Source organism: Actinomycetospora sp. (assembly GCF_036497245.1).
GTDB lineage: Bacteria > Actinomycetota > Actinomycetes > Mycobacteriales > Pseudonocardiaceae > Actinomycetospora.
In genome coordinates this window covers 1-47,116 of sequence record NZ_DASXJS010000150.1, presented here as the reverse complement: position 1 = coordinate 47,116, position 47,116 = coordinate 1, and the positions used below count along the sequence as shown (strand labels likewise).

The following is a 47,116-nucleotide window of genomic DNA, read 5'->3' as shown; positions in this document are numbered from 1 at the left end:
GTCGGCGGATCCTCGTAATCCAGCGGATCGTCCTCCGGCCCGATGGTGTGCTTGGTCATGCCGCCCCCGCCGTCCACGCGGGGGTCACAGCGCACCGCGGCGGGTGATCCGGTCCTTGAGCTCACGGGTGTGCCGGCGGCTCACCGGCAGCTCGGCCACGTCGCCGCTGCCGCCGCCGTTGCCCAGGCGCACGACGTAGCCCGAGCCGGCGAGGCGCAGCTCGGTGATCAGCGGCAGCGCGACGAGGTAGGACCGGTGGATCCGCACGAAACCGGCGTCCGACCAGCGCTCCTCGAGCACCGAGAGGGGGATCCGCACGAGGTGGCTGCCCTCGGTGGTGTGCAGGCGCGCGTAGTCGCCCTGGGCCTCGACCCAGCGCACCGTCGAGCGCTGCACCAGCTTCGTGGTGCCGGCGAGCTCGACGGGGATCACCTCGTCGTCGCCCTCCTCCTCGACGGCGGGCTCGACCGGGACGGTCGTGCCGCGCGAGGCGAGGATGCGGGTGAGCGAGGCGTAGAGCCGCTCCGGGCGCAGCGGCTTGAGCAGGTAGTCCACCGCGCCGACGTCGAAGGCCTCGACGGCCCGGTCGTCGTGCGCGGTCACGAAGACCACGGACGGCGGGATCACGTAGCGGGAGAGCACCTGCGCGAGCTCCAGGCCGTCGAGCCCCGGCATGCGGATGTCCAGGAACAGGACGTCCACGTCGGACTGCTTGGCGGGCGCGGAGATGCCCGACGGCGGGGTGCCGAAGCCGCCGATGCTGACCTGGTCGCCGCCGGTGAGGATGCGCAGGGCGGATATCGAGTCGTTCGCCTTCAGCACCGTGGAGACGCGCTGGTCCTGCTCGAGGAGGTAGGCGAGCTCCATGAGCGCGGGTTCCTCGTCGTCGACGGCGAGGACGACCAGGCCGTCGTTGTCGTTGGTAGTCACTGCTTCGCCATCCTGCCCAAGGGTCGGTCCCGCGTCCACGATAGGGACCCCGCCGGTCGGGCGATCCCGGGGTGCCCGCGACGGCACGCCGACGCCGCCACCACCCCGGACATCGTCACCCTTTCCCGCCGATCAGGGGGCGTCGGTGCCCGGACCGAGCGAGTCGGAGATGGAGCGCTCGGTGGACTCCCACGCGGCCGTGCCCTCGACCACCGCGCGCCGGACCGCGTCGAGCTGGCGCGACAGGTCGTCGGCGGCGGGCACGGTGTCGGTGACGAGCAGCTCGCGGTACCACGCGGCCATCTCCGCGTTGTCCTGGCCGGTCCCGGTGGACAGCGGGTCCTCGGCGAGGCGGCGCAGCGCCTCCCGGGCCTCGGCCACGGTGCGCTCCAGGTCGTCCACCCGGCCCGCGAAGCGTCGCGCGTCCGCCGGGTCCAGCGCCGCGGACCCCTCGTCGCCGGAGGGGCCGGGCCCGGGGGGACCCAGTCCACTCATACGGTGCTCCTTCCGGGCCAGGACGGACCCGGCAGACCGAGCGCGTCCTCGAGCTCACGACGGACCGCGGGCGACCTCGCATCCTCCCCGATCAACCGGGTCCGCCCCGGCCGGTCCGGGCGGGCCCGCCCGGGCCCATCGTGCCTCGGAGCAGGATCCTGCCGCAGTCGGTATCGGCCGCGGGGCCCGTCCAGCCATTTGATCGTGGCATCGCGACGTTCTCCGGCTGAAGTTACGCCGTTCGGAGCAGGGACGATGCCGACCTGGGTCCAGGCCTCCGCCGACGCGAGCAGGTCCTCGACGGCGCGGCGCTCCCGCTCGCCCCGGACCGTGCCGGGTCCGGCGTGACCCGACGGCGGCGTCGTCGGGACCTCCAGCGGCGGATCCGCCGCGGCCGGGCGCGGCGGCACGAGCGCGAGCAGCCCGGCGACGAGGCCCGCGGGGTCGAGCGGGCGCACCGCGACGTCGGCGTCGGCGTGGTCGGCCGACCAGAGCAGCGCCCCGTCGGTGGCACCGCCGACGGCGACCGCGGCGCAGGGAGTCGTCGCGCAGCGCCGCACGAGGTCGACCTGGCGGTCCCGGTCGCGCACCGCGGCCCCGACCGCGAGCAGCACGGCGGCCGGTCCCGGCTCGAGCAGCCCGCGGGACCGCAGGGTGTCCTCGGTGCGGGCCCGGGCGAGCACGGTCTCGTCGTCGCGCTCCGCGGGCCACGCCACCGGCGCGAGCGGGTAGGGCCAGTCGCCCGCCCCGCACTGCTCGAGCACCCACGCGAGCTCGTACCGGCTCAGCGCGAGCGTGGGGAAGGGCGCGCTCACGACGGCTCCGCGGGGTCGCCGACGTCGTCCTCGTCGTCCTCGCCGAGCACCGGCGGGGCCACGCGACGGGTGGCGTCGGCTCCCCAGCCGACGGGGTCGGGGTCCACCAGGTACTCGGTGCGCCGCGGGGGGAGGCGGTGCTCGCCGGCTCCGCCGCCGACCGGGGCCGGCCCGAACGGGACGGCGTCGAGCGGACCGGGGGCGGCGGAGCCGACGGAGCCGTGGCCGCCGGTGCCCGTCGCGCCCGGGTGGTCCCCGGGCGAGGCCGGGTGCGTCGCCTCCCCGGGGTCCGGGCCCCCGGCGAGGTGGGTGTCCGGCGCGGTACCGGCGTCGGGCGCGGAGCCCGGCCGGGTGGTGCGGCGCGGGTCCGGTCGGCGGACCTCGGCCGCGGGGAGGGGGACAGGACGGACGCCGTCGGCGCCCCGGGACGCGGCCGCCCCCGGGGTCGCCCGGCCGGCGTCGGTCGCCGCGGCGCCCGGCCGTGAGGACGCGGCTCCCGGCGGGGACGACGGGGCACCCGGCGGGGACGACGGGGCGGGGACCGACGGGCCGGGCCGGTCGGGCACCGGGCCTGCACCGGCCGCTCCGGACCCGCCCGGGACGGCGCCGGCGTCGACCGCCCGCGGACCGACCGGCAGGTCCCCCGGCGGGGCGGGACCCGGGGGCGCGGCGGCGGCCCGGGCCAGGACGCCGGTGACCGACCCCCGCGCGCCGGCGACGGGGGTGGCGCCCCGCGCCGCGGTCGGGCCGGCCGGGGTGCTCGGCGCCGGGGCTGCGGTCCCCGTCGGTCGGGTGGTGGCCGCGGCCCCGACCGGTGTCGGCCCGCCCATCGCGGCCGGGGCGGCGCCGCCGGGCCCGGGGGCGGCGGCGGGCGCGGCGGAGGGCGGGGGCGGGCCCGCACCGGCGGTGCTCACGCCGCGCGCGGCGGCCGCCGTCTCGGCCAGGTAGGTCCGGTAGGCCTCGCGGGCGGCGGACTGCTCCGCCGCGGCGGCCCGGAAGGCGGGGAAGCCGTCGGCGGGCGCCCCGGTGACCAGGGCGCGGAGCTCGCCGAGCACGGGCGGGGCGCCGAGCGAGGGCAGCGCCGGCGGCCGCGGCGGGCCGACCGCCGCCTGCACGCGCAGGAGCGCGACCCGCATCCCCTCGACCCCACGGGCCTGGCCGGACACCGTCTCGGCGAGCTGCTCCATGCGTGACGCGAGCGCCCCGGTCCGGTGCCCGGCGGCGTCGGCGTCGCGGCCGATCCAGGTTTCGGCGACCCCGCGGTGGGCCGTCCGGAGCCGGTCGGCCGTGCCGCGCAGCTCGTCGGCGCGGGCCTGGTGGCGGTCCCGGGCCGCGGCGAGCGCGTCCGGGCTCGCGCCGTCCCGGGTCCACCGGTGGATCTGCTCGTGGGACAGCCCCGACACGTCGCGCCCGTCCCAGCCCACCGCCGCCACCCGCGCCCCCTCTCCGGGAACCGTCGAGGATAGGGGCCCACGGCCGGTGAGCACCAAAGATCGCCGGGAGGCGCTACAGGCCGAAGCGGCTCCAGTGGGCGCGGTGCTCGAGCCACTCCAGCGCGCCGACGAGCGCGGCCGCCGGGTCGAGCGCCGGCCCGGCGAGCCCGGGGACCCCGGCCGTGACGCCCAGCCCGAGGCGCGCGAGGAGCGGCCTGCGGGGCTCGACCCCGACCGGCTCGGCGTCCGGGAACCGCTGCGAGAGCACCTCCCGCGTCGTCCCGATCCCGTCGACGAGACCGAGCTCGAGCGCGCGGCGACCGGTCCAGACCTCCCCGGTGAACAGGTCCCCGGCCTGCGAGAGCTTGTCCCCGCGCCGGGAGCGCACCCACTCGATGAAGAGCTCGTGGAGCTCGCCCTGCATACCGAGCAGCCACTGGACGTCCTCGGGCTTCTCGGGCTGGAACGGGTCGAGCCGCGCCTTGTTCTCCCCCGCGGTGTGCAGGCGGCGCTCGATGCCGAACCGCTCGATGAGGCCCGTCAGCCCGAAGCCGCCGGACACGACCCCGATGGAGCCCACCAGCGACGTCGGGCACGCGAAGATCTCGTCGGCGGCGCAGGCCAGCCAGTACCCGCCGGAGGCCGCGACGTCCTCGCAGAACGCCAGCACCGGCAGCTCGTGCTCGGCGGCGAGCCCGCGAATGCGGTCGGCCACCAGCTGCGACTGCGTCGGGGACCCCCCGGGCGAGTTGATCACCAGGGCGACCGCGACGGCGCTCTCGGCCTCGAAGGCGCGGACCAGCGCCGACTCCACCGCCGGCAGGTTGATCACCGCCCGCGGCACCGGTCCCGACACGGCGGCGATGACCCCGTTCAGCCGCACCACGCTGACGGTGCCGCTGCCGACCCTCGAGGCGAGCGCGCCGGGCAGCACCGACGAGACCGCGCTCGGGAGCTTGAGGGACCCCAGCATCGAGGTCGTTGGCAGCTTCAGGTCCACGTCCTCGAGTTTGCCCTACCGGCTTGTGCGTGCGTTTCCGTGTCTGGGCACGGAAACGCACGCACAGGCGTCGTCAGACGCGAACGCCCGCCCGGAACTTCGGCACGCGCAGGCTGATCTTGGTGCCGGCGCCGCGCTCGGTCTCGACGACGAGTCCGTAGTCGGGCCCGAACGCGGAGCGCATCCGGTCGTCGACGTTGCCGAGGCCGACATGGGCCCCCGAGAGGTGGGCGTCGCGGTTGTCCTCGCGCAGCGCCTGCGGGTCCATGCCCACGCCGTTGTCCTCGACGGTGATGAGGCACTCGCTGGCTGAGTCCTCCGCGGTGAGGGTCACCGTGCCGCCCTCGACCTTCCCGGCCAGCCCGTGGCGCACCGCGTTCTCCACCAGCGGCTGCAGCGCGAGGAAGGGCAGCACCACCGAGAGCACCTCGGGGGCGACCTGCACCTTCACCGCGAGCCGGTTGCCGAACCGGGCGCGCTCGAGCATGAGGTAGCGGTCGATGTTCTTGAGCTCCTCGGCGAGCGTCGTGTACTCGCCGGCCTGCCGGAAGGAGTAGCGGGTGAAGTCGGCGAACTCCATGAGCAGCTCGCGGGCCCGCTCCGGGTCGGTGCGGATGAAGGAGGCGACGGTGTTGAGCGCGTTGTAGATGAAGTGCGGCGAGATCTGGGCCCGCAGCGCGCGGACCTCCGCGCGGTTGAGCCGGTCGCGGGAGTCGTCGAGGTCAGCGAGCTCGAGCTGGCTCGAGACGTAGCGGGCGACCTCGGCCGAGGCGCGCAGCAGGACCGGCCCGGGCGTCTCGGCGCTGACCGCGGCGAGCGTCCCGACGACGTTGCCGTCGACCTCCAGGGGCACGACGACGATCCCCTTGACCGGACAGCGGTCCGAGCCGCACTCGATGTCCTTGCGGCTCGCCATCTGCTGCCGGCCGGTCTTCATGACCTTCTCGGCGTAGAAGCGGACGTCGAGGTTGTGGTGCTCGGCGTCGCCGTCCCAGGCCAGCGGCACGCAGTCGGCCGCGGTCATCGAGAGCGCCTCGGTGTCGAGCAGGGTGCGCAGGTAGGGCACCGCGAACTGCGCCGAGGACTCCGAGAGGCCCTCGCGCAGCGCCGGCGCGGCCAGCGACACGGTGTGCAGGGTGGAGAACGTGGCCCGCTCGAGGGGCGAGGCGAACGCGTGCCGGCGCCGCAGCCGCCGGTAGATCAACAGCCCCGCCGCGACGAGGACGACGACCGCGACGAGGACGACGTAGAGCGTCGGGTCGGTCAACCAGCCGGGCACGGGGTCATGTTCCGCCAGCGTGCGGCGTCAGAGCAACGCGGCACACGACGAGGGACGCCTCTCATCGCCCGTTCGGCGGTCTCCACCGCGCTCGTCGTCACTTCACCAGGCGGGAGAGTCGACGGTCCGCGAGCGGTTTGCCTCCTGTCTGACAGATGGCGCAGTACTGGAAGGACCGTTCGGCGTAGGAGACCTCCCGGACCACGTCCCCGCACACCGGGCACGGCAGCCCGGTGCGGGCGTGCACCCGCATCCCGCTGCGCTTCTCGCCCTTGAGCAGCGCCGCGTCCTGCCCGACGGCGCGGTCGACCGCCTCGGTCAGCACCGAGATCATCGCGGCGTGCAGCCGGTCGACCGCCTCGTCGTCCAGCTTGCCCGAGAGCGCGAACGGCGAGAGCCGGGCGACGTGGAGGATCTCGTCGGAGTAGGCGTTGCCGATGCCGGCGATCACCCGCTGGTCGGTGATCAGCGTCTTGAGGCGGGCCGAGGTCCCGGCCAGCAGCCCGGCGAGCTGGTCGCGCGAGAGCGTCAGCGCGTCCGGCCCGAGCGAGGCGATGCCCGGCACCGTCGCCGGGTCGGTGACCACGTAGACGGCGAGCCGCTTCTGCGTCCCGGCCTCGGTGAGGTCGAAGCCCGGGCCGCCGACCGTCTCCAGGTGCACCCGCAGCTCCAGCGGGCCCTTGCCGGGCTTCGGCGGCGTGGTGGAGGCCTGCTCGTGCCAGCGCAACCACCCCGCGCGGGAGAGGTGCACCACCACGTGGAGGCCGTCGAGCTGTATGTCGAGGAACTTGCCGAAGCGCCCGGCCCCTGTCACGAGTCGCCCGGTGAGTGCGGACAGCGGCGGGTCGAACGTCTTGAGCGCCGTCATGCTCGCGAGGTCCACCCGGGCGACGGGGCGGGCGAGCGCGTGCGTGCGCAGGTGCTCGGCCAGCGCCTCCACCTCGGGCAGCTCGGGCACGGACGTTCCTCCTGGACCTACTGGGGCTGCAGCGGACTGTTCGCCCGCGCCGGGGTGCCCCGCTTCTGCAGCGTCTTGATGGCCTGCTTGAACTCGGCGCGGGACTCGGTCCGGCCGCGGACGAAGCCGCTCCACTCCTCGGCGCGGCCCCCGTCGTCGTCGTCGGGCCAGCGCCCGCCCTCGACGCGCAGCCGGCGGGGCCGGCGCAGCGCCCAGCGCACCGGGAAGAAGAGCACGATGGCCGCCAGGATGAGGAGCACCCACCACGGCGTCTCCACCGCGGGCACCTGGAACGCCCACGCCACCTGGGCGAAGACCAGCAGCCCGAGCACGACGATGATGCCGATGACGGCCCGCCGGCCGCCCTCCTTCTCGTGCTCGAAGCCCTCGGACTTGTCGGTCCACATGATCTTGAGCGAGACGATCCACTCCCGCCCGTCGACCCCGGTCACGACTTTCTGGCTCACGGACCACACTCTAGGGCTGGTCGAGGAACTGTTCGACCGTCTCGCCGAGCTCGTGGGGGCGCGTCAGCAGACCGAGGTGCCCGCCCTCGTGCAGGTGCACCCGGCCGCGGCGCAGCAGGGAGCCCATGAGGTGGGCGTTGACCACCGGGATCACCGGGTCCCGACGCCCCGCGAGCACGAGGGCGGGTGCGGTGATGAAGGGGAGCACGGGCAGGCTCGTCCACGTCGTCAGCGCGAACAGCTGGTGCAGGTAGGCGGTCGCCCGCACCGGGCTGACCCGGGAGAACAGCGCGTCGACGGCGTCCGGGTCCTCCCCGACGTAGATCTCGCGGCCGGCGTCGCGGCGGTAGGAGGGGTCGTTGTAGCGCCGCGGCGTGAGCATGCGGGCGAGCACCCCGAACCGGGCGGGCACCATCATCACGCCGGTCCCGGTGCTGACCAGCACCAGCCGGCCGGTGCGCTGCGGGTACTGCAGGGCGAACTGCTGCGCGATCCCGCCGCCCCAGGACAGCCCGAGGACGTCCACCACGCGGTGGGGCGACGGGGTCAGGCCGTCGAGCTGGTCCAGCAGGTCGGCGAGCAGCGTCGACAGGGCCGCCATCGGCAGCGGCACCGTCGAGCCCTGGGAGCCGCCGATCCCCGGCACGTCGAAGCGCACCACCTCGCGGCGCGGATCCAGCGCCGCCACGAGCGGCTCGAAGAGCTCGAGGCTCGCCCCGATCCCGTTCACCAGCACGAGGGGCCGGACGGCGGGGTCGGTGCCCGGCCGGACCCCGACCCGGAGCCGTCGTCCCGCGACGGACAGCGTGCGTTCCCAGCCGAGATCGGCGGGCTCACCCCCGGCGGGGTGGATGGCGGCCGCACTCATCGGTCGCTCCCGTCGTCGGCGCCCACGTAGCTGCGGTACACGGCGATCAACGCCTCCTTCTGCGCGTGGGAGAGCCGACGGTCGGCACGCACGGCGCGTTCCACCGTGCGGTCGTCGTCGGAGCCCCCACGCGGTCGCGACCCGGCGGGCGGGCCGACGTGGTCCCGGACGAGACCCGCCTGCTCGAGGAGGGTCTCGGCGGAGAGGTCGAGTGCCTCGGCGATCGCCTGCAGCACGCGCACCGAGGGCACGTGCAGCCCACGCTCGACCTGGCTGAGGTAGGGGTTCGAGATGTGCGACAGCGCCGAGAGCTGCCGCAGCGAGAGCCGGGCCAGCCGACGCTGGTCGCGGATGAACCCCCCGAGCGCCCGGCGCTGGGCCTCCCAGACGGCGGCCGGCCCGGAGGGCGGAGCCGCCGTGTCGGCGGACCCGGCGGCGTCGCTCAGCGCAACCGCAGCGCGTCGAGCACCTGGTGGGCGACCGAGCGCTGCATCTCGAGGACCGCGATCCCGGTGTCCACGGCGCGGTCGACGGCCTCGCCGAGCGACGGCTGGCCGGGGAACGACCCGGACGTGCGGCGGGTGGCCTCGTCTGCCCCGGTGAGGGCGGCACCCCACATCTCCGCCATGCCCGTGGCCGCGTCGGTCACGGCCCTCTGGCTGCGGGACACGAGGTCGACGAACGGGTCGGCGGCGGTGTGCGGGCGGCCGTTCGAGGTCGTCGTCATCGGCTCCTCCTTCGGCGACCGGGCGTGGTGGCCCGGTGCTCGGTGGCGCCGGCCGGACGTGCTCGACCGGCCGATCGACTGCTCAGGATACCGAGCAGAGGCCCGTTGTCCCACCCGGGCGAAACCTACGCCCGTGGCAGCGAGGCCAGGATCTCGGCGCGCACCCGCGCCACCCGGGCCGCGCAACCGTCGCAGCCGCAGCGCGACTCCCGTCCGGCCAGGAGCAGATCCAGGCGCAGGAAGGGGGTCTCGTAGCCGGGCCCGACCGCGTCGTCGACGAGGCGGCGCAGAGCGGTGCTTGCCGAGCGCACCGGGCGGGCGGGGAGGGGTTCCATGGGCTCACCGATCAGGAGCGGCAGGCAACGACGAACGCGATCGGGGCGTTGCGCCCAGCGCAGCGAGATCGCGCTCTACGCAACACGGTGCGCCTCCCGCCCGGATCTCGTCAAGGCATGTCACATCCCGGCACCGCAGACGTCACGGTACCGAAACGTGACAACCCTCACACAGACGGGTCAGGCCTTCCCGCGGACGTAGTCCCCGGGCGCGTCACCGATCGGCGGGTACGCCTCGCTGCCGGTCGGGGGCGGGGTCCGCATGCCCCCGGCGCGCTCCCCGATCCACTCGGCCCACGACTCCCACCAGGAGCCCTTCACCTCGGTCGACCGCGCGCGCCAGGCGTCGGGGCCGGGCGCGTCCGTGCCGGTCGCGCCGACGGTCCCCACCCAGTGCTTGGCCTTCGGGCTCGGCGGGTTGACCACGCCGGCGATGTGCCCGGCGGTGGACAGGACGAACGTGACGTCCCCGCCGATCAATTCGGTCGAGGTGAACGACGTCCGCCACGGCGCGATGTGGTCGTTCTCCGCCGCGACGATGAACGTGTCCGCGTGGATCGCCTTGAGCGAGATCGGCTCGCCGTCCAGCTCCAGCACCCCGCGGGCCAGCTCGTTCTCCAGGTAGAAGTGGCGCAGGTAGGACGCGTGCATCGTCGCGGGCATGCGGGTGGAGTCGGTGTTCCAGGCCAGGATGTCGAACGCCGGCGGCGCCTTGCCCTCGAGCCAGTTCGGACCGATGTAGTTGAAGATCAGGTCGTTGGCGCGCAGCAGGTCGAACGTGGTGGCCATCGACTCGGCGGGCAGGTAGCCGGTCTGCTGCATCGAGCGCTCGAGCCGCTCGACGATCTCGGGGCTCACGAACGAGGACACCGGCCCGACCTCGGAGTAGTCGAGCATCGTGTTGAGCAGCGTCAGGCTGTTGATGCGCTCGTCGCCGCGGGCCGCGCAGCGGGCTGTGAGCAGGGCCGCCATGAGGCCGCCGAGGCAGAGGCCCATGATGTTGACCTTGTCGGATCCGGTGATCTCGGTGACCACGTCGAGCGCCTCGGCGTCCCCGAAGTTCAGATAGTCCTCGAAGGACGTCGAGGCCATCGAGGCGTCCGGGTCCCGGTAGCTGATCATGAAGACGGTGTGGCCGTGCTGCACCGCCCACTCCACGAGGCTGCGCTCCGGAGCGAGGTCCATCACGTAGTACTTGTTGATCCAGGGCGGGCTGCACAGCAGCGGGATCTCGTGGACCTCGTCGGTCTGCGCGTCGAACTGCACCAGCTCCATGAGCCGGTTGCGGTACACGACCTTGCCCGGCGTCGCCGCGAGCTCCTTCCCGACACGCAGCTCGGTCTTGTCGACCTGGCGGGGGCGGCCGTTGTTGGTGGCGACGTCGTCGAGCAGGTTCCGCAGCCCCGCGACCACGCTCGCCCCGCCGGTCTCGAACGCGCGCTTCAGCGCGGCCGGGTTGGTGGGCAGCAGGTTCGACGGCGAGACGACGCTGCCGACGAGCCCCATGAGCATCCGCGCGCGCTCGTCGGAGTCGGGCTCGAGGCCCGCGGCACCGACCAGGTCGTCGAGGAACGAGACCAGCGCCAGGTACTCCTGGCGCAGGGCCCAGAAAGCGGGGTTCTCGGTCCAGGTGGTGTCCTTGAACCGCCCGTCCTTCGCGACCGGCATCGGGGTGGCGTCGTCGGGCGCCTCGGTCGTGTCGGCGCCGGCGAGGCCCCGCAGGGCCCGCCCGGTCGCCGCGGCACCGATGCGGGCCGAGACCGCGGCGAACGACGACGCGGCGCGCCCCACCTCCCCGGGATGGGTCGTCCAGCCCTGGGCGAGCTGCAGGACGGTCCGGCCGAAGAGGGCCGGGTCGGTGCGGGCGAGCACCACGTCCGGTACGACCGTCTCCACCGCACGCGCCAGGTCCGGCGTGCGGGCGACGGGCAGTACGACGCCGGTGCGGTCACCCGCGGTGCTGTCGGTGCTGGCGGCCATGCGTGCGCTCCCGTCGGGCAGGGGTTCCCGGCGGCCCGGGACCCCGGGGCTGGGGCCAGGGAACGCGCCGTCCGATCCAGTGTGTGCCCCGTCACCGGGACAGGAAAACGGCCGGTCGGACGGCGGGGGGAGGGGATCAGCCCAGCGGGAGGCGCTTGCGCGCGACGATCCCCTCGTAGACCAGCGGGCTCGCGTCGGTGGCGAGGCGGTGGCGGAAGCGCTCGCGCCGCACGACCTCGAGGGCGCCGGAGGCCATGCCGTCGCTGATCATGCGCGCGAAGCCCGTGGTGTCCTCGTCGGCCAGGAAGGCGTCCTTGATCGTCAGGACCACCCACCCGTCCTCGGCGATGTGGTCGTAGGCGGTGCGGAACGCCTCCGGCGGGATGTCGCCGAAGCCCAGCGCGGCCACCACCGTGAGGGCGTTGAGCCGGTGGCTCTCGAGGCGGCGCGAGTCCTGCGCGCCGAGCGCGGTGAGGTCCCCGACGAGGTAGTCCGCGTAGAGCCCGGGACGGTCACGCTCCGCGGCGGTACCGGCCTCCGGGAGGATGTCGACCCCCACCGCGTGCGCCACGCCGATCTTCGCGAGCTCCTCGGCCATGATCCCGTTGCCCGCGCCGAGGTCGAGCGCCCGCACGTCGGCCGTCTCCTCGCGGGCGTCGGCCAGGGCGTCGGCCAGCAGGCCCGCCATGAAGCGGGGCGAGTCACACCCGAGGACGTCGTAGAAGATCTTCTCGTAGAGGCCCGGCACCTCGAAGATGTGGTGGTAGTCGTGGAAGCGGTACTCCCGCCACGAGCCGCCGGGCGCCGCGACCACGCACCACTCGTCGTCCTGACTGAACTTGCTGCTCGGCTCCGGCAGCGCGACACGCAGCGCGCGACGGGCCGCCGCCAGCGCGGCCGGCCCCTCATAGGCCCCGCTGCCCAGGCGGCTCCCGCCGCCCGCGGGTGCCGATCCGGGCGTGGTGACCGCGGCTCCGTGTCCGTTGACCGTCTGCGTCATGGTGACCACTCCTTCGGGCGCGCACGTGGCGCGACCAGCACGCGGACAGGCGGCATCGCCTGGTCCGCAGGATCAGGACGGTTGATCGTCACCAGGATCGGGGCGGAGGGTCAAGCGACGCGGACCCGACAGCGAAAGCATCACAAAGCCTTGAAACGGCGCCGCAGGTCCGGAGCTGACCACAGAGCGTGATCACCCCCGGTGCCCGATCAGCGCCAGCGGTCCTGCGAACCCCGCGGGTCGTAACGCTGCGTGCGCTGGTCGTGGTAGCCGCCCTGCTGCCCGTACGGGTTGGGCGGCTGCGGCGGGTACTGCGGCTCCTGGTTGCCGTAGCCACCGTCGTAGCGCCCGTCGTACTGCCGGCCACCCCAACCGCCGTGGGTCGCGGGCCGCACCGACGTGGCCGACACCCCGGAGAGCATCGAGACGATCGCGATCCCGATCGCCGCGTAGAGGATGCCGGTGGCGATGTGCGCCGAGATCGTGCCGTCGGCGAGGAACACCTGCAGGATCAGCACCACGATCACCAGCACGGCGATGGCCGAGAAGAACGACGCCGGACGGGGCGTGGTCAGCAGCAGCAGATGCAGCAGCCCGGTGCTGGCCAGGGCCGCGATCCCGGCGGCGATCGGCAGGACGGTGGAGGCGTTGTCGACGAGCGCCCCACTGCGGCCGGCGGTCTGGATGCCGACCTCGAAGATGCTGTTGATGACGAGGACGCCGACGAAGGCGATGCCCGCCGCGACCAGCGCCGTGGCGACGCCACCCGCCCAGAGCCGTTTCGCGACGACCTCGACATCGCCGTCGTCCCAGGAACGCTGCGGGTAGCTCACGACCGATCCCCTCGCTGGTTGACGGGTTCGTTGTACCAGCCCGGGGTCACGTCACGGACGAACGAGGTGCCGGTGGCGGCCGGTCGTGTCGAGCGAAGGGCACCTTCGGTCGATAGAACCAGCCAGGGACGCCCCTCGCCGGAACGCGCCCCCGGCCGCCGTGGTTGAACGAAGGGCACGTTCAGTCGATGGATTCAACCGGAGGTGCCCTTCGCTCGGAACGGGACGAGCCGGCGGACTCAGGCGGCGGAGCGCTCCTCGGCGGGTCGGCGGCGCAGCCGGGCGTGCTCGATCGCCGGCGGCGCGTAGGAGACGTCGCCCGGGTCGACGTCGGTGCCCGGCGAGACGACCTCGTCGATGCGGTCGAGGACATCGTCGTCGAGGCTGACCTCGGCCCCCGCGAGCAGGTCGTCGAGGTGCTCCATCGTCCGCGGCCCGATGATCGCCGAGGTGACGCCCGGGTGGGCCACCGCGAATGCCATCGCCAGGTGGACCATCGAGATCCCGGACTTCTCGGCGAGCGGGATGAGCTCCTCGACGGCGTCGAGCTTGCGCTCGTGGGTGAGCCGGCCGGGCGCGAAGTTCATGCGTGGGCTGTCGGTCTGCTGCCCCTTGCGGTACTTCCCGGTGAGCAGTCCCATCGCGAGCGGGCTCCACACCAGCGCGCCCATCCCGTAGCGCTCACAGGCCGGCAGCACCTCGCGCTCGATGCCACGGTTGACGATCGAGTACGGCGGCTGCTCGGTGCGGAACCGCTCGAGGCCCCGGCGCTCGGCCACCCACTGCGCCTCGACGATCTCCGACGCCGGGAACGTCGACGAGCCGATCGCGCGGACCTTCCCGCTGCGCACGAGGTCGGTGAGCGCGGAGAGGGTCTCCTCGACGTCGGTGTCCGGCGAGGGCCGGTGGACCTGGTAGAGGTCGACGTGGTCGGTCTGCAGGCGCCGCAGCGAGTTCTCGACCTCGGTGACGATCCAGCGCCGCGAGTTGCCGGCGCGGTTCGGGTCGTCGCCCATGGCGCCGTGGACCTTCGTGGCCAGCACGACGTCGTCGCGGCGGCCCTTCAGCGCCTTCCCGACGATCTCCTCGGACTCGCCCTGCGAGTACACGTCCGCGGTGTCCACGAAGTTGATCCCCGAGTCCAGGGCCTTGTGGATGATCCGGGTCGAGTCGTCGTGGTCGGGGTTGCCCATGGCGCCGAACATCATCGCGCCCAGGCAGTACGGGCTGACCTTGATGCCGGTCCGGCCCAGTGTCCGCATCTTCATCGCTCGGAGGAGCCTCCTTCGTCGGCGTTCCCCCCCGGGGTAGCCGTCGTGGCGGGCGTCGAAGCACGGCGCTCGAGGGCGGCCAGCGCGGCCGCCACGAGCACCGCGACGAGGAACGAGAGCAGCGACGCCGAGAGCCACGACGGCGGGGTGAACCCGACGGCCTCCCGCAGCGCCACCCAGGCGTCCGACCAGCCGGGGGCCCCGCCCGGGTTGACCAGCTGGTAGGCGACGAGGCCGACCAGCCACGCCACGACCATCAGCGGCCGCGAGGGCGCCCAGCGCGACAGGTCGGTGCGGCCCCGGTTCACCAGCGCGTCGCCCACGCCGACCCCGAGCAGCGGCACGAACACCGAGCCGATGACGGCGAGGAAGCTCGAGTAGTCGTCGATCGTCACCCCGAGCGCGAGCACCGTCACCAGGGCGCCGATCACCAGGCACAGCACCCGCCGGTCCGCCCGCGGCCAGAGGTTCTGCGCCGAGACCGCGGTCGAGTAGACGTTCGCGAACGACTGGTCGGTCTCGCGCAGCGTCAGGACCAGCAGCGCCGCCAGCCCGAGCGGCGCGGCGAGCATGGGCGCGAAGACCGCGTCGCCGTTCCCGCCCACCAGCGAGAGGGCCGCGAGCCCGACGACGAAGCAGAGGATCTGGGTCAGGGCGTAGCCCACCGTCGCCGCGGTGAACGCGGTGCCCACCCGGCGGGAGTGGCGCGAGTAGTCCGATGCCACCGGGATCCAGGAGACCGCCACCGCGATGGCCGCGTCGGTCCCCGCCCAGAAGCCCGACCAGGACCCGCTCTGCCCGAGATCCACCGCGGCCGGCCGCGAGAAGAGCCACCAGGCGAGGTAGGCGACCGAGATCGCGACGAGGATCGTCACCACCCGGCGCAGCAGCCGCAGCATGCCCAGCGGCCGCAGCGTCAGCGCCGTCGTCACCACCCCGGCGCCCAGCACCCACGCCCAGGTCGGGCCGCCGAGCGCCAGCACCCCCGCCTGCGCGATGACGACGAGCTCGAACGTCCCCCAGCCGACGAGCTGCACGACGTTGAGCACCGAGGGGATCCATGAGAGGACTCCGCCGAACAGACCCCGCAGCACCACCATCGCGGGCGCACCGGTCCGGGCGCCCGGGATCGCGGAGAGCCCGACCATGGCGCTGCCGACGACCGTGCCGACGACGGTCGCGACGACGGCGGCGGCGAGCGTCAGCGGCGGGGCGCCGGCGGGCTGGAGGACCGCGAGGACGCCGGCGAACCCGAGGAGGCTGACCCCGAGGTTCGCCCAGAACGCGCCCTGGTCGAGCAGCCCGAGCGAGCGGGGCACCGGCCCGTCGAGGGTGGGGGCGACCTCGTCGGGCCCCCGCTGCCCGGTCGGTGCGGACGATGCGGACACGGCCATTGGCACCTCGCTTCCCTGCGCCGGCATGACCCGGATCAGGTTCGAACGGTCGGGACCACCGCCGGCGCCTCGGCCGGCCAGGTCCCCTCTCAGCCCGTCTCCCGGACTCCCGTGAAACGCACTCGCGCCCCGGTGCCGACGGTAGGACGTCGGGCGCCGGGGCGCGAGGGGGTGTGACGCGCGCGGGGTCAGCAGGCTCCGGCGAGCCGACCGAGGTACACGGCCACCGACACGAATGCCACGAAGAAGACCGTCAGCACCAGCAGACCGCGGATCGAGACGGTCGTGCTTCCACGCGTCGTGCTCTGCGTGTCGTTCGCGGGGCGGGAACTGTAGTCCTCGACCTCGAGCGCGAGGAGCTGGTCCGTCGTCATGTCGAGCTCCTTCCGGTCAGCCGGCCACGTTCGTGCAGTTCTTGTTGCTGTTGATGCAGTCCGCCGCGGCCTTGGCCTGCTCCGGGGTCTCGACGCTCTGGAAGTCGCCGTGGTCGGTGATGGGGTCGTGCTGGTTGTCCGGGAACGAGTCGATGGAGAAGGCCTTCCCCGCCGGCTGGTCGTAGGTCAGCACCTCGTGCAGCGCCGGGATCGCAGTGAAGCCGTCCTGGCAGTTGCCCTTCTCGTCGGGGAAGGCCGTGTGCGAGATGTGGTCCTTCGAGTCCAGGTTCTGTCCGTCCCAGCAGCTGGGGAAATCGATGATTCGCTGCAGGTGGGAGCCTGCCGGACAGATCGGGTACTTGCTGGTGACCCGGTCGGTGAACCCGGTGCAGGTGTACTTGGCGTTGGCGTTCTTGCCGTCCTGCACCTTCGCCTTGGCGTTGCCCGTGATGATCTTCAGGTTCGTCGGCAGGGCCGTGACCTTCTCGTCGCCGTGACCGTGGAAGCTGATCTGTACCGAGGTCGGCTTGAGGATGCTGCCGACGTTCCCGTCCTTGCTGCCGCCGTCCTGGCCGACGTCCGGGCCCTGGCCGTTCAGGTCGCGCAGCACCGGCCAGTAGAAGGTGCTCTTGTCGCCGTTGGCGCACGAGGTGCCGGCGGCATTGAGCGAACCGTCGTCGGAGTTCGCGTTGGTCGAGTTGTTGCCCACGTAGTCGTGGACGTGCTGGGCGCCGTTGCGCTTGCCCGGCGCGGCGATGAAGTTGTCCGAGTTGTTGTGGTCGCTCACACCGCAGTCGACCGCGGAGGAGCCGCCGGAGAACACCCCGCCGTTGCCGATGTTGCCGTTCGGCGCGACGTTGTTGATGTCCACGAAGTCGTCGCCGCCGGCCGGGGCGATCTTGTCGCGGCCGGCGAACTCGTCGTTCTTGTTGTTCTTGTTGTTCTTGTCGTTGTTGTTGTTGTTGTCGTTGTTCTTCTTGTCGTTGTTGTTATTCTCGTTGTTGTTGTTCTTCTTGTCCTTGTTCTGGCCGTCCTGGTTCCCCTGGTCGTTCTTCCCGTCCTTGCCGGACGAGTCGGAGGACCCGGAGTCGGAGGAGCCCTTGTCGCCCGAACCGCCGGACGAGGAGTCCTTCGAGCCGGAGCCGGAGTCCTTGCCGCCGTCGGAGGAGTCCTTGGAGTCTCCGGAGTCTCCGGAGTCCTTGGAGCCGTCGCCCTTGTCGCTCGACGACGAGCCGTCGGACGAGGACTTGCCGGCGAGGGAAGAGATGGCGTTCCCGCCGTGCGAGCCTTTCGCGAGAGCCGTGCCGCCCAGCACGACGGCGGTGCCGCCGACGAGCAGGGCCGCGACGGCCGCGATGAGCCGGAACGGGAGCCGCGTGCGATGTCGTCCACGTCGGGGCATGGGCGAACGACCTCCTGACGGTCGGATCGGTCCCGGGCCGTGGGGAGCGCGGTCCGGGCACGACGGCGTCGTCCGGCGGGACGGACTCGGGTGTCCGCCCCGGGGGAGCACGAACGACGCCGTGGACTTGCGGGGCGGAACGCTAGGAGCGGGACCGTTCACCTGACCGTGATCTGAGAGAGACCAGGTCGGGATGCCGCTGACCGTGCGCCGTGACGCGACGAAGGGCAGGAATACTGGTCCAACCGGCCCAATCGATGCGACGGTCGCCGGTGAGCGCTCTCAGGGATCCACCCGTCGTGCCCGCCACACCACCGCTCGGCGCCGCGTCGTTGAACTCCGGCCGCGCGCGCGGCAACCTGGTCCGCGATGCAACCCGATCGTTATCTGGACGCGGAGCGGGGCCGTGTGCTGTGTGTGGCTCCTCCCCACCGCACAACGAGCGTGCTCGTCGGTGCGTTGCGGTCCAACGGTTTCGAGCCCCAGCTGCTGCGCGAGAGCTGGAGCGTCGGGGCCGCCGCCCGGGCAGGCGGTGCCCGCGCCGTCGTCCTGGACGTCGAGATGAGCGGCCTGCGGCCGGTGGAGGTGCTCGCGGACCTGCACCGCGAGAGCCCGCGCACGCCGGTCATCGCGCTGACGTCGGCGGAGGCGCGGGACCGGACGGTCTCCACGCTGCGCGCCAGCCACGACGACTACCTCGTCACGCCCTTCCCCATGGAGGAGCTGCTCGCGCGGCTGCGGCTGCGCCTCGGCGACGACCGCCCGACCGCCCAGCTCTACCTGCGTCGCGGCGAGGTCATGGTCGACACCGCGCTGGAGCAGGTGTTCGTCGAGAACAAGCCGGTCAGCCTCTCGCGCACCGAGTACGCCGTGGTCGACGCGCTCATCCGCCACCCGCGCGGGCAGGCGATGTCGCAGGACGAGCTGGTCACCCGCGTCTGGGGCGGCCCGCCCACGTCCAACATCGTCGAGGTCTACATCGGCTACCTGCGGCGCAAGCTCGGCGCGGAGCGCATCCGCACCATCCGCGGCCGGGGCTACGTGCTCGAAGGCTGAGCCCCCGGGTCCTGCCGCGTCAGTCGTCCAGCAGGGACGCCAGGGCGACCTGGCGGGCCCGGCGCTGGGCGTGCGCGACCTGGACGGCGTGGGCCTGCGCGACGGCGGCCTCGGCCCGGGCGGCCCGGCGGGCCCGCCAGCCGCGGGCCTCCGGGACGGCCGGCGTGACCGGGGCGCTCTCCGGGGACACCCGCGGCGCCGGAATCGCCGGGAACGGCGTCGAGCGCAGCGCGACCTGCGGCGCGGCGGTGGCGTCGGCGGTGTGGTGGCGGCCCATGGTTGTCTCCCCCGAGAGGTCGCGGGCCCAGGTGCCCGCTCACACCCCGGATATCGCCGCGACCGCGCCGATGTTTCCGGGCGGGCCGAGCACCACCCGGACGGGTGCCCTACACCGTCCGCAGGAACGCGATCTGGCGCTCGAGCGAGGTCGCGAACGGCTCGCCGACGTAGATGTCGAAGTGCCCGCAGTCGAGCTCGACGGTCTCGACGCGTCCACCCGCCGTCGCGGCCACCTTGCGCACCGCGCTCGGCGGGGCGATGGCGTCGTCGGCGGCCACCACCAGAAGCATCGGGCACCGCACGCGCGGCGCGGCGGTGACCGGCCGGTTGAGCGGGATCGTGAGGATGCCGCGCGCGGGCATGTCGTTGACGAACGTCGGGCCGATGATCGCGCCGTAGCCGGCCGCGGCGTCGGGCGAGGTGATGGCCGCGGTCGCCCCGGGCGGCCCGAAGATGCCCACCCGGTGCTCCGCGCGTCCGAGCAGGGCGCCGGCAGCATCGCGCAGCGCGTGCCCGGTGAGCCGCAACAGCTGGCCCCGGGCCGGCGTAGCGCAGGATCTCGAGCACGGCACCCAGGCCGTCCATCGCGGCGCCCTGCGAGATCACCCCGGCGATCCGGGGGTCCTGCGCGGCCACGGAGACCACGTGGCCGTGACGACGCACGGCCGGCCGGCGTCGGTGGTCAGCGAGGCCGGCCGGCGTCGGTGGTCAGCGAGCCGTCCTCGGCGGGCAGGTACCAGGCGCCCAGCCGTCGGCCCTCGGACTCCACCACGATCTCCTGCACCGCCACCGGCCCCACCCCTCGCCCGTCCACTGCGACGAGCGCGGAGTGTGCCAGGACACGCTGCGGCCTCAGCCGTCGAAGAGGTTCGTCTCCCAGGGCGGGCCCGGCGGGCGCCCGACGTGCACGAACCACTCGGTGCCGAAGGCCGCCGCGAACCCGTCGTCGGGCAGCGCGAGGAAGAACGAGTCCTCGGCGATCTGGCTGGCGTGCGCCCGCATCGCGGCGCGCTTCGCGGCGAGGTGCGGTGTGACGTCGACGCGGGTGGTCAGCGCCGCCTCCGGCGTCCCCATGCCCTCGACGTCGGCCTCGCTCGGCCCGTCGCCCTCACCCATCATCCCGGCCGCCACCGCGGCCGAGACCAGCCGGCGCATCTCGTCGCGATTGACCGTGGACTGGAAGACCCGCGGCACCCCGGCGATCTCGGCCGCCCGCATCCCGACGCGGTGCACCTGGACGTGGTCGGGGTGCCCGTAGCCGCCGTGCTCGTCGTAGACGGTGACGACGTCGGCCTCCTCGTCGCGCAGGATCGCCGCGAGCTTCTGCGCGGCGTCCTCGACGTCGGCGGCGGCGAAGGCACCGGGGGCGGTGTTGGTCTCGGTACCGACCATCCCGGAGTCGACGTAGCCGAGGAACTCGGTGCGCGCCACGCCGAGGATGCGCGCGGCCTCCAGGGTCTCGTCGTACCGGCGCTCCGCGAGCGTCTGCCCCGGCGCGAGGACGTCGGACACGATCTCGCCGTGCTCCCCGCCGGTCGCGACGACGAGGACGACGCGGTGTCCCGCGTCCGCCGCGGCGCGCATGACGCCGCCGCAGCCGATGCACTCGTCGTCGGGGTGGGCGTGGAACGTCACCAGGGTGGCCACGGCGCGCAGCGTAGTGCGCGGCCGCGGTCAGCCCAGGGTGAAGGACAGCACGAGGATCAGGATCACGACCACGACGACGGCCGCGGTGCCGATCACCGAGGCCAGCTCGCGGCGCCGGCCGAGGAACACCTCCGAGCCCTGCATGCCCGACGGCGGGCGCTCCCCCCGGTCCGGGTCGCGCTCCACCCACGGCGGGGTGGTGTGCGCGGCGGGCACGGGGGGCGAGGGACGGCGGCCGGCGAGGCCGCCCGGCACGACCTGGGTGCGCTCGGGCGGCGGTGGGAACGACGGCGGGCGGAAGCGGCCCGACGCCGGGCCGTTCCGGGGTGGTCCGAGGGGTGGTGGGCCGAGGGATGGACCCGGCGGTGGGACCGGTCGACCCGGACCGCCCGGCGTCGGAGCAGGAACGACCTGTGTGCTCTCCGCGTCCCGGTCGACCACCTGGGTCACGTCCGCGGACGGGCCGGCCGGGGGCGGTGGCTCGCCCCAGCGGAACGGCGGAGGGAAGGGGTCGGGGCCCGGACGGCGGCCGCGGTGCGGGTCGGCCCCCGGGTCCGGGGGCACACCGACGGCCGGGAACGAGGTGGTGCCCTCCGCGGGGTCGCGCTCGCTCCGCGTCCGGGGAGGGTCGGGCGAGGCGGCGGTCGTCCTGGGCGTGCCGGGGGTCTCCGCGCCCACCGACGACGGTCCGGTACCGGACGACTCCGTTTCCGGGGTGCCCCGCTCCGGTGACGCCGCTGCCGGCGCGGGATCCGCCGACGCGGGCCCCGCCGCGGACCCGGGGCCCGGGAACCCGGTCACCGGGGCGACGTCGTCGGGCCGGGCCGGACCCGTCACATCGGGTCCCGGGGACCCGGCTCCTGCCGCGGCCGACCCCGTGCCCTCACCGGAGCCGGGCGCCGTCACGGGCCTCCCGCCCTCCGCAACCGCGGTCGGGGGGCGGGCCGCGGCCTCCTCCTCGCGCCGCCGGACGATCAGCTCGTCACGGCGTCGGCGGTAGGAGGTCGCGTCGAGGCGACCGGCCGCGAGGTCGTCGTCCAGGCGCTGCAACTCCTCGCCGGCATCGACCACGGGCATCCTCCCCGGCGGACCGGACCCGCACCGACCCCGTCACCGTCGGTGCCCTCCTTCATGCGCACCGTAACGGACGAAGGGCACATCGCGCCCAGCGAGCACGACGTGGCCACGGTCTCCCCGCACGGGTCCGAACGCTCCACGCTCCGGCGGCGAAGGTGTGCCCGACGGCATCGCCGCCCCGAACGACCGACGACCCGCGTCGAGAGGACCTGCCGTGTCGACCTCGCCCCTGTCCGACGAACTGTCCTTCGAGGACGGCCGCGCCGTGCCCCGGCCGGCCGAGGGGATCTGGCCCGGACTGCAGGACCCCGGGGAGAACCGGCTGCGCATGACGGTGGCCCGCGGACTGTTGCGGGCGGCGGTGCGGCGGATGCCCATGCGCCTGGTCTGGCCGGACGGGAGCCTCGAGGGCGCCGGGGGCGTCGGCTCGCCCACGCTGCGGCTGATCCGGCCCGAGGCCTGCTTCACCCGCATCGGCCGCTCCGGGCTCATCGGGTTCGGCGAGGGCTGGATGGTCGGGGACTGGGACAGCGACGACCTCGTGGGGATCCTCCGCTGCTTCAGCGAGCACATCGAGGAGCTCGTCCCGCGCCCGCTGCGCCGGATGCGGCGCTTCTACGACCGCGGGCAGCCGCGCGAGGAGGTCGCGGAGGACGCCGCGGTCTCCCAGGAGAACGTGCACCGGCACTACGACCTGTCCAACGATCTGTTCACGCTCTTCCTCGACGAGTCGATGATGTACTCGGCCGCCTGGTTCGCCGGGCCGGTCGGCGCCGACGGGCAGCACCTCGAGCCGCTCACCACCGCGCAGCACCGCAAGATCGACGGGATCCTCGACCTGGCACAGGTCACCGACGGCGCCCGCGTCCTCGAGATCGGTACCGGGTGGGGCGAGGCGGCCATCCGGGCCGCGCAGCGGGGTGCGCGGGTCACGACGCTGACGCTGTCGGTCGAGCAGGCCGAGCTCGCCCGCACCCGCGCCCAGGCGGCGGGGGTCTCGGACCGCATCACCATCGAGGTGCGCGACTACCGCGACGCCGTCGGGGACTACGACGCCGTGGTCTCCATCGAGATGATCGAGGCCGTAGGCGCGGCCTACTGGCCGAGGTACTTCCGCACCGTGGACCGGCTCCTGGCCCCCGGTGGCCGCTTCGCCCTGCAGTCGATCACGATGCCGCACCACCGGCTCGAGGCGACGAAGTCCTCGTACACCTGGATCCACAAGTACATCTTCCCGGGCGGGATCATCCCGAGCGTCGAGGCGATCGAGCAGACCCTCGCCCGGCACACCACGCTGCGCGTGGCGGAACGCCGCACCATCGGTCTCGACTACGCGGAGACGCTGCACCGCTGGCGCGCGACCTTCCTGCGCCACGAGCCGGAGGTCCGGGCGCTCGGGTTCGACGAGACCTTCGTGCGGATGTGGGACTTCTACCTGGCGTACTCCGAGGCGGGCTTCGCGACCGGGTACCTCGACGACTGGCAGTTCGGCGTCGCGCGCGCGTGACCACCGGTGTGACCTTCGAGCGAACCGGTCAGCCCTGACCGTCAGGGCTCCGGGGCGGGGGATAGCCTCCGCGGCGAGGGCCCCGGAGGGGGCCGGCCGAGAGCACGAGGGAGCGCAATCGCCCATGGACACCACCGACGTCGCCGCGATCGTCACCGGAGGGGCGTCCGGCCTCGGCGGGGCGACGGTCCGCCGGCTCGCCGCCGACGGCGCGCACGTCGTCGCGATCGACCTGCCGAAGGCGATCGACACGGCGGAGAAGCTGGAGCGGGTCGACTACATCGGCGCCGACGTCACCGACGGCGACCAGGTGCAGGCCGCCGTCGACGCGGCGGTCGGCACCGGTCTCCCGCTGCGCGTGGTCGTCAACTGCGCCGGGATCGGCACCCCGGGCCGCGTGCTGTCGAAGAAGGGGCCGCACGACCTCGGCGTGTTCTCGCAGGTCGTCGGGGTCAACCTGATCGGTTCGTTCAACGTCATGCGGCTGGCCTCCGCGGCGATCGCGCAGACCGAGCCGCTCGACGACGGCGCGCGCGGCGTCGTCGTCAACACCGCCTCCGTGGCGGCCTACGAGGGGCAGATCGGCCAGATCGCCTACTCGGCGTCCAAGGGCGGCGTCGTGGGGATGACCGTGCCCGCGGCGCGCGACCTCGCCCAGTACGGCATCCGCGTCATGACGATCGCCCCCGGGATCATCGACACCCCGATGCTCGCGGGCGTCGAGGAGTCCTTCCGCAACGAGCTGGCCAACGGCATCCCGTTCCCCCAGCGCCTGGGCCGTCCCGACGAGTACGCGCAGCTCGTGGCGATGATCGTCGAGCACGACTACCTCAACGGCGAGGTCATCCGGTTCGACGGGGCGCTGCGCATGCAGCCGCGCTGAGCAACCCCGGGCGCTCCGGCTCGGGCCGCAGGTCGTCGAGGTGGGGTACGGCGAGGACGGCGTCGGAGGTCATCCAGGTGCGCAGCGCGTGGGTGGCCCGGACGTCGTCCTCGTTGTAGACCAGCAGCCGCTCGCGCATCGCCGGGTCGGGTTCGTCGCCGTCGAGCCCGACCGCCCGGCGGTACCAGCGCATGGAGTTCTCCCCGCCGGCCTCCGGGTCCCGCCAGCCGAAGCCGGCCGACGGCGCGACCCGCTTGAGGCCCTTGCCGTGCGGGCACAGGAACGACTCGCTGACGGCGGGGAACAGGTCGACCCAGGCGTCGGAGGCGATGAAGGCCTCGACCTCCTCCGCCGGCGGGATGCCCGGGTCGCCGCCGAAGCGCTCGATCGAGCCGCGCAACCAGCGGTTCTCGGCCTGCTCGTTGTAGCAGTAGGCGCGGAACGACAGGCCCTGCCGTGCCGCCCGCGCCCGCACGTCGGAGAGCCACGCCCAGAACGCGGCGAACGACCGGGCCTCGTCGCGGGTGGGGACCGGATCCCACGTGGCGAAGCCGCGGTAGCCGTGCGGCAGCCCCACGTCCGCACCCGAGAGCAGGGCGCCCCACAGGTACGCGCCGTCCTCGCCGAGGCTCTCCATGTCCACGTCGACCTCGACGGCGCCCCGGGGCACGTCCGGCCGGTGGACGCGGCGCACCAGGGGCACGTCGTGGCGCCACGCCCGGGCCAGCGCGACGGCCTCCCGCAGGTCGGTGCCGAGCCCGGGGTCGTCGGGCAGGGCCTCGAGGGGCGGGGCGTCGCCGGGCCGGGTGTCGATCGGCTGGGGCTCGACCGGCTGGGGCTCGACCGGCTGGGGGTCGACCCGCTGGGGCAGGCCACGCCGCGGGTCGAGCGCGGCGAGCTCCCGGACCGTCGTGACGCCGCGGCCGCGCAGCCGCAGGGCGTCCTCCCCGCGCACCACCAGGCTGACGTCGTCGATCCGCCGCAGGTCGGCCTCGCATACCGGCCACCACGGGCAGCGCCGGCACTCGGTGATCCGCGAGGGCGCCGCGAGTGCGGGTGCCCCCGTGCGTGCGGCGTCGGCCACGGCGAGACGGTCGGCGAACCGTCGGTCGTAGGTGTCGAGCGGGCTGCGGCCCGCCTCGTTGCCGGGCGCGGCCGCGAGGTCGGTCCAGACGACGCAGTCGGCGTCCAGCCCGACCACGCCGCCCCAGGCCGGGCCCTCGGGGATCCCGAGCCCCGCGGCGGCGAGCATCCGGTGCAGGTGCGCGAGGCGCAGCAGGTCGCGGGCGACGGCGCGCACCTTGCGCTCGCCGTCCGGCGCCGCCGCCGACGGGTGTGGCCGGGCCAGCGGCGAGGTCAGCGCGCCGGTGCCGGGATCGCTCACCCGGTGGCGCACCACGATCAGCGGGTACCAGCCACCGCCGGGCCCACCGGCGCGCACGAGCAGCTCGGCGTGCCCCCGTCGACCCTCGCCCGGCGGGAGCTCCGCGGCGCCGACGGCCGTCACCGACCCGTCCCGCGTGAGCGCGAGGGTGGCCTCGACCCGCTCCCCGCGCGGCCCGTCGGGCACCCGGCGGTAGGATCCCCCGAGCAGCTCGGCGAACCGGGCCGCGAGCGCCGCGCGGTGCTCCGCGGCGTCGGCCAGCCGCATCTCGACGCCCGGGTCGGGCTCCGGGAGGACCGCACCGCCCGCGTCCTCGACCGCCGTCGCTCCGGTGGACCGCCCCGTATCCGGGTCGTGCTCGAGGTGGACGCGACGACGGCACCGGGTGGTGACGGCGGCATCGAGCAGCACGGGGCGGGGACCGGGGACCCCCGGTCCACGGGCAGCGTCACTACGGGCAGCGTCACCACGGGCAGGGTCACCACCGGGGAGGGTGGAGGTGTCCGTGCTGCTCATGACCCCGAGCCTGCCACGACCCCCCGACACCCTCGTCGCGGACGGCCGCATCGGGTATCCCGCGCGAGAGCGGGCCGTGGCGCCGCCCACGGACGGGACGGCCCCGTTAGGGTCCGGGCCAGGCGGGGAACCGGGGGGAGCAACAGATCGACATCGGGCCGGCAGGCCGCTCCGCGGTCGCGGGGCGGGACCGGTCCCGGGGCGCCCGGCGAGGGCCGGCCGCCGGGACAGCGGGAGGACCCATGGCGCGGCGACGCAGCACGAAGTACTCGGTGGAGCTCGGCGGGGACGACCGCGACGGTGAGATCGGCGACGGCGTCGTCCTCCTGAGCCGCAAGGCCGCCAAGCAGGCCGCGAAGGCCGAGAAGCAGACGGCGAAGGCGGCCGAGGCGGAGCGCCGGGCCGCGGAGAAGTCCGCTGAGATCGAGAAGGCCTCCGCGAAGGAGGCCCAGGAGAGCGAGGGCGACGCGCTCACCGGCGCGAAGGTGAAGCGCTGGATCGGCATCGCCCGCGTCGTCGTGCCGGTCGCCGCGCCGATCGTCTACCAGGCCGTGGGGGCGGCGCGCTCGCGCGTCGACGACTTCCGCGCCCGCCGGCTCGGGGTCGCTCCCGACGAGCTCTCGGCGTTCTCCGGCCGGGGGACCGCGCTCTACGCCCGCTGCCACAACCTCGCGAACTCCGTGCGCGAGCTGGCGAACCGGCGGCCCGACGACGGCGAGGTCCGCACCTTCACCGCCGACGCCCGCACCCGGCTCTCGGACCTCGAGGCAGCCGTGCGGTCCGCGGAGCAGATGCCCGCCGGGCGTCGTCGCCGGGCCCACCTGGCGGTGGCGGGCGAGCTGGACCGGCTCGAGGCGCGCCTGCTCGGTCTGTGGGGCCTCGACAGCACCGGTGACACGAGCAAGGGTCTCCCCGCCGCCGGCCGCTGAGCCGTCCGGCACCGGCGCGGACGGTCAACGGCGCGGTCGCTTCCTGCAACGTCCGGCCCACGTCCGCGCGCTCCCGGTGCCCGGTGACCCCCTTCCGGCGGAGTCACCCAAAGTTACGACGCAACGTCAGCCCGTTCACCCCGACGAGGCCAACCGGACATCTTCCACAGAGATCCGCTGCTCAGAGGGCTGTCCGGGACGCTGAGTCACCGGTTGCTGGTCACCTGATCGACCACGACCTGACCCGGAAGTCCCAACTACCGGGTGACAACCTCATGGGCAGCCCCTTAATCTCTCGCAGGCCGTTGCCCGCTCGGCAACGACGGTTGCCCCTTGCGCTCCTCGCGTCAGGGAGCGGAGAGGGGGGGCATGAGTCCACGCACCTCGCGCGGCGCCGTGCCGGACGACGGGTCCGCCGTCGCCGCCACCCCGGCCGCACCCGCCCCCACGGCCGGCGACGCCTCCGGCGGCGGCCAGGTGCACCGGGCGCTCGCGATCCTCGAACTGCTCGGCGACCCCGAGTCGGTCGGGCTCGGCGGCCCCGAGGGGACCGCCGTCGAGGCCCCGACGTCGTTCGGCGTCGTCGAGATCGCCCGCACCCTGGGGCGGGACAAGTCGCAGGTCTCCCGGCTGCTCCGGCTGCTCGCCGACGCCGGCTTCGTGGAGCGCGAGGCCGGGACGCTTCGCTACCGGATCGGCACGCGGCTGTTCTCGCTGGGCGTCCGCGCCGTGAGCAAGCGGCTGCGCGACGAGGCCGACGCCCTGGTGGAGCGCGAGGCCGCCCTCCTCGGCGAGCGCGTCGAGGTCTGCGTGCGCAGCGGGGGCAGCGCCATGACGGTGAGCACGGCCGCGCCCGACAGCGAGCTGCGCGCCGTCGGCTGGGTCGGGCGCACCGTGCCCCTCTCGTGCACCGCGGGCGGCCGCGCGCTGCTGTTCGACCTCGACACCGCCGCGATCGCCCGCCTCATCGTCCCGGAGGGCCTGACGGCGACCGGGCCGGCGGCCCCGCGCTCGCTCGACGAGCTGGTGGTGCGGATCGCCGAGGACCGGGCCCGGGGATGGTCGCTGGCCCGCCACGAGATGGACCGCGGGCTGCTTTCCGTCGGCGCCCCGGTACGCGACGCGGCGGGCCGCGTCGTCGCCGCCGTGACGGTGGGCGGACCGGACTCCCGCATCGACCCGGTCCTGGCCGAAGTGAGCACCGGCGTGCTCCGCGCGGCGGCCGACCTCTCGGTCGCGATCGGCGCCCCGGGCGCCCCGCCCGCGCCACCCCCCGACCACCCCGCCCGTCCCTCCGACCAGAAAGGAAGGAGTGTCGTGAACGTCTTCCAGTACTTCGCCGCGAACAGCGCGCAGATCCTCAACCTGACGATCCAGCACGCACAGTTCGTCTTCTACTGCGTGGCCATCGGCTCGATCGTCAGCGTCGCCATCGGGCTGGTCGTGTCCACCGGCGAGCCCAACCCCAACCGGTTCAGCTTCGACTGGTGGGCCACCGGCATCCGCGAGGGCTCGCTGCTCATCACCGCGGCCGTGCTCACGGTGCCCTCGCTGGCGCTCTTCGTGCTGTTCCTGCCGATCACCGGCCTGGGCGTGACCACCGCGATCATCGTGCTGACGATCTACACCCTCTACACCGTCCTCCGGAACACGGTCGCCGGCCTCACGGCGGTGGACCGCGCCGTGCTGGAGTCCGCCCGCGGCCTGGGCTACGGCCGCGTCCGCCGGCTCCTCACCATCCAGCTCCCGCTGGCCTGGCCGGTCATCCTCAACGGCATCCGCGTGACCACCCTGATCTCGATCTCGATCGCGGTGGTCGCCTCCATCGTGCAGGGACCGGGCCTCGGCAAGCTCCTGCTCACCGGCATCACCCGGATCGGCGCGGCGAACGCCTTCCCGCAGGTCCTCATCGGCACGGTGATGTGCCTCGTGGTGGCCGCCTTCTTCGAGATCATCTTCGCCATCGTGCAGCGCCTGACCATCCCGAGGGGGATTCGTGTCTGAGACCGAGAACATGATCGTCCTGGAAGGCGTCGAGAAGATCTATCCCGGCTCGACCGCCCCGGCGGTGGAGCGCCTGGACATGGTCGTGCCCCGGGGCGAGATCGTCATGCTGATCGGCCCCTCGGGCTGCGGCAAGACGACCACCCTGAAGATGATGAACCGGCTGATCGAACCGACGTCGGGACGGATCCTGCTCGACGGCGACGACGTCACCGACGTCAACGGCGACCAGCTGCGCCGCAAGATCGGCTACGTCATCCAGCAGGGCGGGCTCTTCCCGCACTTCTCGATCGCCGACAACATCGGCGTCGTCCCGAAGATGCTCGGCTGGGACAAGAACAAGGTCCGCGAGCGCGCCGACGAGCTCCTCCACCTCGTGGGGCTCGAGCCCTCGACCTACCGCGACCGCTACCCGCGGCAGCTCTCCGGCGGTCAGCAGCAGCGCGTCGGCGTCGCCCGCGCGCTCGCCGCGGATCCGCCGGTGATGCTCATGGACGAGCCGTTCGGCGCCATCGACCCGATCACCCGCGACCGGCTCCAGGACGAGTTCCTGGAGATCCAGCGCTCCGTGGGCAAGACGATCGCCTTCGTCACCCACGACCTCCAGGAGGCGGTGAAGCTCGGCGACCGGATCGCGGTCTTCGCCACCGGCGGCCGCCTCGCCCAGTACGACGACCCGGACACCGTGCTCACCCACCCGGCCGACGACTTCGTGTCGGACTTCGTCGGCGGCGGCGCGGCGGTGCGGCGCCTCTCGCTGCTCGAGCTCTCCCGCCTCGAGCTGCACCCGATCGCGACCGAGGAGTCGGCGGTCGGCAACCGCAACGGCACCCCGGTCGCCGAGGTGGACGCCCAGGGCCGCCCGGTGTCGTGGCGGCACCTCGCCGACCGCGAGGCCTCGGGCACGGCGCTGGTGACGGTGCCGCTGTCGGGCACGGTCTACGACGCGGTGGACGTCATGCTCGACGGCTCCGCGTCGCTGGTCGCGGTCGTCGACGACGAGGGTCTGCCCCAGGGCGTGCTGCACTGGAACGACCTCGTCGCGGGGCTCAAGACGCGGGAGCGTGAGCGGTGACCGGGGTCGACCTCCAGCCCGGGATCCCGAAGAAGACCGAGGAGGCCGAGAGCGGCTCGAGCGGGTTCCTCGGTGTGATCCGCGCGAACTACGACCTGCTCGTCGCGCCCGTGATCGTGATCATCGGCCTGATCCTGACCTACGTGTACGTGAGCACCCGGACCCTCGACTCGATCGAGACCCGGGCGCTCGAGCCGGCGAACGTGTTCAGCCAGCTGGGCCAGCACCTGCTGCTCACGCTGTACTCGACCGTGCTGGTGCTCGTCATCGCGGTGCCGCTGGGCATCGCGCTGAGCCGGCCGGGAGCCCGGCGGATCCAGGGCGGGGTGCTCGCCATCGGCGGCTTCGCCCAGGCCCTGCCGCCGTTCGGCGTGCTGCTGCTGCTCGGGTTCTGGGAGTTCGGGATCCGCAGCGCGGTCATCGGCCTCACGCTGGCCGCCCTGCTCCCGGTGCTGCGCAACACCGTGGTCGGCCTCCAGCAGGTTGACCAGTCGCTGATCGAGGCCGCCCGCGGCATGGGCATGTCGTCGCGGCAGACCCTCTTCAGCGTCGAGATCCCGCTCGCGGTCCCGGTCATCGTGGCCGGCCTGCGCGTCGCGCTCGTCCTCAACGTCGGTACGGCCACCCTGGCCACCTACATCGGGGCGGGCGGGCTCGGTGAGCTCGTCCAGCAGGCACTGCGGCTCAACCGCATCAACCTGCTCTTCGTCAGCGGCGCGATCATCGCCGCCCTCGCGCTGCTCATCGACTGGCTGGCCGGCGTCGCTGAGCGGTTCATCGTCTCCCGGTCGGGGTGATCACCGGGGGGAACGGGTGCCCGGGCGGGTCGAGGGAGTCCGCCCGGGTCACGGCAAGACCACGCACGATCCACGCCGAGGCCCCGCAAGGACCTCGCATCACGAAGGAGGCACGACCAGTGCAGTGGAAGACTCCGGGCGGCCGAGGCCGCCTGCACGGGTGGAAGGCGTCGGCGGTCACGCTGGCGGCCACCGCCCTGCTCGCGGCGGGCTGCGGGGGCCTGTCCGGCAGCGGTCAGCCGCAGGCCACCGGCGGCAGCCTCGCCGCGAGCGGCATCAACCTGCAGGGCCAGACGTTCACCGTCGGCGGCAAGGACTTCGACGAGCAGCTGTTCCTGTGCAAGGCGCAGGTCCAGGCGCTGCAGTCCGTCGGCGCCACCGTCAACGACCGTTGCGGCATCCAGGGCTCCGCCGCCGCGCGTGCCGCCCTGACCAGCGGTCAGATCGACATGTACTGGTCCTACACCGGGACCGGCTGGATCACCGACCTCAAGCAGACCCAGGTGATCAAGGACTCGCAGCAGCAGTACGTCGCGACGCGGGACCTCGACAAGCAGCAGAACAACATCGTCTGGACCAACCCGACCCCGTTCAACAACACGTACGCCATCGCCACCACGAAGGCGTTCGCGGAGCAGAACAACATCAAGACGACGTCGGACTGGGCGAACTTCATCAACTCCGGCAACCCGAACGCCACGCTCTGCGTGGAGCCCGAGTTCGCCGGCCGTGACGACGGCCTCCCGAACCTGCTGCGCACCTACGGCGTCACCAAGCCGTACTCGTCGCCGCCGGCCGTCACCACGCTCGACACCGGCGTCGTCTACCAGGCGACCGCCAACGGCAACCCCTGCAAGTTCGGCGAGGTGTTCACCACCGACGGTCGCATCCCGGGTCTGAACCTGGTGGCGCTGCCCGACGACAAGAACTTCTTCCCCATCTACAACGCCTCGAACACCATCCGTGGTGACGTGGCCGCGAAGGCACCGGGCGTCGTCCAGGTCTCGAACGAGATCGCGAAGCGCCTGGACTACAACACGATGCTGGGCCTCAACGGCCAGATCTCGTCGCAGGGCCAGGACCCGGCCCAGGTGGCGAAGACCTGGCTCCAGCAGCAGGGCCTGATCGGGCAGTGACCCGGTCCGGTGTCACCGACCGGCGCTGATCGGCCGGGACATCAGGGCAGGACGACGGGGAGGTCCTCCGGGGCCTCCCCGTCGTCGTCTGCCGGGACCGGTCCTCCCCGCCGGAGGGCCGCGCCCCTTCCCACGACCGCGCTCCCCCGGGAGGAACGGCATGCGCCGTGTGCGTCTGCTCCCGCGGCTCCTCGCCGCCGTCCTCGCCCTGTGCTGCCTGTCCGTGCTGGCGGCGGGGTGCTCCGCCGACGCCCGGACGCGGCTGACCCCACCGGGCAGCTTCGCCCGCGACGTCGACCTCTCCGGGCAGACCTACGTCGTGGGCTCCAAGGAGTTCGACGAGCAGCTGCTGCTGTGCCGCATGACGATCGCGCTCCTGCAGTCGGCCGGGGCGGCGACGGTCGACCGCTGCGACACCCAGGGCTCTGACACCGTCCGCTCGGCGCTGACCTCCGGCGCGATCGACATGTACTGGGAGTACACCGGGACCGCGTGGCGCATCTACCTGCGCCAGGAGGGCAGGCTCACCGATCCCGACGAGCTCTTCGCCGCCGTGCGCGACGCGGACGCCGCGAACGGGGTGTCCTGGCTGCGGCAGGCACCGTTCGACAACACGTACGCGGTGGGGGTGGCGGCCGCGACGGCCGACCGGCTCGGCGTGCGGACCATCTCCGACCTCGCCGGGCTCGTCCGCTCCGGGTCACCGGACGCCACGATGTGCATCGACCAGGAGTTCACCGGCCGCGAGGACGGCCTCGTCGGCCTGCTGGGTACCTACGGCTTCCAGTTCCCCGGCGGGGCCCTCACCACGACCGACCTCGGGGACATCTACCCGGCGGTGGCCGCCGGGCGCCCGTGCGCGTTCGGTGAGGTGTTCGCGACCGACGGCCGGCTCAACGCGCTGCGGATCAACACGCTGACCGACGACCTCGGGTACTTCCTGCCTTACCACGCGGCGCTGACCGTGCGCTCCGACGTCCTGGCCCGGAACCCCCGCCTGGCCCTGCTCTCCGAGCGGCTCGCGCCCATGCTCACCGCCCAGGTGATGCGGGAGCTCAACGCCCGGATCTCGGTGGGGAAGCGCTCGCCCGACGAGGTCGCGCGCACCTTCCTGCGCGAGCAGGGGCTCATCGGCTGAGGCCCGCGACGTGCTGCGATGATGCCGCGGTGCCCCGGAAGGCCCGCGTGTGTGTCCCGGTGCTCGCCACGGCACTCGCGGTGTCGCTCTCGATGCTCGCGGGCTGCGGCAACTCCACCCTCGGTTCCCCGGACGCGTCCGGGGGCCTGCTCGCGCACCGGGCCGACCTGCGCGGGGCGAGCTACGTCGTCGGTGGCGGGCCCACCACGGCCCTGCGCCTGCTCTGCCAGATGACCATCGCCGCGATGCAGACCGCGGGCGCCACGGCCGAGGATGAGTGCGGCAAGGTCGGCGCCCTCGACGTGCACGACTCCTCGCAGCGCTCCGACGTCGACACCGGATGGGCCGCGCTGCGCACGACCGGTCCCGACGGCACCCCGGCGCCCGGCGGCGGGCTCCCGCCGTCGGCGACACCCCTGGCGACGCTGCGGGCCGCGGACGCCCCCCGCGACGTCGCGTGGCTGGATCCCACGGCGTTCGACGGCGCCGACGTCGTCGTGACCCGTCCGGGCCGGGCCGCCGACCTCCCGGCGCTCGCCGCCTCGACCGCGGCCGGGCAGGCGACGCTGTGCGCGACCGCGGACGCCGTCCCCGGGTCCCCCGTCGCGCCCGGCACGGCCGCCCTGCTGGCCGGCTACGGCTTCGCGCCCTCCACCAGGGTGGTGCCCGCGGACGCGGGCGCCGTGCTCGCGGGCGTCGCGACCGGGCGCTGCACGGCAGGCCTGGTGCCGGGCGAGTCGGGGCGGGTGCCCGCGCTCGGGCTGGTCGCCCTTCCCGACGTCCGCGGGGTGCTCACCGGACCGGCCGGCCCGCGGGGCTTCGCCCCGGTCATGCGCCAGGGCACCCTGGAGGGCCATCCGGCGGTGGTGGACCTGTTCGGGGAGATCACGCGACGCCTCGACGGGACCGCGATGCGGGGAATGGTCCGCGAGGTCGAGGTCGACGGGCGCGACCCCCGCGACGTGGCCCGGCGGTGGCTGATCGCCGAGGGTCTCGTCGCGAAGGGCTAGTCGCGACGGGTGGTGGTCGCGGTGCGGGTGGTCAGCGCAGGGACTCGATCGCCGTGCCCAGGGGCACGGTGCCGTTGATCAGCTCGAGGGTGCGCCCGGCCGTGCCGGGGGCGTCGAGGAGGGCGACCAGGGTGGCGGCCGTGTCGGCCCGGGTGACCTCCTCGTGGCCGACCTTCGTCTCGGCCAGGGTGACGCGGCCGGTGGCCTGCTCGTCGGTCAGCCTGCCCGGGCGCAGGACCGTGACGTCGAGGGCGGCGCGGTCGAGGACGCCCCGGTCGGCGTCGCGCTTCGCGCGCAGGTATTCACCCCACACGGAGTCGTCCTCGGCCTGCGAGGGGGCGTCGGCGGCACCCATGGCGGAGACGATCAGGTAGCGGCGGACCCCGGCTGCCACGGCGGCGTCGGCGAGCAGCAGGGCCCCGTCCCGGTCGACGGTGCGCTTGCGCTCGGCGGTGCTGCCCGGGCCCGCGCCTGCCGCGAACACGACCGCGTCGGCGCCCGCGAGGTGGCGGGCCAGATCGTCGGACCCGATCGCCTCGAGGTCCACGACGACCGGCTCGGCGCCCGCCGCCCGGACCTCGTCGGCGTGGTCGGGGTTGCGGACGAGGGCCACCGGCTCGTCCCCGCGCCTGGCGAGCTGCTCGGCGAGGAGCAGGGCGATCTTCCCGTGGCCTCCGGCGATGACGATGCGCATGTCGGCGGCCTACCCGGGGTCCGGCGCCGGCACGCCTGACCGAACGAACGACTCGTTCGTGCACATAGAAGCCACGAACGAGTCGTTCGTTCGGACGTCGACGAGTGCCATCCCGGCCACGAGCAGCTATGCGGGGACGACGACGAGGTCCGGCGCCGGCCGGGACGCGGCGAGGCGGTGGTAGGCACGGAGCTCCTCGAGCACGCGCTGCGGTTCCCGCTTCAGGCGGCTCGGCCTGTGGTGGGCCACCACGACACCCGCCCCGATCATGTCCGCCCGGCGGCGGGCCGTCGCGTCCTCCTCGGGAGGGTGGAACTCGAGCGAGTCCTGCTCCCAGGCCATGCCCACCTTCGGCTCATAGCCGTCCGGCGAGGCGAGGAAGCGGCCGTTCGGGAGATACAACCTCGGGTTCCAGAGCATGGGCGGCAGTCCACTGTGGGCGTAGAGATCCCGACCCCAGCCCTCCACCGCGGACCGGATGCCGTCGGCGATCTCCTCGAGGACCTCCCGCACCAGCCCGGAGCCACGCTGGTTGCCGGCGTCCAGCTCCTGGTGGAGCCGGGCCGCCGTCGTGCGACGCTGCTGCACCGCGTCGGCGAGCAGGGCCCGCACCTCGTCGCGACCCTCGAGGCGGCGGGCGGTGTCGAGGACGGCCCGATCGAGTGGCGCGACCGGGACGCCGTCGCGGTCGACCGGATCGGGCAGGCGCTTCGTCCGCTCCACAACGAGGGCGGGCACACACCGACGATGCCGGTCCTCGCTCACCAGGACGTGCAGCTCGGGAATCTCGGGGAGTCGGCGTAGTCCATGACGTCGGGTGGCCTCGGCGCCGGTCAGCACGGCGTCGTCCCCCGAGTACAACAGCGCGGCGGCGATCATCTGTTCGCGGGTCGGGCGTCCGCTCTGCATCACGATCACGCCGGGGAAGGGACGCAGCCAGCGCCCGGACCTGACCCGGAGAGCGATCGTCTCGCGGCGCAGTCCGAGCGCGACGAGCGCAGCCACCCTGGCGACGCCGAGCGGCGCCAGCGCGGCGAGATCGGCGTGGTCGACGGAACTACGACGAGGCATGGCAGCAGGGTGGGCAACGGTGCCGCGTCCTGGGGTTCCGGAGGCCGGGCCCTGTGGACAACTCCTCGCCCGCTGCCGGTGGGGATCGATCGCGGGCCGTTCAGAGCACCGGTCGTTCGGCCGAATACGCGACCCCACCGCGAACGAACGACTCGTTCGTGGCTTCTAGGTGCACGAACGAGTCGTTCGTTCCGAAAAGTGGGGAGTGGAGATCCGGAGGATCAGCCCCACACGTCGCGCGCGACCGAGACGATCAGCTCGAGCTTCGCGACCTCCTGCTCGTAGGACAGCTCGTTGCCCTCGACCGTGGAGGAGAATCCGCACTGCGGGGAGAGGCAGAGCTGCTCGAGCGGGACGACCTTGCTCGCCTCCTCGATCCGCCGCTTCAGGGTGTCCGGGTCCTCGAGTTGGCCCGACTTCGTCGTCACCAACCCCAGCACCACCTGCTGGTCCCCCCGCGGCACGTAGCGCAACGGCGAGAAGTCACCGGAGCGGGCGTCGTCGTACTCGCAGAAGAAGCCGTCGACGGCGAGGTCGCCGAACACCTTCTCGGCGACGTGGTCGTACCCGCCCTCGGCCGCCCAGGACGAGCGGTAGTTGCCGCGGCACATGTGGGTCGTGACGCGGAGGTCCTCGGGCCGGTCGCGCAGCGCGAGGTTGATGGTGTCGACGTAGCGCTCGTGCATGCCCTCGGCGTCCTCGCCGCGCGCGGCCATCGACTCGCGCTGCGCCGGGTCGTTGAGGTACGCGAGCGAGGTGTCGTCGAGCTGCAGGTAGCGCACACCCAGCGCGTACAGCCGGGCGATCTCGTCGCGATAGGCGGCGGCGAGGTCCGCCCAGAACTGGTCGGGATCGGAGTACGGCGAGCCCTCCGCATGGTCCAGCTCCGCTCCGCTGCGTGTTCCGACGTGCACCGGGGCGCCGCCGAGCCGGTAGTGCAGCATCGACGGGGACGGGATGGTCAGCTTCGGCACCGCGCTGGTGGTCATCGAGGCCAGCGTCGTGAAGGCGTCCCCGAAGATCGTCGTCGAGAGCCCGATCCGGCGGTCGATGACCAGCGACATCGACGCGAACGTCAGGTTGCCGCTGGCGTTGCGGAAGGCCACCTCCACCGACGAGTCCTTCGACGAGGACACCCCGTCGAGCTGGTAGAGGAAGTCCATGTGCCAGGAGGACCGGCGGAACTCGCCGTCGGTGGCCGACTGCAGGCCCACCGACTCCTGCATCGCGACGGCGTCGCGGATCGCGTCGTCCTCGGCGGCGCGGAGCTCGTCGTCGCCGACGCGGCCCTCGGCGTGCGCGGCGCGCGCCGTGAGCAGGGCAGGCGGACGCAGGAGGCTGCCGACGTGATCGGCGCGGAACGGAGCCAACTTCCGTGCGGACATGCGCACAGCTCACCGCGACGGGGCCCCTCCGGTCATCCGGGGTCCCACCCAGCGGAAACCGGATGTGCGCCGGCCCCGGGCGACCGCCGACCCCGCACGACCCGGCCCGCCCGGCGTCGGAATGGTTACAGTCCCCCCGTGATCTCGAACGTGTTCGACGTCGACCCCTGGTCCGTGCACGAGCCCGAGCTCGACGTGGACCTGCTCGGCCAGACCGAGTCGCTCTTCGCGCTCGCCAACGGGCACGTGGGGATGCGCGGCAACCTCGACGAGGGGGAGCCGCACCGCATGCCGGGGACCTACCTCAACTCGTTCTTCGAGTCCCGGCCGCTGCCCTACGCCGAGGGCGGCTTCGGATTCCCCGACGAGGGCCAGACGCTGGTCAACGTCCCGAACGGCAAGCTCATCCGCCTGCTGGTCGACGACGAGCCGCTCGACATCCGCTACGGGCAGGTGCACGCCCACGAGCGCACCCTCGACCTGCGCTCGGGCCTGCTCACCCGCCACGTCGAGTGGACCTCGCCGAACGGGCAGCGCATCGAGGTCACCTCGCAGCGGCTGGTGTCCTTCTCCCAGCGTGCCGTCGCGGCCATCTCCTACGAGGTGTCCATCCCCGCCGACGCCGGGTCGGACGCGCTGCTCGTGGTCCAGTCGGAGCTGTTCGCCAACGAGCAGATGCCCCAGATCGAGGGCGACCCCCGGGTGGCCGCCGCGCTCACCGACCCGCTGGTGCCCGAGCACCACTCGCACTCGCACAACGGCGCGCGGATGACCCACCAGACGCGGCGCTCCGAGCTGCGGGTCGGTGCGGCCATGGAGCACCAGGTCTTCGGCCCGGACGACGTGCAGGTCGAGAGCTCGTGCTCGAACAACGTCGGGCGCACCACCGCGATCTGCCGGCTCCAGCCGGGCCAGTCGCTTCGCCTGGTCAAGTACCTCGCCTACGGGTGGTCCAGCTCGCGCTCGCAGCCCGCGATCGTCGACCAGGTCGAGGCCGCGCTCGACGCGTCGCTCTACACCGGCTGGGACGGCCTGGTGGCCGCGCAGCGCGACTACCTCGACGCCTTCTGGGCCCGCGCCGACGTCGAGATCGACGGCGACCCCCGCCTGCAGCAGGCCATCCGCTTCTGCCTGTTCCACGTGCTGCAGGCGGGCGCGCGGGCCGAGAAGCGCGCGATCGGCGCGAAGGGGCTGACCGGGCAGGGGTACGACGGTCACAGCCTCTGGGACACCGAGACCTTCGTGCTGCCCGTCTTCATGTTCACCCAGCCCCGCGCCGCGGCGGACGCCCTCTGGTGGCGGCACTCGACACTGGACATCGCGTGCGCCCACGCCGAGCACCTCGGCCTCAAGGGTGCGGCGTTCGCGTGGCGCACCATCCGCGGTGAGGAATGCTCCGGGTACTGGCCGGCGGGCACGGCCGCGTTCCACGTCAACGCCGACATCGCCGACGCCGTGCTCCGCCACGTCGCCGCCACCGCCGACGACGACTTCGAGCGGGAGGTGGGGGTCGACCTCCTCGTCGCGACCGCGCGACTGTGGCGCTCGCTGGGGCATCACGACAGCGAGTCGAACTTCCGGATCGACGGCGTGACCGGCCCGGACGAGTACTCCGCGGTGGCGGACAACAACGTCTACACGAACCTGATGGCACAGCGGAACCTGCGCGGCGCGGCCGACGTGTCCGTCCGGCACCCCCGCGAGGCGGAGCGGCTCGGGGTGAGCTCCGAGGAGATCGCGAGCTGGCGGGCGGCCGCGAACGCGATGGTCATCCCCTGGGACGAGAAGCTCGGGATCCACCCGCAGGCCGAGGGTTTCACCTCGCACGCGCTGTGGGACTTCGAGCACACCCCCGAGGAGCACTACCCGCTGCTGCTCAACTACCCCTACTTCGACCTCTACCGCAAGCAGGTCGTCAAGCAGCCGGACCTGGTGCTCGCCATGGTGCAGTGCCCGGACTCGTTCACCCCGGAGCAGAAGGCGCAGAACTTCGCCTACTACGAGCGGGTCACGGTGCGGGACTCCTCGCTCTCGCCCGGGACGCTCGCGGTCATGGCCGCCGAGACCGGCCATCTCGACCTCGCCTACGACTACCTCTGCGAGTCCGCGCAGATGGACCTCGCCGACCTCGAGCACAACGTGCGCGACGGCATCCACCTCGCCGCCCTGGCCAGCTCGTGGACCGCGATCGTCCAGGGCCTCGGCGGGATGCGCACGCACAACGGCAAGCTCTCGTTCGCGCCGCGGCTGCCCTCGGCCGTCTCGGGCCTGCGCTTCCGGGTGCTGTGGCGGGGGCGCTCGATCCACCTGGAGATCGGTCACGGCGAGGCCCTGTACACCCTCGAGGAGGTCGCCGAGCACCCGTCGGGCCCGTCCGGGATGACGTCGACCTCCACCGAGGCCCTCGACCTGCGCCACCACGACGAGGACTTCACCCTCACCGCGGGCGAGCCCGTGACCCTCGCCATCCCGGCCGCACCGCCGCGCGGGCCGATCGACCAGCCGCCCGGGCGGGCGCCGCTGTTCCGTCGGCTGCACCAGTAGCCCACCGGATGTGAGGCCGGCCCCCGTTCTCCGGGGGCCGGCTCACGCCGACGCGGTCGAGCCCCGTGGGGGCCGCCGGCCGAGGGGTCAGCGGGTCGAGGGGTCAGCGGGTCGAGGTGTCGCCCTGCTGCGGCTGGTTGGCCCCGAACTGGTTGGGCACCAGCAGGTTGCCGCCGTTCGGCTGCTGGTTCTGCTGATTCGGGTCGACCGTGGACGTGACCGTGTCCTGCGTCGAGGGCTGCGTCGACGGCGGCGGGACGACGGTCGTCGTCACCGGCGGCGGGGGCGCCTGCGTGGTGGTCGGGGCCTCGGTCGTCGTGCGCCGCGAGCGCGTGGTCGTACGCTCCTCGGTCGTCCTCGTGGTCGTGGTCACCGGCGCAGGCGGGGCGACCGTCGGGACCGGGGCGGGGACCTGGGCCGAGTTGTTGCCGAGCAGTGCGTAGGCACCGACGCCTGCCGCCACGAGGACCACCGCGATGAGCGCGACGATGATCGGCCAGCGCTTGCGGCGGGCCGGTTCCTCGGCGACGGCGCCCCCCGCGGCCGTCCCGGGCCCGACGAGTGCGGTCCTGCCGTCCTGGCCGTAGGGCGGGTAGCCCCCGGGCGGGGTGCCGACGCGCTGCGTGGCGCCGTACGGGTCGTACGCCGCGGGCGGGGTCCCCGGGTTCATGGCGTAGGTCGCACCCGTGCCCGGCGGAGTGGGCGGGTGGCCCATGGCCGTCGTGCGCATCGCGTTCGAGCCGGTCGTCGGGGCGGGCGCGAGCACCGTCTCGGCGTCCATCCCGGTCTCGCGCGCGATCATGCGCAGCTCGCCGACGACCTGCTCGGTGGTCGGGCGCTCGGCCGGCTCGTCGCGGGTCATGGCGACGAGCAGGCCGCCGAGCGCGGGCGGGAGGTCCGGCGGGATGTCCGGCGGGCGGTGCAGGCGCGCGACGGCGGCCTCGAGGGCGTTGCCCGGGTACTCCCGGCGCGCGGTGATGCACTCCAGGAGCACGAGCCCGAGGGCGTAGACGTCGGACGCGGGCCCGACCGGCTGGCCGCGGACCTGCTCCGGGGAGAGGTACGACGCGGTGCCGATCACCATGCCGGTGGCGGTGATGTTGGTGGCGTCGGCGAGCACCGCGATCCCGAAGTCCGACAGGTGCGGACGGCCCTCGGTGTCGAGCAGGACGTTGCCGGGCTTGATGTCGCGGTGGACGACGCCGTGGCGGTGCACGTAGGTCAGGGCGTCCGCCAGCGCGGCACCGAGGGCGACCACGTCGCCGTGGCGCAGCGGTCCGCTGCGGATGCGGTCGGCGAGGGACTCGCCCTCGATGAGCTGCATGACGAAATAGGCGCGGCTGCCCTCGGCGCCCACGTCGTAGATCGTGACGAGGCCGGGGTGGTTCATCCCGGCGAGGGTCTGCACCTCGCGCTGGCGCCGGGACTCGTCGGCCTCGCCGACACCGGCCGGGAAGAGCTTGACGGCGACGTCGCGACCGAGCAGCTCGTCCCGGGCGATATAGACCTCCGCCGCACCGCCGCGACCGATGAGGTCGCCGAGCGTGTACCGGCCCGCGCCCACGGTGGACGGGGGGACCGCCTCCGTCGAACTCACCGCCCGCGCGCCTCCTCGTCCGCTCTGCCGACTACCGGTCCGCCCCGACGGACCCGACGTCACCGGCCGCGGAGCCGGGCGCCTGGCCCCATGGTGCCGTGTCGGTCCCCGGGGTCCGTCGGGGACCCCGTCCCGCGGTGCTCGGGACCCCGCTCGACACACCCCGTGAGCGCCGGGTGCCGATCCGTGACCTCCCGGGCGGAACGATCACCGGTGTCGGTGTCCGCCGGTATATTCGGGTATTCGGCGACCCTGACACCGCGAGAGAGCACGAGGGACAGCCATGGACCGCGACGAGATCACCCGCCAGGGCAAGCAGATCGCCAATGACCTGAAGGACACCGTCAGCTCGAAGGTGTCCGAGAACGAGGGCACCATCAAGGGCACCCTCGGCAAGGCCGCCCGCTGGGTCGACGAGAAGACCGGCGGCAAGTACTCCGACCAGATCGGCAAGGCCGAGGCCAAGGTCGGCGACGGGGTCGGCTGGGTCGCCTCGCAGGGCTCCTCGACCCCCGAGTCGGGCACCCCGGGCGCGCCCGGCGCCTCCGCGGCGGACCCGGCGCCCGGCACGGGCTCCACCGGGCCGAGCACGCCCGGCCCGACGCCGCCCGGGTCGACGCCGCCCGGGCCGATCACCCCCGACGACGGCGAGATGCCGCGCCCGCCGCAGGTCTGATGGGCGAGCTGGCCAAGGCGACCTCCACCGAGCCGACCGGCGAGCCCGGCCGGCGCGCCGCCCTGCTCGACGAGCAGTGGCGGATCGGGCCGAAGATGCACGGCGGGTACCTCCTCGCCGTGCTCGCCCAGGCTGCCGCGGACGAGGTGTCCGCCGCGGCCGGGCACGACGTCCCGGAGGCCGTCACCGGCACGTTCCTGCGGGCACCCGACCCCGGACCCGCCGTCGTGACCGTCGACGTGCTGCGCCGGGGACGGGGAGCCACGCAGGTGCGTGCCCGCCTCGACCAGGACGACCGCCCCTGCGTCGAGGCCGCCGTCGTGCTCGCGGCCGACCCGCGGGTCGACGCCCGCGACGGTGACGTGTCCCCGGATCCGGTGACGCTGACGCCGTTCGAGCAGTGCGCCCGCCGCCCCGTCGAGACCGACGACGGGCGCGGGCCGCTCCCGCTCATGGACGTCGTCGACACCCGGATCGACCCGGCCTCGCTGGGCTTCCTGTCCGGGCGGCCGACCGGCGAGGGCCGGATCGCCGGCTGGACCGAGCTGGACACGCGCGAGACGTGGTCGCCGATCGGGCTGATGGTCGCGCTCGACGTCCTGCCGCCCGCGTCGTTCGACCTCGGGCTCTACGGCTGGTCACCGACGATGTCGCTGTCGGCGCACGTGCATGCCGCGCCCGCCCCGGGTCCGCTGCGCGTCGTCCAGTGGGTCGATCACCTCACCGGCGAGCGGATGCACGAGACGTGCCGGGCGTGGGACACCTCGGGCCGGATGGTCGGGCAGGCCACCCAGCTCGCGGCGGTCCGTCGCTGATCCCGGCCGGGTCCTACCCGGTCGTCCCGTCGGCGAGGATCCGGCGGAACCCGGTGTACGGGTGGAGCACCTCCGGGATCGAGACCGACCCGTCGGGCTCCTGGAACTGCTCCAGCAGTGCCGCCATCGCCCGCCCGATCGGCAGCCCCGAACCGTTGAGGGTCGCGACGGCCTGTCTGCCGCCCTGCGCGTCCTTCGCCCGGATACCGGCCCGGCGCGACTGGAAGGTGCCGCAGTCCGAGCACGACGAGATCTCACGGAACGTGCCCTGGCTCGGGAGCCACACCTCGATGTCGTAGGTCATCCGCGCGGCGAACCCCATGTCGCCCGCGGCGAGCCGGATCACCCGGTACGCCAGGCCGAGCGCCTGCAGGCAGGCCTCGGCGTGCGAGACCATCAGTTCCAGCTCGGTGCCCGAGGACTCCGCGGCGCAGAACCGCACCATCTCGACCTTGGAGAACTGGTGCAGCCGCAGGATGCCGCGGGTGTCCCGCCCGTAGCTGCCCGCCTCCGACCGGAAGCACGGCGTCCACGCCGTGTAGGCCAGCGGGAGCGCCCCGGCGTCGAGCATCTCGTCGGCGTGCAGGTTCGTGAGGGGCACCTCGGCCGTGGGAATGAGGTAGAGGCTCCGGTCGTCGGTGCCGGTCCGGAAGAGGTCCTCCTCGAACTTCGGCAGCTGACCGGTGCCGGTCATCGTCTCGGGCGTGACCAGGTAGGGCACCGAGAACTCGGTGTAGCCGTGGCGGCCGGTGTGCAGCGACAGGAAGAGGGACGCGAGCGCGCGCTCGAGCACGGCGCCGGGGCCCCGGGCGACGCTGAACCGCGCGCCCGCGAGCTTGGCGGCCCGGCCGAAGTCGAGGATGCCCATCGCCTCGCCGAGGTCGACGTGGTCCTTGGCCTCGAACGAGAACTCCGGCGGCGGCCCCCAGCGGCGGACCTCGACCGCGTCGGCGTCCGAGTCGCCGTCGGGCGTCTCGTCGTCGGGGAGGTTCGGGATGGCGAGCAGGACCTGGCGCAGCTCGGCCTCCGCGGTGGCGACGCTCTCCTCCGCCTCCCGGATCTCGTCCTTGAGCTCGCGGGCACGGCCCTTGAGCTTCTCGACCTCCGGGCCCTGTCCCCCGGACTCCTTCGCGGCGCGGCCCACCTCCTGCGCGACCCGCTTCGACTCGGCACGCAGCTCGTCGCCGCGCGAGATCGAGGAGTTGCGCCGCGCGGACAGCGCCTCGAGACCCGCCATGTCCAGCGCGTAGCCGCGCCGCGCGAGGCGGCGGACCGCCTCGTCGCCGAGCTCGATGAGCGTCCGTGCGTCGTGCATGCCGTCCTCGGGGTGTCTGGTCGTCGCTGCCGGTATGCCCCGGAGAGCCGGGGTGTCACCAGGGTGCCGCACCGGCGCGTCCGGGCCTCGAGCGCGGTCGGTTAGGTTCGCGGGGTCGAAGTCCCTGACGCCCGCAGTCCCCAGGAGAGCCGAGTGTCCACCGTTCTCGTCACCGGTGCAGCCGGTTTCATCGGGTCGAACTTCGTGCGCTACTGGCGCCAGGTCCACCCCGCAGACAAGGTGATCGCGCTCGACGCGCTCACCTACGCCGGGGTCCGGGAGTCGCTGAACGGCCCCGACGGCGAGCTCCTCGACGGCGTCGAGTTCGTCCACGGCTCGATCGCCAACACCGACCTGATCGCGCACCTGCTGCGCGCCCACCGGGTCGACACGGTGGTCAACTTCGCCGCCGAGTCCCACAACTCGCTGGCCATCCTGCGCCCCGGCGAGTTCTTCGCGACCAACGTCATGGGCACCCAGGCGCTGCTCGAGGCCGTCCGCCGGGTCGGGGTCTCGCGGTTCCACCACATCTCGACCTGCGAGGTCTACGGCGACCTGTCACTGGACGCCGACGAAGCGTTCACCGAGGACTCGCCATATCTGCCGCGGACCCCGTACAACGCGGCCAAGGCCGGCGGCGACCACGTGGTCCGCGCCTACGGGCTGACCTACGACATCCCGGTCACCATCACCAACTGCTCCAACAACTACGGGCCCTTCCAGTTCCCCGAGAAGGTCATCCCGCTGTTCACCACCCGCGCCCTGGCCGGCGAACCGCTCCCGCTCTACGCGAGCACCAAGAACCGCCGCGAGTGGCTGCATGTCTCCGACCACGCCTCGGCGATCGACCGGGTCATCCACCACGGGCGCGCCGGCGAGACCTACAACGTCGGCTCCGGGGTCGAGGTCGACATCGAGGGCATCGCCGACACCGTGCTCGGCGCCCTCGAGCTCGGGCCCGAGCTCAAGACGATCGTCCCCGACCGGCCCAGCCACGACCGGCGCTACCTGCTCGACTCCACCAAGCTGCGCACCGAGCTCGGCTGGGCCCCCGCGGTGACCTGGACCGACGGGATCGCCGACACGGTGGCCTGGTACCGCGCCAACGAGGCCTGGTGGCGGCCGCTGCTCGGCCGCTCCCCCGTCGTCGAGGGCGCGGGCGCCGACTGGACCGGCGGCTCCGGCCGGTAGCTGCGCTGATCACCAGCACAGGAGGCAGGCTCAGCCAACGGCCGAGCTGCGCCCAGTGCTCCTGATCTCCGGGCGGCGCGTCAGGCAGGCACCAACGACGACACGTCCGCATGGAACTGCATCGCCTTGTAGGGCCAGTTGGTCGCGGTGTTCCACTGGCTGACGACGACGTCGAGGTCGGCCAGCGTCGAGCCGGGGACCGTGTAGCCGCCGTAGAGCTGCGCGACACGCCCGGCGCCGTGGTCCTCGTCGTCCCATCCGCAGCCCTGCACCAGCGTCGTCCGTGGCGCCGCGTGGAGGTTCGCCGTCGGGTGGTCGAGCAGGTAGGCGTCGATGCGGTAGTTCCCGGCGTCGAAGACGACGAGCAGCCACCACTCGCGCCCGGACGCGTCCGGGACCCGTCGCAGGGACATCTCGCCGAACGCCCCGGGGAGGACCTCGGTCGGGGCGCGCCCCCAGCCCCACGTCGCGCCGTCCCAGCCCCAGCCCTCCCACGCGGCCGCGTCGGCGAGGCGGTCGGGGCGGACGCGCTGGAGGAGCAGGCCACGGTCGCGCTGGAACCCCGTCGTGAGGGCGTACACCCACTCCCCGGCCGGGTCGATCTCCCACGTCAGCATCTGGAAGAGCCCGCCGAGGTGCGCCCCGGGCCAGCGGCAGCCCGCCGGGTCCCAGGTGCGCCCGCCGTCGTGGGAGACGTGCAGTTCGGTCGCGCGGGGGTTGCCCAGCCCGCGACAGGCCATGACGTGCAGGAACACGTCGTTCCCGATCGTGATCAGGTCCGTCGGCAGCACCGTGGAGATCTGGCGCCAGGCGAAGACGCTGCGCCCGACCCGCCGGTAGCCGTGATGGGTGTAGTCGACGACCTGGTAGGCGTACTCGCCCGGGCCTGCGGAGCCGGTCCAGCGCAGGCCGTCGGGACGGGATGCGGGGTCGGCGAACAGGATGATCGGGGACCGCCATCCGGGTCCGCCGACGCCCGCGTTCTCGAAGGTGTCACCGAACACCGACAGGAGGGGACCGTCCGGCGCCCTGACCATGGCGCCGAGGTCGGTCCCGCCGACGCCGAAGCGGTCGGTGATGCCGGGGCCGGTGAGATCGCAGACCTTGTGGGCGGGCTCCATGGCCACAGCCTGCCTGCGTGGGAAGTGTGTGGGCGAGGGGGGAGTTGAACCCCCACATCCTTTCGGATACACGGACCTGAACCGTGCGCGTCTGCCATTCCGCCACTCGCCCGGAGTGGTGTCGACCCGCTCCCGCGGTGATCGACGGCGACGACCGTAGCACGCGCTTCGTGGCCCACCCCGAAGGAGGTCAACGCGCCGAACGCATGGACCGATACCATCAATAAGCCCCTCGGAAGTGGCGACACTCCGGGCGGGGTGATGTCGGACGACGGACGTCGTGAGGAGGGATCGCGGGTGGGGCGCGCACAGCGCTTCGAGCGTGCGCTCGAAGGCCTCGTGGGTGACAGCTTCGCGCGGGTCTTCGGCGGCAAGGTCGTTCCCCAGGAGATCGCACAGGCCCTCCGCCGCGAGGCGGAGGACGGCGTGCGAGTCTTGGCAGGTGGGCGTGAGCTCGCGCCCAACCACTACACGGTGGCGCTCAGTCCCGCCGACCACGCACGTATGGCCGGCGACGAGGAGACCATCACCCACTCGCTGATCGACTGCGTGGAAGAGCACCTCACAGAGGGCGGGTGGGAGACATACGGTGAGGTCGTAGTCTCTCTGGAGCGTTCCGACGCGCTGCACACGGGACAGTTCCGCACCAAGTCGTCCGTTGACCCCGACGCGTCGCGGCAGCGGACCGCGAGCCCCCGAACCGCAGGA

45 protein-coding genes, 1 tRNA gene and 1 riboswitch are annotated in these 47,116 nt (G+C 73.5%); of the genes, 15 read left to right on the top strand and 31 right to left on the bottom strand.

Translation table 11 applies throughout. The annotated features are described in order from the left end of the window. Positions 1-84: 84 nt before the first annotated feature. From VGI02_RS16285 to VGI02_RS16195, 19 genes are all read right to left on the bottom strand, one after another. On the bottom strand, positions 85-930 hold the full coding sequence (locus tag VGI02_RS16285) for a LytR/AlgR family response regulator transcription factor (RefSeq protein ID WP_331628651.1): 846 nt from the start codon (positions 928-930) through the stop codon (positions 85-87). Positions 931-1,062: 132 nt separating this feature from the next. Continuing rightward, positions 1,063-1,425: a hypothetical protein gene (locus VGI02_RS16280; RefSeq protein ID WP_331628649.1), complete on the bottom strand. Its 363-nt coding sequence runs from the start codon at positions 1,423-1,425 to the stop codon at positions 1,063-1,065. Further along, on the bottom strand, positions 1,422-2,240 hold the full coding sequence (locus VGI02_RS16275; RefSeq protein ID WP_331628647.1) for an ESX secretion-associated protein EspG: 819 nt from the start codon (positions 2,238-2,240) through the stop codon (positions 1,422-1,424). The genes VGI02_RS16280 and VGI02_RS16275 overlap by 4 nt, the downstream gene beginning before the upstream one ends. Continuing rightward, a complete protein-coding gene (locus tag VGI02_RS16270; protein WP_331628645.1) occupies positions 2,237-3,673 on the bottom strand; it encodes a WXG100 family type VII secretion target in 1,437 nt (478 codons plus the stop codon). The genes VGI02_RS16275 and VGI02_RS16270 overlap by 4 nt, the downstream gene beginning before the upstream one ends. Before the next feature lie 73 nt (positions 3,674-3,746). Continuing rightward, positions 3,747-4,646 (bottom strand): S49 family peptidase, encoded by a 900-nt coding sequence (locus tag VGI02_RS16265; protein ID WP_349257509.1) that lies wholly within the window; start codon positions 4,644-4,646, stop codon positions 3,747-3,749. A gap of 100 nt (positions 4,647-4,746) precedes the next feature. Further along, on the bottom strand, positions 4,747-5,952 hold the full coding sequence (locus tag VGI02_RS16260; RefSeq protein WP_331628641.1) for a sensor histidine kinase: 1,206 nt from the start codon (positions 5,950-5,952) through the stop codon (positions 4,747-4,749). A 97-nt stretch (positions 5,953-6,049) separates the two neighbouring features. Then, positions 6,050-6,910 carry an Fpg/Nei family DNA glycosylase gene (locus tag VGI02_RS16255; RefSeq protein WP_331628638.1) on the bottom strand — a complete coding sequence of 287 codons (861 nt, stop codon included), beginning with the start codon at positions 6,908-6,910 and terminating at the stop codon, positions 6,050-6,052. A gap of 17 nt (positions 6,911-6,927) precedes the next feature. Continuing rightward, on the bottom strand, positions 6,928-7,377 hold the full coding sequence (locus tag VGI02_RS16250) for a PH domain-containing protein (RefSeq protein ID WP_331628636.1): 450 nt from the start codon (positions 7,375-7,377) through the stop codon (positions 6,928-6,930). 10 nt (positions 7,378-7,387) lie between these two features. After that, positions 7,388-8,245, bottom strand: coding sequence for an alpha/beta fold hydrolase (locus VGI02_RS16245; protein ID WP_331628634.1), 858 nt, complete (start codon positions 8,243-8,245; stop codon positions 7,388-7,390). Further along, positions 8,242-8,691: a helix-turn-helix domain-containing protein gene (locus VGI02_RS16240; protein ID WP_331628653.1), complete on the bottom strand. Its 450-nt coding sequence runs from the start codon at positions 8,689-8,691 to the stop codon at positions 8,242-8,244. The genes VGI02_RS16245 and VGI02_RS16240 overlap by 4 nt, the downstream gene beginning before the upstream one ends. After that, on the bottom strand, positions 8,688-8,972 hold the full coding sequence (locus VGI02_RS16235; RefSeq protein WP_331628632.1) for a hypothetical protein: 285 nt from the start codon (positions 8,970-8,972) through the stop codon (positions 8,688-8,690). The genes VGI02_RS16240 and VGI02_RS16235 overlap by 4 nt, the downstream gene beginning before the upstream one ends. Positions 8,973-9,097: 125 nt before the next feature. Next, a complete protein-coding gene (locus VGI02_RS16230; RefSeq protein ID WP_331628630.1) occupies positions 9,098-9,307 on the bottom strand; it encodes a hypothetical protein in 210 nt (69 codons plus the stop codon). A 180-nt stretch (positions 9,308-9,487) separates the two neighbouring features. Next, a complete protein-coding gene (locus VGI02_RS16225) occupies positions 9,488-11,287 on the bottom strand; it encodes a PHA/PHB synthase family protein (RefSeq protein ID WP_331628628.1) in 1,800 nt (599 codons plus the stop codon). A 136-nt stretch (positions 11,288-11,423) separates the two neighbouring features. Next, positions 11,424-12,287, bottom strand: a complete 864-nt coding sequence (locus VGI02_RS16220; protein ID WP_331628625.1) for a methyltransferase domain-containing protein — start codon at positions 12,285-12,287, stop codon at positions 11,424-11,426. A gap of 209 nt (positions 12,288-12,496) precedes the next feature. After that, positions 12,497-13,120, bottom strand: a complete 624-nt coding sequence (locus VGI02_RS16215) for a hypothetical protein (protein ID WP_331628623.1) — start codon at positions 13,118-13,120, stop codon at positions 12,497-12,499. A gap of 239 nt (positions 13,121-13,359) precedes the next feature. Beyond that, positions 13,360-14,388: an aldo/keto reductase gene (locus VGI02_RS16210; RefSeq protein ID WP_331628621.1), complete on the bottom strand. Its 1,029-nt coding sequence runs from the start codon at positions 14,386-14,388 to the stop codon at positions 13,360-13,362. Then, complete coding sequence (locus VGI02_RS16205; protein ID WP_331628619.1) at positions 14,385-15,779, bottom strand: purine-cytosine permease family protein; 1,395 nt, start codon at positions 15,777-15,779, stop codon at positions 14,385-14,387. Before VGI02_RS16205 ends, VGI02_RS16210 begins: the two co-directional genes overlap by 4 nt. Positions 15,780-15,782: 3 nt before the next feature. Then, positions 15,783-15,908: riboswitch (TPP riboswitch) on the bottom strand. Between the two features lie 65 nt (positions 15,909-15,973). After that, entirely contained in the window at positions 15,974-16,159 is a 186-nt protein-coding gene (locus tag VGI02_RS16200; protein WP_331628617.1) for a hypothetical protein, read from the bottom strand. Between the two features lie 16 nt (positions 16,160-16,175). Beyond that, a complete protein-coding gene (locus VGI02_RS16195; protein WP_331628615.1) occupies positions 16,176-17,561 on the bottom strand; it encodes a DUF1996 domain-containing protein in 1,386 nt (461 codons plus the stop codon). Positions 17,562-18,005: 444 nt separating this feature from the next. On the opposite strand from VGI02_RS16195, the gene VGI02_RS16190 reads away from it, so the two are divergent. Then, complete coding sequence (locus VGI02_RS16190) at positions 18,006-18,617, top strand: response regulator transcription factor (protein ID WP_331628612.1); 612 nt, start codon at positions 18,006-18,008, stop codon at positions 18,615-18,617. A 19-nt stretch (positions 18,618-18,636) separates the two neighbouring features. On the opposite strand, the gene VGI02_RS16185 is transcribed toward VGI02_RS16190, so the two are convergent. The 4 genes from VGI02_RS16185 to VGI02_RS16170 form a co-directional block, all read right to left on the bottom strand. Continuing rightward, positions 18,637-18,894, bottom strand: coding sequence for a hypothetical protein (locus VGI02_RS16185; RefSeq protein WP_331628610.1), 258 nt, complete (start codon positions 18,892-18,894; stop codon positions 18,637-18,639). A 109-nt stretch (positions 18,895-19,003) separates the two neighbouring features. Then, complete coding sequence (locus VGI02_RS16180; RefSeq protein WP_331628607.1) at positions 19,004-19,468, bottom strand: hypothetical protein; 465 nt, start codon at positions 19,466-19,468, stop codon at positions 19,004-19,006. A gap of 280 nt (positions 19,469-19,748) precedes the next feature. Further along, positions 19,749-20,543, bottom strand: coding sequence for a PIG-L family deacetylase (locus VGI02_RS16175; protein ID WP_331628605.1), 795 nt, complete (start codon positions 20,541-20,543; stop codon positions 19,749-19,751). A 27-nt stretch (positions 20,544-20,570) separates the two neighbouring features. Beyond that, entirely contained in the window at positions 20,571-21,614 is a 1,044-nt protein-coding gene (locus VGI02_RS16170) for a hypothetical protein (RefSeq protein ID WP_331628603.1), read from the bottom strand. A gap of 220 nt (positions 21,615-21,834) precedes the next feature. Here VGI02_RS16170 and VGI02_RS16165 point away from each other — a divergent pair, with 220 nt between their 5' ends. Beyond that, positions 21,835-23,127 carry a class I SAM-dependent methyltransferase gene (locus VGI02_RS16165; RefSeq protein ID WP_331628601.1) on the top strand — a complete coding sequence of 431 codons (1,293 nt, stop codon included), beginning with the start codon at positions 21,835-21,837 and terminating at the stop codon, positions 23,125-23,127. A 124-nt stretch (positions 23,128-23,251) separates the two neighbouring features. Further along, the gene (locus tag VGI02_RS16160; protein WP_331628599.1) at positions 23,252-24,010 is read left to right on the top strand and encodes an SDR family NAD(P)-dependent oxidoreductase; all 759 of its coding nucleotides are present in this window, start codon (positions 23,252-23,254) and stop codon (positions 24,008-24,010) included. Here the strand turns inward: VGI02_RS16160 and VGI02_RS16155 are convergent. Then, positions 23,970-25,910, bottom strand: coding sequence for a TM0106 family RecB-like putative nuclease (locus tag VGI02_RS16155; protein WP_331628597.1), 1,941 nt, complete (start codon positions 25,908-25,910; stop codon positions 23,970-23,972). The two genes, VGI02_RS16160 and VGI02_RS16155, sit on opposite strands and share 41 nt — an antisense overlap. A gap of 242 nt (positions 25,911-26,152) precedes the next feature. On the opposite strand from VGI02_RS16155, the gene VGI02_RS16150 reads away from it, so the two are divergent. The 7 genes from VGI02_RS16150 (at position 26,153) to VGI02_RS16120 (ending at position 33,999) form a co-directional block, all read left to right on the top strand. After that, positions 26,153-26,839 carry a DUF6474 family protein gene (locus VGI02_RS16150; protein ID WP_331628595.1) on the top strand — a complete coding sequence of 229 codons (687 nt, stop codon included), beginning with the start codon at positions 26,153-26,155 and terminating at the stop codon, positions 26,837-26,839. A 369-nt stretch (positions 26,840-27,208) separates the two neighbouring features. Then, positions 27,209-28,843 (top strand): IclR family transcriptional regulator domain-containing protein, encoded by a 1,635-nt coding sequence (locus VGI02_RS16145; protein ID WP_331628593.1) that lies wholly within the window; start codon positions 27,209-27,211, stop codon positions 28,841-28,843. Between the two features lie 10 nt (positions 28,844-28,853). Next, the gene (locus VGI02_RS16140; RefSeq protein ID WP_414638293.1) at positions 28,854-29,918 is read left to right on the top strand and encodes an ABC transporter ATP-binding protein; all 1,065 of its coding nucleotides are present in this window, start codon (positions 28,854-28,856) and stop codon (positions 29,916-29,918) included. Further along, positions 29,915-30,715 (top strand): ABC transporter permease, encoded by an 801-nt coding sequence (locus tag VGI02_RS16135; protein ID WP_331628589.1) that lies wholly within the window; start codon positions 29,915-29,917, stop codon positions 30,713-30,715. The genes VGI02_RS16140 and VGI02_RS16135 overlap by 4 nt, the downstream gene beginning before the upstream one ends. 119 nt (positions 30,716-30,834) lie before the next feature. Beyond that, positions 30,835-31,851, top strand: coding sequence for a glycine betaine ABC transporter substrate-binding protein (locus VGI02_RS16130; protein WP_331628587.1), 1,017 nt, complete (start codon positions 30,835-30,837; stop codon positions 31,849-31,851). Positions 31,852-32,011: 160 nt separating this feature from the next. Then, entirely contained in the window at positions 32,012-32,989 is a 978-nt protein-coding gene (locus tag VGI02_RS16125; protein WP_331628584.1) for a glycine betaine ABC transporter substrate-binding protein, read from the top strand. Positions 32,990-33,018: 29 nt separating this feature from the next. Next, positions 33,019-33,999, top strand: coding sequence for a glycine betaine ABC transporter substrate-binding protein (locus tag VGI02_RS16120; RefSeq protein WP_331628582.1), 981 nt, complete (start codon positions 33,019-33,021; stop codon positions 33,997-33,999). A gap of 31 nt (positions 34,000-34,030) precedes the next feature. On the opposite strand, the gene VGI02_RS16115 is transcribed toward VGI02_RS16120, so the two are convergent. The 3 genes from VGI02_RS16115 to VGI02_RS16105 all read right to left on the bottom strand — a co-directional run bounded on the left by VGI02_RS16115 (position 34,031) and on the right by VGI02_RS16105 (position 37,149). Continuing rightward, entirely contained in the window at positions 34,031-34,693 is a 663-nt protein-coding gene (locus tag VGI02_RS16115; protein WP_331628580.1) for an NAD(P)H-binding protein, read from the bottom strand. 126 nt (positions 34,694-34,819) lie between these two features. Continuing rightward, complete coding sequence (locus VGI02_RS16110; RefSeq protein WP_331628578.1) at positions 34,820-35,764, bottom strand: hypothetical protein; 945 nt, start codon at positions 35,762-35,764, stop codon at positions 34,820-34,822. 221 nt (positions 35,765-35,985) lie between these two features. Then, positions 35,986-37,149, bottom strand: a complete 1,164-nt coding sequence (locus VGI02_RS16105) for a 5-methyltetrahydropteroyltriglutamate--homocysteine S-methyltransferase (protein WP_331628575.1) — start codon at positions 37,147-37,149, stop codon at positions 35,986-35,988. Positions 37,150-37,287: 138 nt separating this feature from the next. Between VGI02_RS16105 and VGI02_RS16100 the strand changes: the two genes are divergently transcribed. Further along, a complete protein-coding gene (locus VGI02_RS16100) occupies positions 37,288-39,693 on the top strand; it encodes a glycoside hydrolase family 65 protein (protein WP_331628572.1) in 2,406 nt (801 codons plus the stop codon). Between the two features lie 103 nt (positions 39,694-39,796). On the opposite strand, the gene VGI02_RS16095 is transcribed toward VGI02_RS16100, so the two are convergent. Next, on the bottom strand, positions 39,797-41,290 hold the full coding sequence (locus VGI02_RS16095) for a serine/threonine-protein kinase (protein WP_331628569.1): 1,494 nt from the start codon (positions 41,288-41,290) through the stop codon (positions 39,797-39,799). A 283-nt stretch (positions 41,291-41,573) separates the two neighbouring features. Here VGI02_RS16095 and VGI02_RS16090 point away from each other — a divergent pair, with 283 nt between their 5' ends. Both VGI02_RS16090 and VGI02_RS16085 read left to right on the top strand, forming a co-directional pair. After that, positions 41,574-41,966, top strand: a complete 393-nt coding sequence (locus tag VGI02_RS16090) for an antitoxin (RefSeq protein ID WP_331628567.1) — start codon at positions 41,574-41,576, stop codon at positions 41,964-41,966. After that, positions 41,966-42,781 carry a thioesterase family protein gene (locus VGI02_RS16085; protein WP_331628565.1) on the top strand — a complete coding sequence of 272 codons (816 nt, stop codon included), beginning with the start codon at positions 41,966-41,968 and terminating at the stop codon, positions 42,779-42,781. The genes VGI02_RS16090 and VGI02_RS16085 overlap by 1 nt, the downstream gene beginning before the upstream one ends. Before the next feature lie 13 nt (positions 42,782-42,794). Here the strand turns inward: VGI02_RS16085 and serS are convergent, their stop codons facing one another. Next, positions 42,795-44,096: a serine--tRNA ligase gene (gene serS, locus VGI02_RS16080; RefSeq protein WP_331628563.1), complete on the bottom strand. Its 1,302-nt coding sequence runs from the start codon at positions 44,094-44,096 to the stop codon at positions 42,795-42,797. A 153-nt stretch (positions 44,097-44,249) separates the two neighbouring features. Here serS and rfbB point away from each other — a divergent pair, with 153 nt between their 5' ends. Further along, positions 44,250-45,287 carry a dTDP-glucose 4,6-dehydratase gene (gene rfbB / locus VGI02_RS16075; RefSeq protein ID WP_331628561.1) on the top strand — a complete coding sequence of 346 codons (1,038 nt, stop codon included), beginning with the start codon at positions 44,250-44,252 and terminating at the stop codon, positions 45,285-45,287. Positions 45,288-45,367: 80 nt separating this feature from the next. Here the strand turns inward: rfbB and VGI02_RS16070 are convergent, their stop codons facing one another. Both VGI02_RS16070 and VGI02_RS16065 read right to left on the bottom strand, forming a co-directional pair. Further along, positions 45,368-46,408, bottom strand: coding sequence for a glycoside hydrolase family 183 protein (locus tag VGI02_RS16070; protein ID WP_331628559.1), 1,041 nt, complete (start codon positions 46,406-46,408; stop codon positions 45,368-45,370). 29 nt (positions 46,409-46,437) lie between these two features. Beyond that, a tRNA-Leu gene (locus VGI02_RS16065) sits at positions 46,438-46,520 on the bottom strand. 185 nt (positions 46,521-46,705) lie between these two features. On the opposite strand from VGI02_RS16065, the gene VGI02_RS16060 reads away from it, so the two are divergent. Further along, positions 46,706-47,116: DUF3662 domain-containing protein (locus VGI02_RS16060; protein ID WP_331628557.1), on the top strand; the 411-nt coding region annotated here is incomplete at its 3' end.

What these genes read in the sequence shown, in the direction of transcription:
- VGI02_RS16280 (WP_331628649.1), bottom strand. Translation starts at nt 1,425, where the DNA reads ATGAGTGGACTGGGTCCCCCCGGGCCCGGCCCCTCCGGCGACGAGGGG.
- VGI02_RS16265 (WP_349257509.1), bottom strand. Translation starts at nt 4,646, where the DNA reads ATGCTGGGGTCCCTCAAGCTCCCGAGCGCGGTCTCGTCGGTGCTGCCC.
- VGI02_RS16245 (WP_331628634.1), bottom strand. Translation starts at nt 8,245, where the DNA reads ATGAGTGCGGCCGCCATCCACCCCGCCGGGGGTGAGCCCGCCGATCTC.
- VGI02_RS16235 (WP_331628632.1), bottom strand. Translation starts at nt 8,972, where the DNA reads ATGACGACGACCTCGAACGGCCGCCCGCACACCGCCGCCGACCCGTTC.
- VGI02_RS16230 (WP_331628630.1), bottom strand. Translation starts at nt 9,307, where the DNA reads ATGGAACCCCTCCCCGCCCGCCCGGTGCGCTCGGCAAGCACCGCTCTG.
- VGI02_RS16225 (WP_331628628.1), bottom strand. Translation starts at nt 11,287, where the DNA reads ATGGCCGCCAGCACCGACAGCACCGCGGGTGACCGCACCGGCGTCGTA.
- VGI02_RS16220 (WP_331628625.1), bottom strand. Translation starts at nt 12,287, where the DNA reads ATGACGCAGACGGTCAACGGACACGGAGCCGCGGTCACCACGCCCGGA.
- VGI02_RS16210 (WP_331628621.1), bottom strand. Translation starts at nt 14,388, where the DNA reads ATGAAGATGCGGACACTGGGCCGGACCGGCATCAAGGTCAGCCCGTAC.
- VGI02_RS16200 (WP_331628617.1), bottom strand. Translation starts at nt 16,159, where the DNA reads ATGACGACGGACCAGCTCCTCGCGCTCGAGGTCGAGGACTACAGTTCC.
- VGI02_RS16195 (WP_331628615.1), bottom strand. Translation starts at nt 17,561, where the DNA reads ATGCCCCGACGTGGACGACATCGCACGCGGCTCCCGTTCCGGCTCATC.
- VGI02_RS16185 (WP_331628610.1), bottom strand. Translation starts at nt 18,894, where the DNA reads ATGGGCCGCCACCACACCGCCGACGCCACCGCCGCGCCGCAGGTCGCG.
- VGI02_RS16160 (WP_331628599.1), top strand. Translation starts at nt 23,252, where the DNA reads ATGGACACCACCGACGTCGCCGCGATCGTCACCGGAGGGGCGTCCGGC.
- VGI02_RS16155 (WP_331628597.1), bottom strand. Translation starts at nt 25,910, where the DNA reads ATGAGCAGCACGGACACCTCCACCCTCCCCGGTGGTGACCCTGCCCGT.
- VGI02_RS16150 (WP_331628595.1), top strand. Translation starts at nt 26,153, where the DNA reads ATGGCGCGGCGACGCAGCACGAAGTACTCGGTGGAGCTCGGCGGGGAC.
- VGI02_RS16145 (WP_331628593.1), top strand. Translation starts at nt 27,209, where the DNA reads ATGAGTCCACGCACCTCGCGCGGCGCCGTGCCGGACGACGGGTCCGCC.
- VGI02_RS16140 (WP_414638293.1), top strand. Translation starts at nt 28,854, where the DNA reads ATGATCGTCCTGGAAGGCGTCGAGAAGATCTATCCCGGCTCGACCGCC.
- VGI02_RS16125 (WP_331628584.1), top strand. Translation starts at nt 32,012, where the DNA reads ATGCGCCGTGTGCGTCTGCTCCCGCGGCTCCTCGCCGCCGTCCTCGCC.
- VGI02_RS16115 (WP_331628580.1), bottom strand. Translation starts at nt 34,693, where the DNA reads ATGCGCATCGTCATCGCCGGAGGCCACGGGAAGATCGCCCTGCTCCTC.
- VGI02_RS16110 (WP_331628578.1), bottom strand. Translation starts at nt 35,764, where the DNA reads ATGCCTCGTCGTAGTTCCGTCGACCACGCCGATCTCGCCGCGCTGGCG.
- VGI02_RS16105 (WP_331628575.1), bottom strand. Translation starts at nt 37,149, where the DNA reads ATGTCCGCACGGAAGTTGGCTCCGTTCCGCGCCGATCACGTCGGCAGC.
- VGI02_RS16090 (WP_331628567.1), top strand. Translation starts at nt 41,574, where the DNA reads ATGGACCGCGACGAGATCACCCGCCAGGGCAAGCAGATCGCCAATGAC.
- VGI02_RS16085 (WP_331628565.1), top strand. Translation starts at nt 41,966, where the DNA reads ATGGGCGAGCTGGCCAAGGCGACCTCCACCGAGCCGACCGGCGAGCCC.
- serS (WP_331628563.1), bottom strand. Translation starts at nt 44,096, where the DNA reads ATGCACGACGCACGGACGCTCATCGAGCTCGGCGACGAGGCGGTCCGC.
- VGI02_RS16070 (WP_331628559.1), bottom strand. Translation starts at nt 46,408, where the DNA reads ATGGAGCCCGCCCACAAGGTCTGCGATCTCACCGGCCCCGGCATCACC.